The sequence below is a fragment of the Bradyrhizobium vignae genome (assembly GCF_004114425.1).
Lineage (GTDB): Bacteria > Pseudomonadota > Alphaproteobacteria > Rhizobiales > Xanthobacteraceae > Bradyrhizobium > Bradyrhizobium vignae.
On record NZ_RDQF01000021.1, the window covers coordinates 56,478 to 112,193 of the forward strand.

The window sequence follows — 55,716 nt, forward strand, 5'->3', positions numbered from 1 at the left end:
TCAGCATCTCCGAAGGCGAGCTCGATCGCGAGGCGCTGCACGAGACCATGGCTCATCCGCTGGAGATCGGCGAGACGTTGGAACCGGGTGGAGGTGCATAGCACGACGTCCGGTTCCGATGCGGTAGTTTCCCGGAATGGAAAAGCGGTGAGATACGCGTCACAACAACGGCGTTGGGATCACCGATTGATAGTCAATCTTTCAGCCCGACGCGCTGGGTGCAGGCGTCGGGCTTTTGAAAATCTTCCAGGACTGCGCGGCAGAAGTGCAGGATCAAGCCGCAGCTTGAGGAGACGACAGCGCGGCGAGCGCTGACGTCCCATGGGTCGATGCGATCAGCCCTTGAGCGCGGTGACCACCACCTCGATCAGCGCGCCGCCGCCGAGATCGGCGACGCCGACGGTGGCGCGGGTCGGCAGATTATCGCCGAAGAACTCGGTCCAGGCTGCGTCCATCTCCTTCTTCTTGGAGAGATCGGTGACGAAGATCGAGGCACTGACGACGCGGCTCTTGTCGGTGCCGGCTTCCTTCAGATAGCCGGCGATCTTGCCGAGGATATTGCGGGTCTGGTCGCCCATCGAGACCGAGGTGTCGTCGGCGATGGTGCCGCCGAGAAAGACGAAGCCATTGGCCTCGACGGCGCGATGCATGATGGGCGTGCGGATGCCGCGGGTGATGCTCATGATGTCCTCTTGTTGCTAGTGCGTGGAAGGATGGAAGCGGTCGATGCCGAGATCGCTGACGCGAGTCTGGGTGCCGCCGCTCACGATCAGCTCCGCCATGACGGCGCCGGCACCGGGGCCGAGCTGAAAACCGTGCAGCGAGAAGCCGAACTGGTGATAGAGGCCCTTGTGGCGGCTGCTCGGCCCGAACACGGGGATGTCGTCCTTCATCTTCGCCTCGATGCCGGCCCAGGCGCGGACGATGGTCGCGCTGCGCATCACCGGGAACAGCTCGAACACGGTCTGCGCGCTGGTCGCAAGACTCTTCCAGTCCAGCACCGTCTCGTTGCGGTCCTGGTACGGCGTCGCGAGGTGGCCGCCGCCGATCAGCACCGTACCGTTCTTGAACTGCTTGAACGAGAGCTTGCGCCCGCGCAGGATCACGACGGGGTCGATGAAGTGGGGCACGCGCGAGGTGATCATCAGCATCGGCGCCACGGTCTCGACCGGGACCGGCTCGCCGAGATCAGCCGCGATCTTGCCGGCCCAGGCGCCGGCAGCGTTGACCAGCACCGGCGCGGCAAAGCTCTCCGAACCGACATCGACGTGCCAGAGGCCGTCACGATGTCGGATGTTGGTAGCGGCCACGCCCTCGCGCACGGTCGCACCTGACTGCTCAGCCTTGCGACGGAACGCCGTCGTCGTCTGCGCCGGATTGGCCGCGCCGTCACGACGCGAGATCACGCCGCCGGGACAGGTCTCGGCCACCGCGGGCACCAGCCGGCGCAATTCCGCCGCATCGATCAGCTCTTCATGAGTGAAGCCAAGCGCATTGAGCTCGGCGACGCGGGTGCGGCAGACCGCGAGCTCGTCCTCGTTCTCGGCAACCAGCACCTGGCCGTAGCTCTCGAAACTGCAATCGTCGTCGACGAGCTCCGAAATCTTCTCCCAGATCGCCATCGAACGGATCGACAGCGGAATCTCAGGGATGTGCCGTGCAAGCTGGCGGACGCCGCCGGCATTGACGCCGGAAGCGTGGCGGCCGGCATAGTCCTTCTCGATCAGCACCGGCTTCAAGCCGGCAAGGCACAGGTGCAGCGCGGTCGAGCATCCGTGGATGCCGCCGCCGATGACGATTGCATCCACGTTTTTGCTCATCCGCGCACCACGGCCTTGACGTCGGCCTCGCTCTTCGGAACGGCGGCGAGCTCGGCGAGCGTGATCGGCTTCACCGGCGCGCGCAGCCGATAATAGCCGATCTCCTGCGGGGTCTTGCCGCGCGCCTGCGCCATCAGCTCGGTGACGGTGAGGCCGCAGAGCCGGCCCTGGCACGGGCCCATGCCGGTGCGGCGATAGGCCTTGAGCTGGTTCGGCCCGGTCGCGCCGATCGCCACGGAATCCAGAACGTCCTTTGCCGTCACCTCCTCGCAGCGGCAGACGATGGTGTCGTCAGAGGGAATGCGGAACTGCGGCGCGGGACGGAACAGCGTGTCGAGGAACAAGCGGCCACGCTCGGCCTTCGCGAGCTCGGCACGGAGCGTCGCCGTTGCGGGGAGTTTGGCGGCAGAAGCGGGCGCCAACGCTTCGACCGCGGCGCGCGCGGCAATACGACCGCGCACCACGGCTGCATTGGCACCCCCAATGCCTGCGCCGTCACCGGCGATCGCGATGCCGGCGACTGAGGAGTTGCCACTCGCATCCAGTACCGGCGACCAGCACAATTGAAGGTCGTCCCAGCGATGCTCGATGCCGGCCGCCATCGCCAGGTTGACGTTCGGCACGACGCCCTGATGCAGCAGCAACAGATCCGCAGGAATGGTCTCGCGCTTGCCGCCGGCGACATAGCTGACGCTCGCGAGCTGGCCGTCGCCAGCCGCGGCAAGCTCGGTGAGGCCGGAGACGACCTGCACCTTGGCCTTCACCTCGCGCATCATCGACAGGCCCTTGGCGAAATAGGGCGAGGTCAGGAATGCAAAGGCATGCGGCAGCGCCGCGAAGTAGTTGCCGCGCTCGGTGGTGTCGAGGATGCGATCGATGCGACCGCCGAGGCGCAGGATCTGCGCGGCGAGCAGCCAGAGCAGCGGGCCCTGCCCTGCGATCACGGTGCGGCCATCGGGCACCATCGCCGAGGACTTCAGCATGGTCTGCGCGGCACCCGCGGTCATCACGCCCGGCAGCGTCCAGCCGGGAATCGGGAACGGCCGCTCCAGCGCGCCGGTCGCAAGGATCACGCGCTTGGCCTTGATGAAGGCGGAGGCGCCGCCGATCGAGACGGCGATCTCGAGATTGCGGTCGAGACTCCAGACCGTGGCACGCTGGATCACTTCCGCATTGCTGGCGCGCAGCGTCTGCACGAGATCGGCACCGACCCAATAATCGGCGCCGAGCTGATCGCGCTCGGTCACCGGCGTGGAAGAGATGGCGCGGAACACCTGGCCGCCGGGGCCGATGTTCTCGTCGAGCAGCAGCGTCGACAGGCCGGCCTCGGCGGAGGTCGCGGCAGCAGCAAGACCCGCCGGCCCCGCGCCGATCACCACGACGTCGTAGTCTTCGCGCCTGGGAGCCACAGTCATTTTCCGATCTCCCGCTTGCCCTTCTGAATCTCGATCTGCATGCCCTCGGCGACGGGCACGAGGCAGCCCTGTCGATTGCCGACGCCATCGATGGTGACGAGACAGTCGAAGCACACGCCCATCATGCAATAAGGCAGGCGCGGCGCGCCGCTCACCGCAGTCGAGCGCCGCGCATCGCGGCCCGAGGCCAGCAGCGCGGCGGAGACGGTGTCACCCTGACGCGCCGCGACGGCAACGCCGTCGACGAAGATCTGCACCTGCGGCCGCTTGTCCTGTTCGGATCGTCTAAACATGGGGATGCCTCTTGGCTCCTTGATATCTCTAATAACCGCTGCTGTTCGCCGCGCCAGCGCCACCGAAACGGCTGGCCGAGAACGCCCCGACCAGCTCCGGCTCGAGCGCGCCCTGCGCCACCATGCGCGCGATCTCGAAGGCGTGGTTGGAGGCGAGCGTCACGCCGGAATGGCAGCAGGCGACGAAGGCGCCGGGATGCGTCTCCGACTGGTCGTAGATCGGAAAGCCGTCCTGCGGCATGACGCGAATGCCGGACCAGCTCCTGACCACGTTGAGCCGCGCCAGATGCGGGAACATGCGCTGGGCGCGATCGGCCATGACGCCGCTGATCGAAGGCTTCAGCACGCGATCATCCAGCTCATCCTCCTTGCTGTCGCCGATCATCACCGTGCCCTCGTCGGTCTGGCGGATCGTGGTCAGCGGATGCGGCAGGAACGGCATGGTGCGCTCGGTCACGACGATCTGGCCGCGAGTCGGCCCCATCGGCGCGTAGAGACCGACCATCGGTGCGAGTGTCTGGTTCGCATTGCCGGCGGCGAGCACGATCTTGGCGGCACGCAGCTCGCCCTTGGGCGTCGTCAGGCGGAATTCGCCGCCGCTCTTGCTGATCGCCGAGACCGGACGCTCCGGAAAATAATCGATGCCGAACGCCCTGAAGCCGGTGTGGAAGGCGCGGAAGGTGCGCAGCGAATTGACGTGGCCGTCGAGCGGACAATAGCTGCCGCCGGAGACCTCGGGCCCGATCAGCGGCAGCGCCTTCTTGATCTCGGAGGGCCGCAACATCTCCATCTTGTAGTCGGCAGCGCCGACCTGGTTGTGCATGCGCTTGACGAGCTCGGCGCGCTGGCCGAATTCGTCCTCGCCGAGGGTGAGATGAAAACCGCCATTTTGCTGGAGGCAGACGTCGAGGCCGGTCTGTTGCTTCAGCTCGGAGGCAAGCCGGCCCCATGCCTGCGAGGCCTGCACGGTCCAGCCTGTATAGGCGGGCATGCCGAGGCCCTTGCTCTGCACCCATACCAGCGCGAAGTTCGCGCGCGAAGCACGCTTGGTGATGTCGCCTTCGTCGAGCACGGCGACGCTCTTGCCGAGGCGGCCGAGGCCCCAGGCAATGGCGGAGCCGAGCAGTCCGCCGCCGACGACGGCGACGTCGTAATCCGTTCGCATGGGTTCTCCTATCGTCCCGTGTCGCCCTTGCCGGCGAGCACGCGGTCGAGCCCGTAGAAGCGGTCGAGCAGAATGAGGGCGGTCATGGTGATCGCGATCACGCAGGCCGAGACCGACGTCACCAGCGGATCGATGTTGTCCTGGATATAAAGGAACATGCGCACCGGCAACGTCTCGGTGCCGGGCGCGGCGAGGAAGACGGTCATGGTGAGATCGTCAAAGGACTGGATGAAGGCGAGCGCCCAGCCGCTGATCACGCCGGGCAGGATCAACGGCAAGGTGACGCGGCGGAACAGCGTCCAGCTGCCCGCACCGAGTGAGACCGCAGCCATTTCGACCGAGCGATCCATGCCGGTGGCCGCCGCCAGTGTCAGCCGCAGCGCGAATGGAAACACGATGATGACATGCGCGATGATCAGCGCGGCAAAGCTGCCGCCGAGACCGGCTGACGTAAAGAATCTCAGGAAAGCGATGCCGAGTACGACATGCGGGATCATCAGCGGCGACAGGAAGAGAGCTGCGAGCACATCGCGGCCACGGAAGCGATAGCGCGCGATCGCGAGCGCGGCAGGCACTGCGAACAGCAACGCGACCAAGGACGATAGCGCTCCGAGGCCGAGGCTGACCCAGAAGGCATGGATGAATTCGGGGTAGTTCGCGATCGTCCTGAACCAGCGCAGCGAAAAACCATTGGTCGGCAGCGACAGAAAACCTTCGGGCGTGAAGGCGACGAGGCAGACCACGAGGATCGGCGCCACCATGACGATAACGAAGATGGTGTGGAAGATCAGCGCCAGCGGGCCATTCCGTCTCATCGGAACACCTCCGCGTAGCGCCGCTCGATCAGCGCGTTGCTGCCGACGACGATCAGCACCAGCGCCACCAGCAGCAGCGTCGCGACCGCCGCCCCCAGCGGCCAGTTCAGCGTGTTGAGGAACTCGTCATAGGCCAGCGTCGCAGCGACCTTGAGCCGGCGGCCGCCGATGATCGCAGGCGTCGCAAAGGCGCTGGCCGAGAGCGAGAACACGATGATCGCGCCCGACAGCACGCCCGGCATGATCTGCGGCATGATGATGCGGCGGATGATGGTCGCAGGGCTGGCGCCAAGCGACATCGCGGCATTCTCGATCTGCGGATCGAGCCGCTGCAGGGCCGCCCACACCGAGAGCACCATGAACGGCATCATGACGTGGGCGAGCGCGACGACCATTCCCGTCTCGGTGAACATGAAGGGAATTGGCGAGCGGATCGCGCCAAGCGACATCAGCAGCTTGTTGACGAGGCCGTTGTTACCGCCGAACAGCAGCGCCCAGCCGAGCGTGCGCGCGACGACGGAGATCAGCAGTGGTCCGAGAATGACCAGCAGGAAGAAGCTCTTCCAGCGACCACTCATGCGGTTGAGGATGTAGGCTTCGGGTGCGCCCAGCAATGCAGTGAGCAGCGTGGTCAGGATCGCGATGCGAAACGTCCGCCAGAACATTTCGGCGTAATAGGGATCGGTCGCGATCTCGTGCCAGTTCTTGAGGATGAAGACCGGTTCGATGCCCTTGTACTGGCCCCAATCGTGGAACGACAGCATTACCGTCATGGCCAGCGGGATCAGCAGCACGCCGACGAACAGCATCAAGGCGGGCGCCGTCAGCGCCCACGGCGCACGCGCGCTGCGTTCCTCGGCGGCCATGCTCATGCGACCGCCCTCGCACGCACGCTCATGTCTTCCGGACGCCAGGACAGGCGAACGGCCTCGCCTTCGGCAGGCTGCGCCTGGCCGTCATTCTGGCGGATCACGATGGCTGGGCCGCATTCGCTCTCGCACTGGAACAGCCAGTGATTGCCCTGGAAGATGCGCGTGACGATCTTTGCGGTGAGGCCCGCATCGCCAAAGCCGATACGCTCGGGGCGAACGCTGACGGTCACAGCACCGTTGAGGCCAGCCGGCGCCGGTGCGCTCCAGGAGCCCGCCACCAGCTTCGCGGCCGCGGCAGTCCGATCGATCATCGCGGCAAAATCGTTGGTCTTGCCGAGGAATTGCGAGACAAAGGCCGAGGCCGGCTTCTCATAGGTTTCCTGCGGCGTGCCGATCTGCTCGATCTTGCCCTGGCTCATCACCACGATGCGGTCCGACAGCGACATCGCCTCGTTCTGGTCGTGGGTGACGAGAATCGTGGTGGTGCCGATGGTGCGCTGGATCTGGCGCAGCTCGATCTGCATCTCCTCGCGCAGCTTTGCGTCGAGATTCGACAGCGGCTCGTCGAGCAGCAGCACGCTCGGCTTGATCACCAGCGCCCGCGCCAGCGCCACGCGCTGCTGCTGGCCACCCGACATGCGGCGCGGATGGCGGTCCTCGTAACCGGCGAGCCCCACCATCGCGAGCGCGGCGCGGACGCGCTCGGTCCGCTCATTGCGCGATACGTTGCGCATCTCCAGGCCGAAGGCGACGTTCTCCGCCGCGGTCATGTGCGGAAACAGCGCGTAGCTCTGGAACACGATGCCGAGACCACGCTTGGCCGGATGGACCGCGGTCAGGTCCTTGCCCTCGAGGCGGATCGCGCCGCGTGTCGGATCGAGGAAGCCCGCGATCATCTGCAACGTCGTGGTCTTGCCGCAGCCGGAGGGGCCGAGGAAGGAGATGAACTCCCCCTTCCCCACCGACAAACTGAAGTCATCGACCACAGTCTGCGCGCCGAACTGCTTTGCGACCCGATCGAGCTCGAGATAGGCCATGACGCTGTCTCCGCTGCCGACGATCAGATCAGCGCTCGACCTCGCGATTCCAGCGCTTGGTCCACTCCTCGCGCTTCTCGTTGATGACGGTCCAGTCCGGATTATAGAGCTTGGCCGCGCGCTCGCCGATCGGCGCCATCTTGCCGAGCTCCGGCGGGATCACCAGCGACTTCAGCACCGGGCCGTAGCCGTAATCCTTCAGCATCACGAGTTGGATTTTTGGATCAAGCAGCATCTTGACGAAGCTCGCCGCCAGCGGAGAGGCATTGGGCTTGTTGATCGGGCACGCCGTCGTCAGCAGGGTCGCCGCGCCTTCCTTGGGATAGACGAAGTCGACGGGGAAGCCGGTATTGGCAAAGCTCTGGACGCGGCCGGTGCCCCACACCGCGATCACGGCCTGGCCGGACTGGAACAGCTCGGTCATCTTGCCGGGTGACGGCTCATAGGCGAGCACGTTCGGATTGATCTGCTCCTTGAAGATCTTGAAGCCGGAATCGACGTTGGTCTCGCCGCCGCCGTTCATCTTCGACAGCATCACCAGGGCTTCGAGACCGTAGGTGTTGTTGATCGGCGGGATCACGAGCTGTTTTGCGTATTTCGTGTCCTTTAGGTCGTTCCACGAGGTCGGCGGCGCCCAGCCTTTTTCCTTGAACACCTTGGTGTTGTACATCAGGCCGGTGGCGACGATCCCGATCGCGACCGCGCGATCGTCCTTGAAGCGCGCGGTGTCGTAGAGATCGGCGGGCAGGCCGTCGAGCTTGCCGCAGAAGCCGAGCTGGATCGCCTGGTACATCGGGCCGTCGTCGACGATGGCGACGTCGATCTGCTGGTTGCCCTTCTGCGCCTGGAGCTTCGCCAGCGTGTCAGTCGAGTTGCCGGCGACGTATTCGACCTTGACGCCGTTCTCCTTCTCGAAGGCCGGGATCACCTCGTCGCGGATGGTCTTCTCGAACGAGCCGCCATAGCCGGCGACATAGAGCGTTTTCTGCTGGGCCGAGGCGACCGACGGGGCGGCAATGAGCGCCGCGATGCTGACCGCTGTCAGAAGGCGAAGAGTCTTCATTTGGACCGATCTCCAATACCGGAATGAGGTGACGTGCCGACGAATCTCGCTGGCTGAAGCGCCTGCCGCATTTCCTTCCGCACCAATCCGTTTCCGATCAGGGCTCCGGCCCCCATTCGGCGGGTCTTGGCGCGATCTGGAGGTTTGAACCCCTCCAATCTGCCGAAAAAGCGGGCTGTCTCCAGTCCTGATGAAAAAGATCGCAACCTATACTTCCATCGTCCAATGAATAATGGCACCCTTTGCATGCCGAAATATTATAAAGGGATGGGATGGCGCGGATCAATTCGCGGCAGGTCGAGGCCTTCCGGGCGACGATGCTGACCGGCAGTGTCACCGAGGCGGCGAAGCTGATGGTGGTGACCCAGCCGGCGGTGAGCCGGCTGCTGCGCGACCTCCAGGCACTGCTCAAGATGGAGCTGTTCGAGCGGCGCGGCACCGGCCTGGTGCCGACTGCCGCGGCGATGGCGCTCTATACCGAGGTCGAGCGCTCCTTCGTCGGCCTCGAGCGCATCACGGCGGCAGCCGAGGAAATCCGCGGCCGCCGCACCGGCTCGCTGCGCATAGCCGCGCTGCCGGCGCTGGCAAACGGCTACTTGCCACGCCTTGCCGGGCACTTCCTGATGGAGCGGCCCAACCTCAACCTCGCCTTCTTCGGCGTGATCTCGCCGATCGTGGTCGATTGGGTGCTGAACAACCAATGCGACATCGGCTTTGCCGAAGTGCCGATCGCACATTCCGGCCTGCCGAGCCAGCGGCTGCCGGCATTGGCGCGCGTCGCGGTGCTGCCGACCGGTCATCGCCTGGCCGAGAAAGCGGTGCTGGAGCCGCGCGATTTCGAGGGCGAGACCTTCATCTCGCTGTCGGCGGGATCGTCGAGCCGGCATCTCGTCGATCAGGTCTTCCACCGCCACGACGTCCGCCGCGTGCTCAGGGTCGAGACCACGCTGTCGGAGATCATGTGCGGCATGGTCTCGTCAGGGCTCGGGGTCTCGATCTGCGATCCCTTCACCGCGCAGGAGTTTGCAACGCGCGGCGTCGTCGTGCGCCGCTTCCTGCCGCGCATCGACTTCGAATTCTCGGCGGTCTTTCCGGCGCAGCGCAGCCCGTCGCCGGTCGCGCTGGATCTGGTCGAGACCATGCGCAAGGCGTTGATGGAGTTCGAGGACCAGGGCGAGACAGTGGTCAGCCGTTGAACGCCGCCTGCGCCTCCGGCAAATCCCAGATCTTGCCGATTGCGGCGGTGCCCGCCGCAATGATCGCCGCCTCGTCGGCGCCGAGATAGCATCCCTCGTCGACCAGCACGCGGCCATCGACCATGACGTGATCGATATTGGCACGGTTGGCGAGCGCGATCAGCGCGCGGCGCGGATCGAACAGCGGCTGAAGATGCGGATGGGTGAGATCGACCACGGTAAGATCGGCGGTCGCGCCCGGCTCGATGCGGCCGAGGTCCGGCCGCTTGATGACGTCGGCGGCCACCGCCGTGTTCGCCTCGATCAACTCGGGTGAGTTCGCGACGTCAGGACGCGCCGAGGTGATCTTGGAGATCAGCGAGGCCGCATTGAGCTCGCCGAGCAGATCCATGTTGTAGCCGTCGGTGCCTACCACGGTGCGTACGCCGTGCTCGGCGAAGCGGCTGAAGGCGGCGGTGATGCCGGCGCGCGCAAACACGCGCGGGCAGTTCAGCACGGTCATGCCGCGCGCGGCCATCAGCTTGAGATCGTCGTCGCTGCTGAACATGCAGTGCGCGGCCATGAGGTCGGGCGCCAGCAGGCCGAGCCAGTCCAGATATTGCGCCGGCGTGCGGCCGCAGTAACGCTTGCCGATGGTCTCGACCTCGGCGCGGCTCTGCGCCATGTGCGTCGTGATGGGTACACCGAGCTCGCGCGCCCGCGCCGCGCAGGCCTTCAGGAGATCGGGGCCGCAGGTGTCGGTCGCATGCGGGCTCATGGCGAGGCCAATGCGGCCGTCGCCGCGATTGTGCCAGCGCTGGTAGAGCGCATCCCACGTCGCCATGTCGGCGGCGCCGTCGTCGCGGGAATAACGGACCACGCCATCAGCGCCGGCCTTGGCATCCGAGGTCGAGAACAGATAGGGCGCCCCGTAGAAGCGGATGCCCATCTCCTCGGCCGCGTCGAACATCTCGGGGATCGAATTGCGGAACGGCTCCATCACCGTGGTGGCGCCGCCCTTGAGCAGCTGGAGGATGCCGAGCCGGGCCACCGCCATGCGCTCTTCCGCCGACAAGATATCGGCGCCGCGCTTGGTCAGCGGCAGCAGCACCGTATAGACGATGCTCTGGTTGTTCTTGCGGCCGTTGCCGTCCTCGGTGTGGCTGCGCGCCACGGCTTCCGAGAAGCAGTGATTGTGCAGATTCAGCAGGCCCGGCAGCACGAAGCGGCCGGGGCGGTCATAGACCTGGTCCGCGCGCGGTTTGTCGCGCGTGACCGCGGCGATTGTCTTGCCTTCGACCAGGACCCAATGGTCGCGCAAGACATCCTGCGCGCCGTCTTTGCGCGACAACACATAGCTGCCGAAGATTGCTGTGGTGCTCATGCAGGGCGTACGTTCCAGAACACGACGGTGCCGTCGAGAATGCCGGTGATGGCCTTGCGATAGGCGGTCGGCTGCTTGTACAGGCCGATCGGAATATAGGGGATTTCCTCGAACGCGACCGCCTGAATCTCGCGGCAGATGCGCTGCTGCTCGGCGAGCTCGGAGGCCGCCAGCCACTGGCTGCGCAACGCGCCCATCTTCGTGCTCGCATACCAGCCGGCGACCTTGCCTTCGCCACGGATGTTGGTGTTGCCGGCCGGGTTGAGCCAGTCGATGCCCTGCCAGTTGCCGACCGCTGCGCTCCAGCCGCCCTGTCCGATCGGGTCCTTCTTCAGCTGGCGCTGCAGCACGACGGCAAAATCGAGCCCGGCATATTCGACGTTCATGCCGGCCTTGCGCAAGCTGTCCACCGCGATCTCGCCGAGCGGCTTTTGCGCCAGCGAGTTGGTGGGGACGAGCAGCACGATCTTCTCCCCGTTATAGCCGGCGGCCTTGAGGTCGGCCTTGACCTTTTCGTAGTTGCGCGGGCCGCGGAACACGTCGAGGCCGACATCGCTCGCCATCGGTGTGCCGGGGGCGAAATAGCCGATCGGCGAGACCTGGAACGCCGGATCGGTGCCGGCGACAGCGGTCATGAAGGCGGACTGGTCGATCGCACCCAGCAGCGCGCGGCGAATGGCGGGATTGTCGAACGGCGGCTGCAGATGATTGAGGCGCAGCATGCAGGCGTAGCCACGGGGATCGAGAATGCGGGTCTCGATGTCGCCGGCGGCCCTGATCACCGGCAAGAGATCATGCGGCGTGGTCTCCTGCCAGTCCTGCTCGCCGGTCTGGAGTGCGGCGACGCCGGTGCCGGCGTCGGGCGTGGTGGTCCAGACCACGCGATCGTAATGCACGATCTTCGGACCGGCGGTCCAATCCGGCTTGCCGTCGGTGCGCGGCTGGTAGCGCTCGAACTTGGCATAAGCGTTGCGCGCGCCCTGCACGCGCTCGTCGGCGAGATAGCGGAACGGGCCGCTGCCGACGACCTCGGTGAGCGGCTTGAACGGATCCTGGCTCGCCAGCCGTTCCGGCATCATGAAGCAGGCATTGATCGCGGCCTTGCCGAGCGCCTGCGGCAACAGCGGGAATGGACGCTTCAGACGGAAGCGGATGGTGCGGTCGTCGGCGGCCGACAGCTCATTGGTTGCCTCCATCAGCTCGCCGCCAAAGCCATCGCGCGCCGCCCAGCGGCGGATGCTGGCGACGCAGTCGCGCGCGAGCACGCGCTCGCCGTCATGCCAGAACAGGCCGTCGCGCAAGGTGAGATCCCACTGAAGTTGGTCGCCGGAGACGACATGGCCCGACAGCATCTGCGGCGAAACCTGGAGCGATGAGCTCATGCCATAGAGCGTGTCATAGACCATGAAGCCGTGGTTACGCGACACCTGCGCGGTCGAGTAGATGGGATCCACGAAGGCGAGATCGATCACCGGGATGAAGCGCAGCGTGGATTGAGATTCGGCGCGGACGATGCCCGGCAGCGACAGCGCCGGCATGGCTACGGCGGCCTTGAGGAGCGAACGGCGAGAGATAGGCATCACAAAGGGCTCCTGACCGGATCTTACGTGTTCAACAAGACCGCCCCGATCGCGGCCGCGACCGCCTGCTGCGCCGGCTCGACCACGGGCACGCCGATCGCATCCGCAATCGCCGCGCGATGCGAGGCCATGCCGGCGCAGCCCATCACCACAACATCGGCGCGACATTGGGTGACCAGCGCGCGGCCGGCTTCGATCAGCCGCCCGCGGATGTCGGCGCCTGCCGTCTCCGCTGCGCTCGCGCCGACGGACCAGCTTCCGGCATAGCGACGATCGACGCCCATCACCCGCACCATGCGCTGCTGGCGGCGGATGCTCGACGGCGACAGTGCGATCACGCCGAAGCGTTCGCCCAGCATCAGAGCACGAAAGATGCCGCATTCGGCAATGCCGAGTACCGGGCGTCCGCCGGCCGCCTCACGCACCGCATGCAGGCCGGGATCGCTGAAGCAGGCGAGCACGAACGCATCCGCATCGTGGCGCGCCACGCGGTTCACCAGCGGCATGACGACGCTGTCGGCATCGCGCTGCGAGCTGATGCCCGGCGGACCCTCGGCAAGTCCGATCACTTCGATGTCGGGCCCGCCGGCGATCCGCAGCGGCGCCACTGCATCGTCGATCGCCGCCGTCACGGACGCCGAGGAGTTGGGGTTGATGACGAGGATGCGGCGGCGGGTCATGGCACTGCTCAGCGGCTGCCGGCTTCGTGGCGTAGGAAGTTCTCCGCGATCTTCTCGCCGGTGGTGATCCAGACATCCGGGCACGACTTCACGTAAGTCAGGAACTCGCGCAGCAGCCGCAGCCGCATCGGACGGCCGCTGCATTGCGGGTGCAGCACCGTCGTCACCATCGCGCCCCAGTCGCGGACCTCGTCGAGCTCGTCCTTCCACATTGAGAGCACATGCTCTTTCGGGAAGATCGAGCGCGGACTGAAGCGTGCCGAGAGGCCATGCATCCAGTCGTCATAGCTCGCGGTGACCGGCAGCTCGATCGTGCCGGGCTTGCCGTCGGCAAGACGATGGCGATAGGGCCGCACGTCATCGCGGAACGATGAGGTGTAGACGATGCCGTGGCGCACCAGCGCGACGCGCAGCTCCTCGGTGAACTCGCCGTAAGGGGCGCGATAGCCGGTCGGTTTGACGCCGAGCCGGCGCTTCAGCGCCTCGAAGCCGCGCTCCAGCTCTTCCTCGATCCAGGGATCACCGGGATCGGGCAGCAGATGGTGGTAGCCGTGATGGCCGATCTCGTGGCCGGCCTTCAGAATCGATTCGGCCATCGCCGGATGCGCATCGACCGACCAACCCGTGACGAAGAAGGTCGCCTTGAGATCGAGCTGGTCGAGCAGCTCCAGCAGCTTCGGCGTGCCGACGCGCGCCTCATAGCCCCCATAGCTCATGGTGATGAGCCGCTGCGCGTGACCTGCGTCCTTGCTGGTCCAGGCGCTCTCGGCGTCGACGTCGAACGACAGGAACATCGCGGATGTGTACGGCTTCGGCCATGGATAGTTTGGCGCGGGATCCGCGGTGTTGGCCGGAACGAGCGGGATGCTCTCGAGTGCCTTACTGTCCAGCATTGATGGTCGCCTTCTCTATTGCGTTGTCGCTCAGTTTCCACTTCGTCAGCAGGGTCTTATAGGTGCCGTCCGCGATCAGCGCATCGACGGCTTCGAGCATGGCCTGCTGAAGGGCCTTTTCCTTGACCGGCAGCGCGATGCCCGTGAACTGCGTCGCGAAGGGATCGCCGACCGGCGCATAGGTGCCCGGCTCGAGGTCCATCAGATAGGGCAGCGTCTCGTTGCCCTGCACGGCGGCGTCGATACGGCCCTGCCTGAGCTGGTTACGCGCATCGGCCGAGCCGTCGGTGCCGACGAACTGGACCGGATTGCTGCCGCAGTTCTTCTGGCTCCACTTGTCGATCTCAGCGGGAAACATGGTCCGGCGGCTGGCGCCGACCTTCTTGCCGCAGAGCGCAGCCATGTCCTTGAACTCGGACGCACGGGACTGCTGCACGAAGAATTTTGGACCGCTGCGCAAATAATCGACGAAGGACGCGATCTCGTGCCGGCTGGCATAGTCGGTGAAACCCGACAGGATGGCATCCACCCGTCCCGTCGAAATCGACGGCATGAATTCGGCAAAGCTGGTCTCGGTCCACTCGATCTTGACGCCGAGCTTGCGGCCGATCGCCTCGCCGAGATCGATATCGAATCCGGACAGCGCGTTGGTGGCGGGATCGCGGAACTCCATCGGCGGATAGTTCGGCACCAGCGCCACCTTGAGGCTGCCGCGCTTGACGATGTCGGGCGGCAACTCGATCGCCATCACCGATGCACTCATGGCGCCCAGGAATGCCGCCGCAAGCAAAAGTCTCTTCATCACCACGCCCCCTATTTCAGATTACAGCCGACAGAAACGCCTTGGTGCGCTCCTCGCGCGGCGCACCCAACACGTCCGAGGCGCGGCCCTGCTCGACGATCGCGCCCTGGTCCATGTAGACGACGCGGTCCGCGACCTCGCGGGCGAAGCCGAGCTCGTGCGTCACCACCATCATGGTCATGCCGCTCTTCGCCAGCTCCTTCATCACCGCGAGCACCTCGCCGACGAGCTCGGGATCGAGCGCGCTGGTGGGTTCGTCGAACAGCATCAGCATCGGCTTCATGGCGAGCGCGCGCGCAATCGCCACGCGCTGCTGCTGGCCGCCGGAGAGCTGTGCCGGATACGAGTCCGCCTTGGCTGCCAGCCCGACGCGCCGGAGCAGTTCGAGTGCCTCGGCACGTACCTCATCGGCTTTGCGCCCCTGAACCTGGGTCGGACCTTCTGTGATGTTCTCCAGCGCGGTCTTGTGCGGAAACAGGTTGAAGCGCTGGAACACCATGCCGGTCTTCAGCCGCTGCCGCCCGATCTGTTGCTCGCTCAGTCGATGCAGCCGCCCGCCCTGCTCGCGCACGCCCAGAAGCTCGCCGTCGAGCCAGATGCCGCCGGCATCGATCGTGGTGAGCTGGTTGATGCAGCGGAGCAGCGTGGTCTTGCCCGATCCGGAGGCGCCGATCAGGCACATCACCTCGCCGGGCCAGACGTCGAGCGAAACGTTCTTGAGAGCCTGGAACTCTCCAAAGCTCTTGCTGACGGAGCGGATCGCGACGAGGGGCTTTGTCATCGCGCCGGCCGCAATGTGCCGCGCGCAAAGCGGCGTTCGAGCAGCATCTGCAACGGGGTCAGGATCGAGACCACAAGCAGGTACCACAGCCCGGCGACGATCAGGAGCTCGATGACGCGGGAGTTGGCGTAGTAGATGTTCTCGGCGTTGTGCAGCAGCTCCGGATATTGGATGACGCTCGCCAGCGAGGTCGCCTTCACCATGCCGATGAACTCGTTGCCGAGCGGCGGGATCACCACGCGCATCGCCTGCGGCAGCACGATCCGGCGCAGCGCGCGCAGCCGTCCCATGCCGATCGCCTGCGCCGCTTCGTACTGACCGACATCAACCGACAGCATGCCGGCGCGCATCACCTCGGAGGTGTAGGCGCCCTGGTTGATGCCGAGCCCGAGCAACGCGGCGAGAAACGGCGTCATGACGTCGACGGCCCGCGCGGACCACAGACCAGGAATTCCGATCGTCGGAAATACCAGCGCCAGGTTGAACCACAGCAGCAATTGCAGGATCAGCGGCGTGCCGCGGAACAGCCAGGTGTAGCCGGCAGCCACCGACTTCAGCACCGGATTGGGCGACAGCCGCATGATCGCGACGACGATCCCGAGAAAAATGCCGAGCATCATCGCCAGCACGGCCATCACCATGGTGTTGACGATGCCTTCGAGGATGACCTTCACGGTCAGGAAGCGGCCGACATAAGACCATTCGATCTGACCGTTCGCAAACGCGCGCGCGATCGCCGCGAGCACGAGGACGATCAGGGCCGCGCTGAGCCAGCGGAACCAGTGCGGCTCGCGCGCGATCCGCATGCCCGACAGATCGGGGAAACCCTCTGCGAGTGCCGGCGCCGGCTTCATTGCGGCGCCGCGTTCAGCATGGGCTGGGCCACCGCATTGGCCCCGAGGCCCCATTTGTCGAGAATGGCCTTGTAGGAGCCGTCGGCGATCATCGCCGCGAGCTTCTCCGTCGCCACCTCGCGCAAGGCGGCATCGTCCTTGCGGAACATGATGCCCTGGTAGCCTTTTGCAAACGCCTCGCCGACGATGCGGTATTTGCCGGGCTCCTGGGATTGCGCATAGGGCAGCGTCTCGCTGCCCTGCACGGCGGCGTCGATGCGGCCCTGTTTGAGCTGGTTGCGGACGTCGATCGAGTTCTCGCCGGGGACGTACTGGATCGCCGGCTTGCCGGCCGGCTCGCAATTCTGCTTGCTCCACTTCTCGATCTCGACCGGGAAGCTGGTGCTGCGGGTGGTGCCGACCTTCTTGCCGCACAGATCGGTCGCATCCTTGACCGGACTGTCCGCCATCACGAAGAACTGCGGGCCGGTCGCGAGGTAGTCGACGAAATCGGCGGTCTCGCGCCGCGAGGCGCGATCGGAGATGCCGGAGATGATGAAATCGGCGCGCTTGGTCTGAAGCGAAGGAATCAGCTCGGCGAACGGCGTCTCACTCCAGACGATCTTGAGGCCGCCGAGCCGCTTGGCGAGCTCATTGGCGAGATCGATGTCGAGCCCGACCAGCTCGCCCGTCGCGGGATCGCGATATTCCATCGGCGCATAGGTGGAGTTGACCGTGAGCTTCAACGCGCCCGCCTGCTTGATCTCCGCCGGCAGCTCGGCGGCTCGTGCAGAGGTCACCGCAGCCAGCGTGGCAACAGCGAGAGAAAATGAGAGGCGTGTCATGTCAGCTCCTTTGCCCATGTCAGCTCCGTTGCCAGCGCCGTTGCCAGCGCCGTGCCACTTGCTCAGTCGGCATCGAGAACGGCCGGCTCGATCACGCCAGCGCGTTCGGTGATCACCCTGTATTGCTCGGGCCGCCGGTGGGCGGCGAAGTTGAACATCTTGTCCTTGCCCTGACGGCAGAGATCGAGATCGATGTCGGCGACGATAACCTCGTCGGCCAGCGTCTGCGCCTGCGCGACGATGCGCCCATTGGGATCGACGATGCAGGAGCCGCCGATCAGGCCGGAGCCATCCTCCTCGCCCGCTTTCGCCACCGAGATCGCCCAGGTCGCGTTCATGTAGGCATTGGCTTGCGTCACCAGCGTCGAATGGAAGGTGCGCAAGGCTCCGTCTTCCGTCGTACCGCCATTGGGATCGTAGGCCGCCGAATTGTAACCGATGCAGACGAGCTCGACGCCTTGCAGGCCGAGCACGCGCCAGGATTCCGGCCAGCGTCGATCGTTGCAGATCATCATGCCCATGATGGCGTGGGCCCACGCCGACCCGGCACGGAAGGCGGGGAAGCCGAGGTCGCCATATTCAAAATAGCGCTTCTCGAGCTGCTGGTAGCGCGCGCCCTCGCGAGGCTCGACCGAGCCCGGCAAATGCACCTTGCGATAGCGGCCGAGAATCTCGCCGTCGCGATCGACCAGGATAGAGCAATTGTAGCGCCGACCGTCCGGCGTCAGCTCGGCATAGCCGACATAGAAGCCGACGCGGAGCATACGTGCGCGGTCGAACAGCTTTGCCACCGCCGCGTTCGGCATGCTGCGCTCGAAATACCGGTCGAGCGCCTCGCCTTCGAGCAGCCAGCGCGGAAAGAAGGTCGTGAAGGCAAGCTCCGGAAACACCACGAGGCTGGCGCCACGGCCGGCGGCCTCCTCCAGAAGCGCGAGCATTCGCGCCAGCGTGTGCTCGCGAGGATCTGCTTTTTGCGTCGGCCCCATTTGGGCTGCGGCGGCGCGAAGGACACGAACCAAGATTGCCTCCAATCTATGCGCAGTGCTGCCTCAATGGGCGAGTGAACCCTTTGATGCGATGCGCAAATCCGCTGCCATTACGAGTGAGCGGGGCTGCAAAATCAATTCGCTCTGCTATGATCTTTTGGCCCTGAGTATAACCGGCAGTGATATGAACCTGCGTCAGCTCGAGATTCTCCGTGCCGTCATCCGCCACCGCACCACGGTTGCGGCGGCGGACGAACTGGCGCTGTCGCAGCCCGCGGTCAGCAATGCGCTGAAAACGATGGAAGCGCAGGCGGGCTTCGCGCTGTTCGAGCGCGTCAACAACCGGCTGTTTCCGACCGCGGAAGCGATGGCGCTCTACAAGGAGAGCGAGGCGATCTTCGCGCTGCACGCCAAGCTCGAAAACCGTGTGCGCGATCTGCGGGAGAACCGCTCCGGGCATCTCGCCATCGTCGCGACGCCGCCGCTCGCCTACAGCATCATTCCCTCGGCACTGTCAGGGTTCCTGCGCCGCCGCCCGGAGACGCGCATGTTCTTCGACGTGCGCCGCTACGAGGGCATCATCGAGGGCGTGCTCAGCCGTGTCGCCGAACTCGGCTTCGCGCTCGGGCTGACGCATCATCCCGGCATCGCGCACGAGGTGGTCCACACCGGCGAGATGGTCTGCGTGCTGCCGCCGCAGCACCCGCTCGCCGACAGGCCGGTGATCTCGGCTGCGGACCTCTCCGGCCTGCCCTTCATCGGCCTCGAGCGCGGCACGCGGCTGGGCGAAGCCGTGCGCGACAGCTTTGCCCGCGCCGGCGCGCCGTTCCAGCCGAGCGTGGAGGTGCGCTATTGCAACACGGCCTGCGTGCTCGCGGCCGCGGGCGTCGGCGCTGCGGTGGTCGATCCCTTTTCGCCGCGGCAGAACGGCGGCAGCGGCCTCGTCGTCCGTCCGTTCACTCCGACGACGCAGGCGGTCGCCTATATGCTATGGTCGGAAGCCGAACCGCTGTCGCGTCTGGCGAAGGCCTTTCTCAACGAGGTCCGCAAGGAGAGCGCACTGCTGGAGCGCACAGCGCCTCACCAGCAACATGGGACAGAAAGCAACTGAGCTTGCGATCACACGCGCAACGTTTCAGCCTGGGGGCATATGGCACGCATCACGATCATCGAGACCGGGCAGGTACCGCCGAAATATCGCGAGCACCACGGTTCGTTTCCGGACATGTTCGAACGCATGATCCGTGCCGAGGATTCGACGGCGACGGTCGAGGTCGTCAGCATTCCGAACGGCGATGCGCTTCCCGATCCGAGCAAGCTCGAGGCCGTCTTGATCACCGGCGCTGCGGCCGGCGTCTATGACGGGCTCGACTGGATCGCGCCGCTGGAAGATTTCGTGCGCACGGCTTACGCCAACAAGACACCGATGGTCGGCGTCTGCTTCGGCCATCAGCTGATCGCGCAGGCGCTGGGCGGCACCGTGCGCAAATCCGAGAAGGGCTGGGGCATCGGGCGGCACGTCTATCAGGTGCTGCCGGAAAACGGCGTCATCGATGGCGAAGCGGTCGCGATCGCCGCCTCACATCAGGATCAGGTGATCGAGCCGCCAAACGACGCGCTGACGATCCTCTCGTCCGACTTCACCCCGCATGCTGGCCTGCTCTATGCCAACGGCACGACGCTGACAGTGCAGCCGCATCCGGAATTCGATGTAGCGTTCGCGGAAGTTTGCTGCGAACTGCGCGAAGGGAAAGCGCCGGATGATGTCGTCGCGACGGCGCGGGCGTCGCTGGCGGAGCCGATGGACAGCGCGAAGCTCGGTGGGGCGATTACGAGGTTTCTGGCACGCAAACCGATCTCCTCAGCCTGAGGAGCGCGCTCTCGCGCGCGTCTCGAAGGATGGAGGCCCCTGCTGCACCAGCGGGGCCTGCATGGTTCGAGACGCCGCTTCGCGGCTCCTCACCGTGAGGATTGAGAGTTGCCTGCGCGGCTCAGAACGGATCCGTCCCCAGCCCCGGCACATCGGCCGGCCGCGGTCCCGGCGCCGCCCAGTGAAACCGGCGATCCTTCTCTGCAATCACGATGTCGTTGATCGAAGCCTCGCGCCGCTTCATCAGGCCGTGCTCGTCGAACTCCCACTGCTCGTTGCCGTAGGAGCGATACCACTGGCCGCTTGCATCGTGCCATTCGTACTGGAAGCGCACCGCGATGCGGTTGCCGTCGAAGGCCCAGAGATCCTTGATCAGGCGGTAGTCCTGCTCCTTCTCCCATTTGCGGGTGAGAAAGGCGACGATGGCTTCGCGGCCCTGAAAAACTTCCGAACGATTGCGCCAGCGGCTGTCCTCGGTATAGGCGAGCGACACGCGCACGGGATCGCGTGAATTCCAGGCGTCCTCGGCCATGCGGGCCTTTTGCGCGGCGGTCTCGCGGGTGAAGGGTGGAAGCGGCGGGCGCGACATGATGGCCTCATCGGTTGATCGGGGGCCGAGAATTTATCGCCGCGTTTGGCGGAGTCGATAGGCCATCACAAATCAGGCGATCACTTATCGGGCGATCAGGAAATCAAATCGGCTTTCATCAGCGTCCGGATCGACTTCGGGATCGGCTGGGCGCGGCCACCGCTGATGAAGGCGACGCGGACCTCGGCTTTCACCAACACGTCGTTGCCGCGTCGCACCTCCTGCGCCAGCATGATGGAGGCGCCCTTCACCGCGATCGGCCAGGTCACGACATCGAGCACGTCGTCCATCCGCGCGGGCTTCAAAAAGTCCAGATGCATCGAGCGCACCACGAAGGCGAAACCGGCGCCTTCCGTCTCGGTCTGCTCGAACAGCGCCTGCTGCTCGGCGCCCATCAGCCTGAGGTGATTGGTGCGTCCGCGCTCCATGTAGCGCAGATAATTGGCGTGATAGACGATGCCGGAAAAATCCGTGTCCTCGTAGTAGACACGGACTTGCATGTGGTGGCGGCCGTCGCGGATCTCGCCGTCGAGATGGGCAGTCACGTCGCGAGCCTCTTCGCTTGTCGCTGTCGGCCCCGTTTTGCGCAAAAACCGAGGTCCGCGCAAGCGTGTCAGGACACGACCGGCACAGTCCGCCCCAGCGTCACCTCGACGATCTCCGGCGGCACGCCGACACGAACGGGCATGATGCTGCAACCGAGGCCGCCGGAGATGATGACGTCGCATTTCAGCCTGAGATGACCATAGGCAAGCCGGATGCCCTGCTGCTTTGGAACGGCCGGCGACCAGCCGAGCAGGCGAACCTGACCGCCATGGGTGTGGCCGGACAGTTGCAGCGCGACGCGCGCGGGCACGCGCGGCGCGATGTTGGGCTCATGCGCGAGCAGGATGATGGGCGCATCGTCCGTGACCTTGGCGAGCGTCGCATTGAGATCGTCGGCACCGAAGCGCACCATGCTCCGGAAACGTCGCGCCGGCAGGAAGGCGAGCTGATCGCCGAGGCCGGCGAGCCAGAACGAGCGGCCGTCCTTGGTGAGGCGCACGACATCGTTCTCGTAGACGGGGATGCCGGCCGCCTCCAGTGCACGATGCGCGACGGTCGCCCCCTGCCCGGCCCGCTGCACCGTCCCGTCGTCCCAATAATCGTGGTTGCCCATGACGGCATGGACGCCGAGCGGCGCCTTGAGGCCCGCCAGCACCCTCGCCCATTCGCTCGACGGAATGATGCGCGTGACCTGATGCAGGCCGGCCACGTAGTCGCCGAGCAGCACGATGAGGTCGGGCTTCAGCGCGTTGGTGCGATCGACGATGGCCGCGATCCGGTCCAGCGGCATCCAGGGATCGCAGGCATGGATGTCGGCGACGACGGCGATCTTCAGCGGAAGATCCGCCGGCCACTGCCGCGGCGTCGGATGATAGCGGGTGACGCGGAGCCGCAGCATCGGCTCGACACCGACGCCATAGGCCGCGGTCGAGACGCCGAGGGCGGACAGGCCGCCGATGGAACGGATGAGATGACGGCGCGTGATCATGGAAGCTCGATGGTGATGCGGCGTCTTGATGATATCTGATTGGAGCGGAATTGGGGTGCGTTCGTGCAGATCGTCTGCACGAGATTACCGGAAGTTCATCAAAGCCGGAACGGCGGACGCTTCAGCAGGTCACTCGTCGCCGTCATCCGTGCCGAACAGGCCGAACTGCGCCGCCGCATCGCGCGAGGGTTCGGCGAGGCCGAGATGGCGGAAGGCGTGCGAGGTCAGCAGCCGGCCGCGCGGCGTGCGCTGCAGATAGCCGCACTGGATCAGATAGGGCTCGATGATGTCCTCGATGGCATCGCGCGGCTCCGACAAGGCCGCGGCCATGGTCTCGACGCCGACGGGGCCGCCGCCATAGTTGAGAGCGATGGTCGAGAGATAGCGCCGATCCATGGCGTCGAGCCCTGCGGCATCGACCTCGAGCGCGCTGAGCGCGTGATCGGCGATCTTGCGATCGATCTTATCGGCATCGGCCGCGGAGGCGAAATCGCGCACGCGACGCAGCAGGCGGCCGGCGATGCGCGGCGTGCCGCGGGCGCGGCGCGCGATCTCGTTGGCGCCGTCCGCGCTCATGCCGACATTGAGCACACGCGCGCCGCGGCTGACGATGCTCTCGAGTTCTTCAATGGTGTAGAAATTGAGCCGGATCGGAATGCCGAAGCGGTCGCGCAAGGGATTGGTGAGAAGGCCTGCGCGCGTGGTGGCACCGACCAGCGTGAACTTCGACAGCTCGATCTTCACCGAGCGCGCCGCCGGGCCCTCGCCGATGATGAGGTCGAGCTGAAAGTCCTCCATCGCGGGATAGAGCACCTCTTCCACCGCGGGGCTGAGGCGATGGATCTCGTCGATGAAGAGCACGTCGCGCTCTTCGAGATTGGTCAGGAGCGCCGCGAGGTCGCCGGCCTTGGCGATGACAGGACCCGACGTGGCGCGAAAGCCGACGCCGAGCTCCTTCGCCACGATCTGCGCCAGCGTGGTCTTGCCGAGGCCGGGGGGACCGACGAACAGCACGTGATCCAGCGCCTCGCCGCGCTTGCGCGCCGCTTCGATGAAGATCGAGAGATTCTTGCGCGCCTGCTGCTGGCCGACGAAATCGGACAGCGATTGCGGGCGCAGCGCGGTGTCGCCGACATCGTCGCTGCGGCGTTCGGGCGAGACCATGCGGGGGGGAGTGGTCATGCGGAAGTCCTGCACAGTCGCTTGTCGATAAGAAGGGCAGCTTGAGCACCTGCAAAGAAGATCAAACTTACCACAAGCAAAACAAATGCCTCAGCCGGTTCACTCAGTGTTCTTCCAACAGAGCCAATCACCAGCGCCGAAAGCAAGCTTGCAACGAGAACGTTCCACCAGACAACGGAGCCTCGGATTTGCAGGAAGATTGCAACCATCAAGGCCACAACGGCCGCGGGCAAGAACAAGCCTTTCACGGCAAACCAGCTGAATCCGATCAGGTCGCGCGAGACCGAAAAGCATCGAATGACACGACTAAGAAAACAACCTGATGCCGAAAACGCCAGCATTGCAAGATACCCGGCAAAAAGTGTTCCGCAGAAGACGACGACGAACATACGGCCGAGGCGCCGCAAATGCTGGCGTGCCGCACCTTGACCCCACTCGGAGAGGCGCCGGCCGTTGTTCACTTGGCCAGTTCCTTCAAACCCAATCGAATGAGCTGCGCCGTCTCGGCGCCCTCACCTGCGCTGCGCGAGGCCGATGCAATCGCGGCGGCGGCTTGCGGCTGGCCGTAGCCGAGATTGACCAGCGCGGAGATCGCATCCGCCACCGGGCGCGGCGCGCGCTGATCGTCGACGGCACCAGCGAGATGCACCACGGCCGGATCGACATTGGCGAAGGCCGGTGCCTTGTCCTTCAATTCGGTGACGATGCGCTCGGCGACCTTGGGGCCGACGCCGGGCGTGCGCGCCACCGCAGCCTTGTCGCGCAGTGCGATGGCGTTGGCGAGATCGGCAGGCGACAGCGTGCCGAGCACCGCGAGCGCGACCTTGGCACCGACGCCCTGAACGGTCTGGAGCAGGCGAAACCATTCGCGCTCCTGGTCGGTGCGGAAGCCGAACAACTTGATCTGGTCCTCGCGGACATAGGTCTCGATCGACAGCACGGCGGCCTCACCCGACGACGGCAGATGCTGCAGCGTCCGCGACGAGCAGTGCACCTGATAGCCGACGCCGCCGACGTCGAGGATGACGAAGTCCTCGCCGTAGGAATCGATCAGGCCCTTGAGCTTGCCGATCATATCCCCACCACCTTCAGCCGGAGCGCGGTGCTCTGGCGGTGATGGGCGTGGGTGATGGCGATGGCGAGCGCGTCGGCCGCGTCGGCGGACGGCGGCTCGGCTTTCGGCAGCAAGATCTTCAGCATCATCGCGATCTGTTGCTTGTCGGCGTGGCCGGCGCCGACCACCGTCTTCTTGACCTGGTTCGGCGCGTATTCGGCGACAGAGATGCCGAACATTGCGGGCGCCAGCATGGCGACGCCGCGGGCCTGACCGAGCTTCAGCGTCGCAACGCCGTCCTTGTTCACGAAGGTCTGCTCGACCGCGGCTTCCATCGGCTGGTGATCGGATAGAACGGCCGCCAGCCCTTCATGGATCGCGAGCAGCCGACCCGACAGCGGCAGATTGTCCGGCGGTTCCACCGAGCCGCAGGCGACGTAGATCAGGCGATTGCCCTCGGCCTCGATCACGCCCCAGCCGGTGCGGCGCAGGCCGGGGTCGATGCCGATGATGCGAACGGGGCCACGAATCGGGAGCTCGGTCATGGGCCAGTGATAGCGGCTGGCCGGACCGAGGGAAACAGAAACAGAACGGAAGTAAACAGGGGAAGTGGGGCAGGAGCTGCCACCACAGGGCATGCCGTCATACCCCGCGAAAGCGGGGTATCCAGTACGCCGCGGCTTGTCCGGATCTCGCAGGTGTCTCCGGAATACTGGGTCGCCCGGTCAAGCCAGGCGAGACAGTGGAATTCGGAGCTGGCTATCAGCCACCCATCTTCGCCATCAGCGCGTCCGACACCTCGAAATTGGCGTAGACGTTCTGGACGTCGTCGTGCTCGTTGAGCAGGTCCATCAGCTTGAGCAGCTTCTCGCCGGTTTCGTCGTCGACCGTAACAGTGTTCTGCGGCTTCCAGATCAGCGCGGCCTTGCGCGGCTCGCCGAACTTGGCTTCCAGCGCCTTGGCGACGTCGCGATAGTTTTCAGTCGAGGCGTAGATCTCGTGGCCGCCCTCGCCGGAAACCACGTCATCTGCGCCGGCCTCGATCGCGGCGTCCAGCACCGCGTCGTCGGAGGCGACGCTGCGGTCGTATTCGATGATGCCGGTGCGGTCGAACATGAAGGACACCGAGCCGGTCTCGCCGAGATTGCCGCCGGACTTGGTGAAGAAGGAGCGGATGTCGGAGGCGGCGCGGTTGCGGTTGTCTGTGAGCGCCTCGACGATGACGGCGACGCCGCCGGGGCCGTAACCCTCGTAGCGGATCTCGTCATAGTTCTCGCCCTCGCTGCCGATCGCCTTCTTGATGGCACGCTCGATATTGTCCTTCGGCATGTTCTCCTGGCGCGCCGCGATCACGGCGGCACGCAGGCGCGGGTTCATGGCGGGGTCGGGCGTACCCAATTTGGCGGCGACGGTGATTTCCCGCGCCAGCTTGCCGAAGATCTTCGACTTCTGGGCATCCTGCCGCCCCTTGCGGTGCATGATGTTCTTGAATTGGGAATGTCCGGCCATGCGTGGTCTCTTAAGGAATCGTCAGCCAAGGGTGAGCGTGGGAAGCGCGGCCTTATAGGCTGCCAACCCACCGGAATCAAAGGGCTCTGGTTGTCTCAAGGTAGCACTGTAGAGGTAGCCGCCGTAATGGTTCGTGCCTAAAGATCGGGCATCGTTAACCCTGATTTCATTCCGGCCTGCAAAAATAGCCTCCGCCCGTTCCCCGACAAGAGAGACGTGATGGCGTTCGGACTATTTCGGAGGCGTCTGCCTGACATCGCTGCGCCCGTGGCAGCTCCGCAGGCCGCGCAGCCGGTGGCCCATTCCGAGCCCGCCCCGGCCAGCGAGGGCGATTCCGCCAGGGAAATCCTGGAACTGCTGGAACTCGAGCTCGGCGCCATGATTCGCCAGCTCGAGCGCGCCGCCAATTCCGTGGCCGGCGGCGCCGAGGCGACCGCCGCGACGCTCGCCGCCATTCGCGCCCGCACCGACGCCCTTACCGGCCGCACCAATGCGGCGCAGTCGACCGCCTCCACCTTCGCCCATGCCGCCGACAAGTTCACCCAGTCCGCGCAGGGCATCGGCGCGCAGGTCCGCGAAGCCGGCATCCTCGCCGACGAGGCCAGCGCCGCGGCGCAGGAAGCCCGCGCCAACGTCGATCGCTTGCGCGAATCCTCCGCCGCCATCGGCAATGTCGTCAATCTGATCGCGCAGATCGCGCGGCAGACCACGCTGCTCGCGCTCAACTCGACGATCGAGGCCGCGCGCGCCGGCGACGCCGGCAGGGGTTTTGCGGTCGTCGCCACCGAGGTCAAGGCGCTCGCAGTGCAGACGCAAGGCGCCACGGAAGAGATCACCCGGAAGATCGACGCGCTGCAGCGCGACGCCGCCGGCTCTGCGGATGCCGTGCATCGCATTTCGCAGGCGATCGAGGCGATCCGCCCGGTGTTCGACACCGTCAACGGCGCGGTCGCCGAGCAGACTGCCACCACGAGCGAAGTCTCCGGCAACGCCGCCAGCGCCTCGGAGTTCATCATCTCGGTCGGCGAGAGCGCGGCCGAGATCGATGCCGCGACCAAGGCAGCCGAGACCCATGGCGAGAGCGTCGCCAGTGCCGGCAAGGCCGTCACCACATTTGCTCGGAAGCTGAAATCGCGCTGCGCCGTGCTGCTGCGTCAGAGCGAGCACGACCACCGCCGCAAGAGCGAGCGGCTGCCCTGTCACCTCAAGTTCGAGACCACGCGTGGCGTGATGCCGGTCTATGAGATCGCGATGGAAGGCGTACTCATCGGCGGCCCGGACGCAGGCGGGCTTGCACCGCAAGCGATGATCGAAGGCAGCCTCGAAGACATCGGCGCCTGCCGCCTGCGCGTGGTCGCACAATCCAGCGCCGGCGCCCGCGCGCAATTCGTCGGTCCCAACGCCTCGCTCAACGAGAAGATCGAGGATAAGCTCTGGTCGATCCATGAGGAGAATACGGAGTTCGTCACCCGTGCCATGGAGGCGGGCAATGCGCTGACGAAAATATTCGAGCAGGCGGTTGCGCGCGGCGAGGTCAAGATGGAGGACCTCTTCGACACCGACTATGTGGAGATCGCCGGCACCAATCCGCAGCAATACCGCACGAAATATCTCGACTGGGCCGACCGCGCGCTGCCGCCGTTTCAGGACGCCTTCCTCGCCAAGGACCCGCGCATGGCGTTCTGCGCCATGGTCGACCGCAACGGCTTCCTGCCGGTGCACAACAAGATCTATTCGCATCCGCAGCGGCCGGGCGACATCGCCTGGAACACCGCCAACAGCCGCAACCGGCGCATCTTCAACGATCCGGCGGGGTTGGCTGCGGCGCACAACCAGCGCTCGTACCTGGTCCAGAGCTACGCCCGCGACATGGGCAACGGGAGCACGGTCATGATGCGCGAGATCGACGTGCCGATCCGCGTCAAGGGACGGCACTGGGGCGGATTCCGCACGGCTTACAAGCTGTAGTGCCCGCTCTCCTGCACCGGTCTACTTCAACACAGTTGCTCCTGGGCAGGCACTGGGGCGCCTTCCGGATGGGTTTCCGGCAGGGCTGACGGGCGCTCCTGCGGCCCATGAATCAAAAACCTGAAAAACAACCCCATGCACAGTAGCCGGGGTGTGCGAAATCAATGGCTTATGCAGGCAAGCCGTGGCGCGCTTTGACTTGTCGGGCAAAACAGGGGCATAATGCTATTATTCCGAAGTTGCCACCTCGGGCGTCTCGATAGTGTCCCAAGCGGCATCTCATCGAAGGTGCGCCCCCGATACTGCCCTGCCAGTACGGTTCTTGCGAACGCCGCCCCATTGTTTGAAAAAAATGCCGCGCCGCTTCGCGACACGCGCTCTCGATCTCACGGACCCACTCCTCCGCCATTGGTCGGGAACGTGGTCCACTTTCACCTCGAACGATTGCCCATTGGATGCCCGTCACAAATCTCGGCGATATCGCTGGTCTCGAATGCGGCGTTGATGCGTTCCGCAATCGCTTGGCGGTTCGTTCGAGATGATCTGATAGATCGCTTCGCAATCTTTTCGGACATCCGCATGCAACAAAAAGGCCGGGCAAACCTGCCCGGCCCATCATGCTGGAAAAAGCGTCGAGAAGAGGGTCAGTATTTGGCCGCGACCGGAGGATAGCCGTAGCCGCCGAAGCGGTAGTTAAACCGCACAGTGACCATATCCACGTCCTGGCTAATCCGATCGTTGAGTACGGCCGCAAGGCGCGGATCGGCGACGGAGAAGGAGTTATTGGCGTGTCCCATCCACAGATGGTCGTATTCAAGACCGACCGACCAGTTCGGTGCGAAACCATACTCCCAGCCGACACCCAGGGCGCCGCCCCAGCGCGTGTTATCTGCCGAGACCAGCCCGATCCCGGTGGTGTTGTCGAAGATTGTAAAGCGGTTTCTGGTCACGGCCGCGCCGCCCTTCACGTAGAACAGTGAGGCGTTCCATGCCCAACCGAGTTGGCCCGTGAAGAGGCCGATGGCATCGGTCTTCACCGTGGTTGAAAGCGTCGGGTTGAACAGGCTGACACGGGTGTTGCTGAGGTCGGCCCAATCGCCCTGTGCCTCCAATCCGAACACAAACTGATTGGTCTGCCAGCGATATCCGATCTGCCCGCCGACAACCCCTCCGGAACGGTCACGGCAACCGCTTGCGACTGTTCCTGCGAGCGTGACGAAATCCACGCAATTGTGGCTTTGGCCCCACCCGCCGTTGGCGCCGATGTAGAAACCGGTCCAATCATAGATCGGCGCGACCGGGGGCGGCGCCTTGACGTAAGGTTTAGCAGCCAGATCAGCCGCCGACGCGGGCGCGGCCATGCCCACGGCCAGCAAGGCCACGGTGCTCAGCAAAAACTTCTTCATTGTCATTGCTCCATCCCGTCGTTTCGGTCTGAAACGACCGCGAGTTACTTGTTGCGGCATTCCGACCTGAACGTAGCTGATTTGATGAGCATGCGATGTATCGGGGCGGCAACACTCGAAGTTTCGATTTTGGCCAGCGCGCGGTTTACGGGAGGTACGATTATGCGCCTTCCAGTTGTGGCAGAAGTGCTGACCAATCGGATACACTGAGCCCTTCTGTTTTCAGTATGATTGTTGGCAAACGCAGAGACCGACAGGCTTGTTGTCGGCACTCAAGATGAGCGAGCCTAAAGCGCGATGGGATCAGGATGAATCACCATCGCGCTTCAGGTTATTGTTTGAGCATGATCTTTTCGGAAAACCGCTGCACGCTTTTCCGGATCATGCTTTAGGGCCTTCGGTGCCCAGATTTGGCTCGCACCGGCACTGTTGTCGAAGTCGGCCTTCGCACAACAGGCATTACAGTGCTGTTCGATGGCGCCACAAGACCAACTGTCCTGCACCGAAATCATATAGCTCCTTTCTCGGAGTAGACTTCCGGTCTGCGCTCCACTTCGGACATGTCCCTGCTGCGCCCAAACGGTCGCGATGGGCACAGATCCGGAGTTCCGAAACGGCTTTGCCATGGGCTGGCGAACGCTTCGGCTTCGCCAAACCCTGGGGATGTCGGCCTTGCACAAAAGCAGACATCGCCGCTGCTGCCGTATAATGGGCGGAGCACACGCGGCTATTTAAGCCTGAGCATCGAACTACTTTGCTTCAGTCCTCGTTCTCCTGAAACTGCGCACGGCGCCGATCTACGACGTTGCTCATATCGTGGATTACAAAGATCGCGAGCGCCGCCATGCGCCGCCTCTGTTCTTGGCTAAGCGTACCGTAGAGTGGCTGCCACGCCTCGGCGAGCTTATCCAAATCGGCTGAACGTTGAGCCAATGCTTGCGAGCGTTGTTGCAAAAAGGCGATGGGGTCACGATTGCGCATGAGTTCGACACGGCTATCGTTGGCCGCTCTACCCACTGTTTCCTGGATTTTTGCAATACGGGCTCTCCGATCCTCCGCATTGGCACGAATGGCGCTCTCTACGGGCGGCCAAAGCTTTTCCTGGTCAGGTGTCAACTGCAACGCGGCCTTCACCAGATCAACCCTCATATCCGTAAGTGTATTCTGGTCGGTTGCATTTAACCGTTCCGGTATCGCAGGAGAGGAGGTTTGCGAGGATTGTGCGTTGGCAATCGAGGAGGCAGCAAGGAAGAGCGCGGTTGTTCCGATCACTACTGTCTTCAACATGGCAATCTCCCAGGTAGGTTACGCCCCCAGGCTCCGTCGCAGAAATGATCACGCACTGCGAGGTCGCTTTGAGCTATATCAAAGGATCGAGCAGGTTTGACGGCGACCGCCGCTGTTCAGCGAGCGCAACCGTCCAACTTCCAGCTCTTTGCTTTCAACTTGCTGGAAGTGCCTCAAGGGGGCCCAAGGGGAGAGGGCACAGCAATGGGCCGCCCGACTTTCCCAATCGCACGATTTTCGTCATCGCATGATTTTGCGCATTCGCACGACGATCTGCGGCGTTAGACCACGCAAAGCGACGAAAATGCATCGAAATATGACGTTTATCATATCAAATAGCCTGGAATAGGCGCAGCGGTCGCCGCACAAATTCGTGAATGTCATGGTCTGCCGCTTCGACCGCCCAAATATGCATTGCTGCGAATTTGGAAGCTTCATCGCGTCGCATCGATATGATTAGGGTCACGCGCAAATCGCCGACGCCGTAAGCGCTCGTCGAGCAAGGGGATGCACATGGCAACAACACTCTCTATCAACGGCGAAACGAAATCGTTCGACGCGCCACCCGACATGCCGCTGCTGTGGGTGCTGCGCGACATCCTCGGCATGACCGGCACCAAGTTCGGCTGCGGCATCGCGCAATGCGGCGCCTGCACGGTGCATATCGACGGCAAGGCGGTGCGCTCCTGCGTGTTGCCGGTGAGCGCGGTCGAGAACCGCAATGTGACCACCATCGAGCATGTCGGCAGCACGCCGGCGGGCGCGAAGGTGCAGAAGGCCTGGCTCGAGGCCGAAGTGATCCAGTGCGGTTACTGCCAGTCAGGCCAGATCATGGCGGCCGCGGCGCTGCTGGCGGCAACGCCGAATCCTGACGATTCCGATATCGACGCCGCGATGGCCGGCAACATCTGCCGCTGCGGCACCTATGTGCGCATCCGCGAGGCCATCAAGCAGGCCGCCAACGGCCGCCAGTCCTGAGGTTCGCCATGAATGCACGCAACAGCCTCTCCCGCCGCTCGCTGCTGACCGGCGGTCTCGCGGGCGGCTTCCTGCTCGCCTTCCATCTGCCGCTGCGCGCCGCAATCAACGAGCCGGTGCAGCCGCTCGACAACACCCAGGGAAAGTTCGCGCCCAACGCGTTCATCCGCATCGACGAGACCGGCCGCACGGTGCTGATCATGCCGCAGGTCGAGATGGGCCAGGGCACGTACACGTCGATCTCCGCGGTACTCGCCGAGGAGCTGGATGCCGACTGGAGCAAGGTCGAGGTGCAGCACGCCCCGCCGAATGACAAGCTCTACGGCAATCCCACCTTCGGCCTGCAAGTCACCGGCAACTCCAACTCGATCCGCGCCTGGTGGCTGCCGCTGCGCAAGGCCGGCGCGACCGCGCGCGCGATGCTGGTGCAGGCCGCAGCCGCCCAATGGGGCGTCGAGCCTGCAAGCTGCAGCGCGTCGAAGGGCGAGGTCGCGCATGACGCGAGCGGCCGCAAGCTCGGCTATGGCGAACTGGCGCTTGCCGCGCAGGCCCAGACGCCTCCGAAAGATGTCGCAATCAAGGATCCCAAGGACTTCGTCCTCATCGGTCAGCCGTTGAAGCGGCTCGATACGCCGGACAAGGTCAACGGCAAGGCGCTCTACGGCATCGACGCGATCCTCCCCGGCATGAAGATCGCCGCGATCGCCAATTGCCCGGTATTTGGTGGCAAGGTCGGCAAGGTCGACGACAGCGCCGCGACGAAAGTCGCCGGCGTGCGCAAGGTCGTCGTACTCGATGACGCAGTCGCCGTGATCGGCGATCACATGTGGGCGGCAAAGAAAGGTCTCGAAGCGCTCAAGATCGAGTGGAACGAGGGGTCGAACGCTGAGATCTCCACCAAGGACATCTGGGACGATCTGCGCAAGGCCAGCCAGAAAGACGGCGCGATCGCCAGATCCGACGGCGACATCGCCAAGGCGCTGGCGAGCGGCGACAAGTTCGAAGCGGCTTACGAGCTGCCGTTCCTGGCGCATGCCTCGATGGAGCCGATCAACGCCACGGTGCACGTGAAGCCCGACTCCTGCGAGATCTGGACCGGCACGCAGATCATGACGCGCGTGCAGTCGGAGGCGGCGAAGGCCGCGGGGCTGCCGGTCGACAAGGTCATCGTCAACAACCATCTGCTCGGCGGCGGCTTCGGCCGCAAGCTCGAGCCGGACATGGTTGTCGCGGCGGTCAAGATCGCAAAACAGGTCGACTACCCCGTGAAGGTGGTGTGGACCCGCGAGGAGGACATCCAGCACGACGTCTACCGCCCGGTCTATCGCGATCAGATCACGGCGTCGCTGGTCGACGGCAAGGTCTCGGGGTGGAAGTACAAGGTCGCCGGCTCCGCCGTGCTGGCGCGCTGGCTGCCGCCGGCGTTCCAGAAGGGAATCGATATCGATGCAGTCGACGCTGCCGTCGATGCGCCCTACGACTTCGCCAACTTCCACGTCGAATATGTCCGTGCCGAACCGCTGTCGGTGCCGACAGGCTTCTGGCGCGGCGTCGGCCCGAACAACAATGTGTTCGCGGTCGAATGCGCGATGGACGAGCTCGCGCGCAAGGCGGGCAAGGACCCCATTGAATTCCGCAAGTCCATGCTGACGAAAAACCCGCGCATGCTGGCGGTGCTCGACCAGGTCGCGGAGAAATCCGGCTGGGGCCAACCGCTGCCTCCGCGCGTCGGCCGCGGCGTCTGCGTGCAGCCCTCATTCGCAAGCTTCATCGCGACGGTGGTCGAGGCCGAGATCGACGACATCGGCGAGATCACGCTCCGCCGCGTTACCTCGGTGGTCGACACCGGTATCGCGGTCAACCCCGATACGGTGAAGGCGCAGATCGAGGGTGGCTTGATCTTCGGCCTCACCGCCGCACTCTATGGCGAGATCACCATCGACAAGGGCCGCGTGCAGCAGTCGAACTTCCACGACTACCGCATGATGCGCATCAACGAGACGCCGAAGATCGAGGTGATCGTCGTCAAGAGCGGCGAGGCGCCGGGCGGCATCGGCGAGGCCGGCGTCAATGCCGGACCACCGGCGTTGCGCAACGCGATTTATGCGGCAACCGGTGTGGCGCTGCGGCGCCTGCCAATCGATCGGAAACTGCTGGCTGCGGGGAAGAAGGCATGAGCGGCAAGATGCGTATCCTCACGAGCCTGCTCGTGATCGCCATCGTCGCGGTGGCGCTCGGCGTCTGGATCATCCGCGGGCCCGGCCCGCTCGACTTTGCAGGCGGCACCAAGGTGGCGCTGGCGGACTACCGCGCCGGCAAGCCGACGGGCGTGCCGGCCAAGCTGGAGAAGGCAAGCCTGGCCGAACGCGGTGAGTATCTCGCAAAGGCGGCCGACTGCATGGTCTGCCACACCAAGCCTGGCGAGAAGGAGTATTCCGGCGGGCTCGCCTTCAAGCTGCCGTTCGGCACGCTCTATTCGACCAACATCACCCCGGACAAGGACACCGGCATCGGCAATTACAGCGATCAGGATTTCCTGAACGCGGTCCAGCACGGCAAGCGCCGTGACGGCGCGCGGCTCTATCCGGCGATGCCGTACACGTCCTACACCTTCATGACCGACGAGGACGTGCTGGCGGTGAAGGCCTATCTGTTCAGCCTGCCGGCGGTGCGCGCCAAGGCGCCCGAGAACACGCTGTCCTTCCCGTTCAACCAGCGCTGGGCGATGATTGTCTGGTCGGCGGTGTTCAATCCGGATACGCGCTTTGCGCCTGATACCTCGAAGAGCCCGGAGTGGAATCGTGGTGCGTATCTCGTCGAGGCGCTGGCGCATTGCGGCGAATGCCACACCCCGCGCAATCTCGGCTTCGCGCTCGACAACCGCAAGAAGTTCGCCGGCGCCATCACGGCGGGCTGGCGCGCCTTCAACATTTCTTCCGACAAGGCGACCGGTCTCGGCAACTGGAGCGATCAGGATCTGATCTCGTATCTGTCGCTCGGCCATGCACCTAGCCACGGCTCGGCCTCGGGTCCGATGGGTGAAGCGGTCGACCACAGTTTCAGCCGGTTCGCACCCGAAGACATCAGCAGCATCGTTGCCTACTTGCGCAGCGTGCCGCCGCAGCCCTCGCCCGACCTGCCGGCCACCACGGCGCCCGTCGCCCCCGCCTCGCACCGCGACGGCGTCACCGCGGACGCGCGCGGCAAGAAGGTGTTCGCCAGCGCCTGCGCCAGCTGCCACGGCTGGAGCGGCGAGAGCCCTGTCTCGCCGATGGCGACGCTGACCGGCACCTGGGCCGTCAACGACCCCGCCGCCACCAACGTCGCGCAGATCGTGATCTCGGGCACCAAGCGGCATACGCCTGATGGTGCACTGTCGATGCCCGCGTTCGGCAATGCGTATACCGACGACGAGATCGCGGCGGTGGCGAACTACGTCACGGCGCGGTTCGGTGCGAAGGGCTCGAAGCTGACGGCGAAGGACGTGGCGGAGTTGCGGGGTCAGACGGCGGAGTAGCGCGCCGCTCTTACCCTCCCCTGGAGGGTGGCAGGGGCGATTGCTGCATGACCGTCAACTCAACCAGAACTTCGGCGTCGCGGGCTCCAGCCTTCCGCCCACACGCACCGGCGCGATCCTGAGCGCGAGGCCCGTTGCATCGTCCGTCTCGACCGCAACGGCGCTGAGCGTCGCAGCGCCTGCGGCCGGCTCGAAGCGCCCCGACGGAATCCCCGTGGTGAACCGGCGCAGCGGCTCTTCCTTCTGCATGCCGATGATGGAGTCGTAATCGCCGGTCATGCCGGCGTCGGTCATGTAGGCGGTGCCGCCGGACAGGATCTGGTGGTCGGCGGTCGGGACATGCGTGTGGGTGCCGACGACGAGGCTGGCGCGACCGTCGCAGAAGAAGCCGATGCCCTGTTTCTCGCTGCTCGCCTCGCAATGGAAGTCGACGACGATGGCGTCGGCGGCGACGCCGAGCGGGCAGGCTCCCAATTCGCGCTCGAGCGCGGCGAAGGGATCGTCGAACGGGGTCATGAACACGCGGCCCAAAGCGTTGACGACGAGTGCATGCTTGCCGTTCTTGGTCTCGACCAAGGCGGCGCCGCGGCCGGGCGTGCCGCGCGGATAGTTCGCGGGCCGCACCAGGCGGTCGGCGCGCTCGATGAAGACGAGCGCCTCGCGCTGATCCCAGGAATGATTGCCGAGCGTCACCGCGTCGGCGCCGGCCTCGAGAAACTCCTGGTAGATCGCTTCCGTGATGCCGAAGCCGCCGGCCGAATTCTCGCCGTTGACCACGACGAAATCGAGCGACCAGTCCTTGACCATGCCGGGCAGATATTCGGCGACGGCCTCGCGCCCGCTACGGCCGACGACGTCACCCACGAAGAGAATGCGCAACTTCAGAACTCCGGAAATCGAACACGTCCGTTTCCGTTAGCACATAATCCAGCGCGACGTCGTGCGATAGTGCCGGAACCGTCTCGATCTCCTGTGCTGCAAACGCAAGGCCGATGCCGACGATGTGCTTGGCTTTCCGCAGATGCGCGAAGGTGAAATCGTAATGTCCCGCGCCATAGCCGATGCGATGGCCGAGGCGGTCGAACGCGGCGAGCGGCGTCAGCATGATATCGGGGACGACCTCGGCCGCTGCAGGCGACGGCTCGGGAATGCCGAGTGGGCCGAGCATCAGGCGATCGTTCGGATGGAAGAGGCGGAAGATCAGCGACTGGCCGCGCGCAGTGACGCAAGGCAGCGCCAGCCTCGCGCCCTCCTCCGCGAGCTTGGTCAAAAGCGGCATCGGATCGATCTCGCTGCGGATCGGCGAATAGCCGGAGACGATGCTGCCCGGCAGCAGCTTGAACGGCAGCCCGCGCTTGGCGAGCTTTGCGGCGGCGGCAGTGCGCTTCTTCTCGCTCAGCGCATCGCGCTTGGCGAGGGCTTTGGCGCGGAGCTCGGATTTCGAGTTGGACATGTGCTGGTCCCCCAAAGTCATCACCCGCCTTGTGCGCCATTGCGCACTGGAGCAGGCGATCCAGTATTCCAGAGCCGGTGGTGATTCACACAAAGGCCGCGGCGTACTGGATGCCCCGCCCCCGTACGCAATTGCGCACCAGGCGGAGCATGACACCTGTTGAACCGGCCGCAGTCGTTTCAACAAGCACAAATCAAGCAGACAACAAATCAAGCAGACAAGTGCGAAGCCGCGTACGCCGTTGAAGCACTCGATCCCGGAGTTCCCTACGAAAGTAGGTGGGCACCATATGTCCGGGCCCACGGGCCCGGCCAGGGACAGTTCCCTAAAGGATCGATAAGGCCCCGGGGATATATGGCTCCTGACGCACGTCGCAGCCTCGCTCAGGCAATCTAACAACGATACTGACGAATCGCCAGCCCGAGTCGCGGCTGGTTCGCAACTCCTTGCGCGAGAGGTCGACGCGCGAAGCGCGGCGGGTGAGGGCTCTCTCCTCCTGGGGGTTCTCGCCCAGCGGAAACACCCTCTCCGCAACCCTCCCCCGCGAGCGCAGGGCTATCGCATCTGAGATCCTTTCCCTGCGGCCATCCTTCGAGACGCCCGCCTTAGGCGGGCTCTCGAAGGACGAGGCGTGCGCGCAGGCTGCAGCCACGACCCATATGCGATAGCCCTGCCCGCGAGCTGGGGAGGGAGCGCACCGGTCGCGTGGCTCTCGCCTACCCGATCGCAATCCCGTTGCCGACGGTGCGGTTCAGCACCTGGGTCGACTTCTCGATGCGTTCGGCGGCGGCGTTCAGTGCGTTGACCACGGCGGTCTGCGTCATCCTGGCGCGCTCGACGGCGGCGTTGCGGAAATCCCGGAGCTCGGTCAGCTCCTGCTCGAGGGTTCGGACACGGTTGCTGGTGTCGATCAATTCGTCACACACGGTCAGCGCCGCCATCACGGTGAGCCGCGCATCGCCGATCTCGCCGAATTTTCCGCGCAGCGACTGGATGCGTGTCTCCAGGGTTTCGGCGAGCTTGAGCAGCCGCACCTCCTGGCCCTCCTCGCAGGCCATGCGGTATTGCCGGCCGTTGATGGTGACGTTGATGTGGCTCATCCGTCCTCTCCGGTATCGAGCACCGAGCGTATCGTGACGATTGCGGAATCCAGCCGGTCAGAGATCTCGCGATTGGCGCGCTCGAGCTTGCGCGCCTTCACCAGTGCGCCGTCGAGCTCGTCGGCAAGGCGCGAGCGATCCGCGCCGAGCGCCTGAATCCGCGCCGCGAGCTCGTTCTCGTCGCGATCGGCATCGCGCCGCCGCTCCACCGCACTTTCGAGCGCGTCGAGCGCCGCCGTGAGCCGGCGGGTCGCAATCTCGATCTCGACGGCAGATGACTCCGTCATGGCGGAACTGTTTGATACGCGATCGTTCATGCAGTCAGCGGCGGAACCTGGCGGCCTTTGCCCAGTGGCCTTTCCCTGGAGCTTGCCGTCCGGCAAAAGACTCGGTTCGGCAAGCGGTTAGAAGCAGAAATTTACGTGGCAGGAAAGCCCAGCGCAACGCCGCCGCAAAGCTATGCACCGATAGATGGGATCCGGCATCCCGGCCTACCGGTTCCCGTGTGCATGATCTTTCGGAAAACGGTTCCCACTTTCCGGATCATGCCTTGATAATACCTGGATGATACTTGGGCGATTTTTCGCGCTCGGAACGCGCTTGATTGCCTTGGACTCCCGGAACCGAGATGCTATCCAGCCCCAGCTCCCGTGACCGCCAGTCTCGATCCAGCGCGGCGCACACGGCCATCAAGCACCTCATTCCAGACGGATTTTCACCATGATGCAGCTCGATGCCACCCGTATGGCCCATACGCAGGTCGACCACACCCGCATGGCCAACGCGATCCGCGGCCTTTCGATGGACGCTGTCGAGAAGGCCAAATCGGGCCATCCCGGCCTGCCGATGGGTGCCGCCGACATCGCCACCGTGCTGTTCACGCAGTTCCTGAAATTCGATGCCGCCGCGCCAGCCTGGCCTGACCGCGACCGCTTCGTGCTCTCGGCCGGCCACGGCTCGATGCTGCTCTATTCGCTGCTGTATCTCACCGGCAATACCGAGATGACGCTGGACCAGATCAAGCAGTTTCGCCAGGTCAACTCGCTCACTCCCGGCCACCCCGAGAATTTCCGCACCAAAGGCATCGAAACCACCACGGGACCGCTCGGCCAGGGCATCTCGACTGCAGTCGGCATGGCGCTCGCCGAGAAGATGCTCGCCGCCGAGTTCGGCAAGAAGATCGTCGACCACCATACCTATGTGCTCGCATCCGACGGCGACCTGATGGAAGGCGTGTCGCAGGAAGCGATCGCGATGGCCGGGCATTGGAAGCTCAACAAGCTGATCGTGCTCTACGACGACAACGGCATCTCGATCGATGGCCCAACCTCGATCGCGGATTCCGTCGACCAGGTGAAGCGCTTCAAAGCGGCGGGCTGGGCGGCCGAGAAGATCGACGGCCAGGACCAGGCCGCGATCGCCGACGCCATCACGCGCGCCAGGAAATCGAACAAGCCGACGCTGATTGCCTGCCGCACCACCATCGGTTTCGGCGCGCCGCACAAGGCCGGCACCGCGAAGGTGCATGGCGAGGCGCTCGGGGCCGACGAGCTCAAGGCCGCCAAGGAAAATCTCGGCATCTCGCTCGAGCCGTTCTCCGTGCCTGACGACGTGCTGAAGGCCTGGCGCGCAGCCGGCAGCCGCGGCGCTGTGGCGCGGCAGGAATGGGAAGGACGGATCAGTGAGCTCGGCAGCCGCAAGCGTGCCGAGTTCGAGCGCCGCCTGCGACATGAGCGTCCGGCGTCGCTCGCAAAGGCGCTGCGCGCGCACAAGAAGGAATTGCTCGAGAAGCCGCTGACGGCGGCAACCCGCAAATCATCGGAAGCCGCGATCGAGGCGATCGCCGCCGCGATGCCGATGGAATTCCTGGCCGGCTCCGCCGATCTCACCGGCTCCAACAACAACAAAGCGAAATCGGCGACTGCCTTCTCGGCCAAGACGCCGAAGGGCCGCTTCATCCATTACGGCATCCGCGAGCACGGCATGGCGGCTGCGATGAACGGCATCTTCCTGCACGGCGGCTTCGCGCCGAACGGCGCGACGTTTCTGGTATTCACCGACTACGCCCGTCCCGCGATGCGCCTTGCCGCGCTGATGGGTGCCGGCGTCGTCTACGTGATGACTCACGACTCCATCGGCCTCGGCGAGGACGGCCCGACCCATCAGCCGGTCGAGCATCTCGCCGCGCTTCGCGCCATTCCCAACATGCGCGTGTTCCGTCCCTGCGATGCCATCGAGGTCGCCGAGTGCTGGGAGCTCGCGCTCAACCGCGTGGACGGACCGACCGTGCTGGCGCTGACGCGGCAGAACCTGCCGCAGCTGCGTACCACCGCACCGAACGACAATCCCTGTGCGGCCGGCGCCTATGAGCTCGTCCCAGCCCAGGGCGAAGCCAAGGTGACGCTGTTCGCTTCCGGCTCCGAGGTCGAGATCGCGGTGGCTGCCCAAAAACAGCTCACGGAACGCGGCATCGCGTCACGCGTTGTCTCTGTTCCTTCGCTCGAGCTGTTGTTAGCGCAACCAGAGGCGAAACGCGCCGCAATCATCGGCAACGCGCCGGTCAAGATTGCGATCGAGGCCGCCGTGCGCTGGGGCTGGGATGCCGTGATCGGCCAGGACGGCGAGTTCATCGGCATGCATTCCTTCGGCGAAAGCGGTCCTGCCAAGGAGCTTTACAAGCATTTCGGCATTACCGCCGAGGCCGCGGTTAACGCTGTGCTGAAGCGCGTTTCCTGAGAGTTGAGCTTGCCGCAAAAAAGGACTACGTAATCTCCCATATGATCAAGCACCGCCCGGCCGAACCGGGCGTCCGCCCCTAAAAAACCCTCGCAAGCGCGCCAAGCGCGCGTTGTGCGGGATGACAACGGTCATTGAAGGAGACGAAACATGGCAGTCCGCGTCGGAATTAACGGTTTTGGCCGCATCGGCCGCAACGTCCTGCGGGCTATCGCCGAGTCAGGCCGCAAGGACATCGAGGTCGTCGGCATCAACGATCTCGGCCCGGTCGAGACCAACGCCCATCTCCTCCGCTACGACAGCGTCCATGGCCGTTTCCCCGGCACCGTCACCGTCGAGGGCGACTCCATCAGCCTCGGCAGCGGCAAGATCAAGGTGACCGCCGAGCGCGATCCTTCGAAGCTGCCGTGGAAGGATCTCGGCGTCGACATCGCGCTGGAATGCACCGGCATCTTCACCTCGAAGGACAAGGCTTCCGCGCATCTGACCGCCGGCGCCAAGCGTGTGCTGGTCTCCGCGCCCGCCGACGGCGCCGACGCCACCATCGTCTACGGCGTCAATCACGAGACGCTGACCAGGGATCACCTCGTCGTCTCCAACGGAAGCTGCACCACCAACTGCCTCGCGCCGGTCGCCAAGGTGCTGAACGATCTCGTCGGCATCGAGACCGGCTTCATGACCACGATCCACGCTTACACCGGCGACCAGCCGACGCTGGACACGCTGCACAAGGATCTCTACCGCGGCCGCGCCGCGGCGATGTCGATGATCCCGACCTCGACCGGCGCTGCGAAGGCGATCGGCCTCGTGCTGCCGGAACTCAAGGGCAAGCTCGACGGCGTCGCGATCCGCGTGCCGACCCCGAACGTCTCGGTCGTCGACCTCAAGATCGTCGCCAAGCGCGCCACCGACGCCAAGGAAGTCAACGCGGCGATGAAGCGCGCCAGCGAGCAGCAGCTCAAGGGCATCCTCGGCTACACCAACGCGCCGAACGTCTCGATCGACTTCAACCACGACCCGCACTCCTCGACCTTCCACGAGGACCAGACCAAGGTGCAGAACGGCACGCTGGTGCGCGTGATGTCCTGGTACGACAACGAGTGGGGGTTCTCGAACCGCATGGCGGACACCGCCGTCGCGATGAGCAAGGTGATCTGAGGACGCTCCATGTCCCGGACGCGATGCAGCGTGAAACGCTGCTTCACAGATCCGGGACCCATCTCAACCGCGGGACTCGCCGCAACGTGGGTCCCGGTTCTGCACAGCAGCGCTGCGCGCCGCGGTGCGCCCGGGACAAGGGCCTCTCAGATGACCAACAAATTCCGCACCCTCGACGACGTCGACGTGAAGGGCAAGCGCGTCTTGCTGCGCGTCGATCTCAACGTGCCCATGGAGAACGGGCGCGTCACCGATGCCACGCGGCTCGAGCGCGTTGCGCCGACCATCAGCGAAATCTCGGACAAGGGCGGCAAGGTCATCCTGCTCGCGCATTTCGGCCGGCCGAAGGGACGCGATGCCAAGGACTCGCTCAAGCCGGTTGCCGAAGCGCTGTCCAAGGTGGTGAAAAAACCCGTCGCCTTCGCCGACGATTGCATCGGCGAGCCCGCAGCACAGGCGGTGGCCGGCCTGAAGGACGGCGACATCCTGTGTCTCGAAAACACCCGCTTCCACAAGGAAGAGGAAAAGAACGATCCTGCCTTCGTCGCGGAGCTCGCCAAGCTCGGCGACATCTGGGTCAATGACGCCTTCTCGGCCGCACACCGCGCCCACGCCTCGACCGAAGGCCTCGGTCACAAGCTGCCCGCCTATGCAGGCCGCACCATGCAGGCCGAGCTCGATGCGCTGGAGAAGGCGCTGGGGTCGCCGACCAAGCCTGTGATCGCGATCATCGGCGGCGCAAAAGTCTCGACCAAGATCGACCTGCTGGAAAACCTCGTCACCAAGGTCGATGCGCTCGTGATCGGCGGCGGCATGGCCAACACCTTCCTGCACGCGCAGGGCGTTGCGATCGGCAAGTCGCTGGCCGAGAAGGACCTCGCGCCGACCGCGCTGCGCATCCTGGAGAAGGCGAACGCCGCCAACTGCGCCATCATCCTTCCCGTCGACGCCACCGTCGCCTACCATTTCGCCGCCAACGCGCCCGCGCATGCCTATGGGCTCGACGCGATCCCCGCCGACGGCATGATCCTCGACGTCGGCCCACAATCGGTCGCGCGCGTCCACGCCGCGATCGACGATGCGGCGACGCTGGTCTGGAACGGACCGCTCGGGGCCTTCGAGCTGCAGCCGTTCGACCGCGGCACGGTCGCGGCCGCCAAGCACGCCGCCGAGCGCACCAAGGCCAAGAAGCTGATCTCGATCGCGGGCGGCGGCGACACCGTCGCGGCGCTCAACCAGGCCCATGTGGCCGGTGACTTCACCTATGTCTCCACCGCCGGTGGCGCGTTCCTTGAATGGATGGAAGGCAAGCCCCTGCCCGGCGTCGAAGTTCTGCGCACCAAGTAATCAAGCGGCCTTGCAGGCCCCAACGGGAGAAAAAGACAGATGGCTCGGATCACGTTACGTCAACTGCTCGACCATGCGGCGGAGAACGATTACGGCGTACCGGCCTTCAACATCAACAACATGGAGCAGGCGCTGGCGATCATGGACGCGGCCAACCAGGTCGATGCGCCCGTCATCATCCAGGCCTCGCGCGGCGCGCGCTCCTACGCCAACGACGTCATGCTCAAGCACATGATGGACGCGGTGACCGAGATCTATCCGCACATTCCTGTCTGCGTGCATCTCGACCACGGCAACGAGCCCGCGACCTGCATGACCGCGATCCAGGCCGGCTTCACCTCCGTGATGATGGACGGCTCGCTCAAGGCCGACGGCAAGACCCCCGGCGACTGGGGCTACAATGTCGGTGTCACCAAGACCGTGACCGACATGGCCCATCTCGGCGGCATCTCCGTCGAGGGTGAACTCGGCGTGCTCGGCTCGCTCGAGACCGGCATGGGTGACAAGGAAGACGGCCACGGCGCCGAAGGCAAGCTCAGCCACGACCAGCTCCTGACCAACCCGGACGAGGCCGTGAAGTTCGTCAAGGAGACCAAGGTCGACGCGCTCGCGATCGCGATGGGGACGTCCCACGGTGCCTACAAATTTACCCGCAAGCCCGACGGCGACATCCTCGCCATGAACGTGATCGAGGAGATCCACCGCAAGCTGCCGAACACGCATCTCGTCATGCACGGCTCCTCGTCAGTGCCGCAGGAGCTGCAGGACATCATCAACGCCTATGGCGGCAAGATGAAGCCGACCTGGGGCGTACCTGTCAGCGAGATCCAGCGCGGCATCAAGAACGGCGTGCGCAAGATCAACATCGACACCGACAATCGCATGGCGATGACCGGCCAGATCCGGAAAGTGCTCAAGGACAGCCCGGAAGAGTTCGATCCGCGCAAGTACCTGAAGCCGGCGATGGAAGCCATGACCAAGCTGTGCAAGCAGCGCCTGCAGGAGTTCAACACGGCGGGCCAGGCCTCCAAGATCAAGAAGGTGCTGACCACCGCCGAGATGGCCAAGCGCTACGCCAAGGGCGAGCTCGATCCCCGCGTCGCGTAAGCGATCGCGAAGGTGGCGTAAGCCGTTTCAAGCCCATTCCCGGGTTTCCGGGACGCGCGAAGCGTGGGCCCGGAATCCATAACCACAGCCTGGGGTTATGGATTCCGGGCCTGTGCCTTTCGGCGCATCCCGGAATGGCAGAAAGCCCCTTTACCCTGCGACGAACGTTAACTCGGCAATTGCCCGAGAACGGTCTATTTTCGCGGGCAAGGGCAGAATCGTTTTTGGGAGGACCTCTCGATGAATCTGACTGAGCTCAACCGGATCGCGACCGCCATGGTCGCCCCCGGCAAGGGTATCCTTGCCGCCGACGAATCCTCCGGCACCATCAAGAAGCGGTTTGATGCCATCGGCGTGGAATCGACGGAAGAGAACCGCCGCGACTATCGCGAGATGCTGTTTCGCTCCAAGGACGCCATGAGCCAATACATCTCCGGTGTCATCCTCTATGACGAGACGATCTGGCAGGATGCCAAGGACGGCACGCCGCTGATCAAGCTGATCGAGCAGAGCGGGGCCATTCCCGGCATCAAGGTCGACGAGGGCACGCAAGCCCTGCCGATGTGCCCGGGCGAGCTCGTGACCGTCGGGCTCGACAAGCTCGCCGAGCGCCTGAAGAAATACTATGAGCGCGGCGCGCGCTTCGCCAAATGGCGCGCGGTGATCGACATCGGCAGCGGCATCCCCTCGATGACCGCGATCAACGTCAACGCCCACGCGCTGGCGCGCTACGCCGCGCTGTGCCAAACCGCGCAGATCGTGCCGATCGTCGAGCCGGAGGTGCTGATGGACGGCGACCACGACATCGATCGCTGCTATGAGGTGACGCAACGCGTGCTCGACAACACGTTCCAGGAGCTGCGCGTGCAGCGCGTGGCGCTCGAAGGCATGGTGCTGAAGCCGAACATGGCGATCTCAGGCAAGAAATGTCCCAAGCAGGCCTCTGTGGAAGAGGTCGCGGAGAAGACGATACGGCTGCTGAAGGCCTGCGTGCCCGCGGCGGTGCCCGGCATCGCCTTCCTTTCCGGCGGCCAGTCCGACGAGGAGGCAACCGCGCATCTCAACGCGATGCACAAGCTCGGCCCGCTGCCCTGGGGCCTGACCTTCTCCTACGGCCGCGCGCTGCAGGCCGCGCCGCAGAAGGCCTGGTCGGGCAAAGCCGAGAATGTCGCGGCCGGCCAGCGCGCCTTCAGCCATCGCGCCCGGATGAACGGCCTTGCGTCCAAGGGCAAATGGCAAAGCAGCCTGGAACAGAAGGCAGCCTAGATCTTGTCGAACAAACCGCCTCCGCCGCGCCCGGCGCCGCGTCTCTACCTCGCGACGCCTGTGGTCGATGATCCAGCTGCGCTGGTCGCCGAGCTGCCGGCCCTGCTCGCCTCCGCCGATGTCGCCGCCGTGCTGCTGCGGCTGAAGGAGACCGATCAGCGCACCATGATCTCGCGCATCAAGGTGTTGGCGCCGCCGGTGCAGAAGGCAGGCGCAGCGCTCCTCGTCGATGGTCATCCTGAAATCGTCGCGCGCGGCGGCGCCGATGGCGCGCATCTCTCCGGGATCGCCGCCCTGGAGGAGGCGATGCCCTCGCTCAAGCCCGATCGCATCGCGGGCGTCGGAGGACTTGCCACGCGCCACGATTCCATGAGCGCGGGCGAGATCGGCGCCGACTATGTTCTGTTCGGCGAGCCCGACAAAAACGGCCAGCGCCCGTCATCCCAGGCCATTGCCGAACGGCTGGACTGGTGGGCCGAGCTGTTCGAGCCGCCCTGCGTCGGCTTTGCCATTTCGCTGGACGAGGCGCACGATTTCGCCGCCAGCGGCGCCGATTTCGTGCTGGTCGGCGACTTCATCTGGGCCGATCCCCGCGGGCCCAAGGCCGCGCTGATCGACGTCGATGCTGCGATCAAGAAGGCCCATGCGACGGCGCCGGCCGGCCAAGATCCTGCGAGTCAGGAGCACGGCTAGCGCCCGACATGAAGCTCCCATGCATCACCATGCTGGCCACGCTGCTGCTCACAGCGTCCGCGGCCGCACAGCTCCAGATCACGCCGCCGGCCACAACGCCGAGCGCACCCGCCGAAAAACCGAAGCCGAAACCGCACACGATCACCAAGAAGAAGGAGGCCGCGCCCGCGCCGAAGCCTTCGGCCTCTCCCAAGCCGTCGCCCTCACCCCAGCCGGCCGCGACCGTGATCCCGGCGCCGCCCAACGACGACCCCAATGTGGATCTGGTGTTCGGCGCCTATCAGCGCGGCCAGTACAAGACGGCCTTCGAGCTCGCCACCGGCCGCGCACAAGCCGGCGATCCCAAGGCGATGACCATGCTCGGCGAGCTCTATTCCAACGCCATGGGCATCCGGCGCGACTACGCCAAGGCAGCCGAATGGTACAAGCGCGCGGCGGATGCCGGCGACCGCGAGGCGATGTTCGCGCTCGCCATGCTGCGCATTTCGGGTCGCGGCGGTCCGGTCGACAAGAACGAGGCGGTCAAGTTGATGGCCTCTGCCGCCAAGCTCGGCGAGCCCAAGGCGGCCTACAACCTCGCCTTGCTCTATCTGGACGGCCAGACGCTGCCGCAGGACGTCCGGCGCTCAGCGGAGCTGCTGCGCCAGGCCGCCGACGCCGGCCTGCCCGAGGCGCAATACGCACTCGCGACCTTCTACAAGGAAGGCACCGGCGTGCCGAAGGACCCGGAACGCGCGGTGCGGCTGCTCCAGGCTGCCTCGCTCGCCGACAATGTCGATGCCGAGGTCGAATATGCGATCGCGATGTTCAACGGCACCGGCACACCGAAGAACCAGCCGGCTGCCGTCGCGTTGCTCCGCAAGGCCTCCCGGCAAGGCAACGCGATCGCGCAGAACCGGCTGGCATGGGTGCTGATCAACGGCGTGGGCACCCCCATGGACAAGGTCGAGGGCTTCAAATGGCACCTGGTGGCCAAAACGGGCGGCAAGGGCGACCCTGAGCTCGACAAGCAGTTCTCTGAACTGCCGGCTGAGGACCGCGCCAAGGCCGAGGCTGCCGCCAGGAAATGGCTCGGGACCAAATGACTTGACGTTGGCGTCCTCGCAGGGCACCCCATCCCTCAAACAGGTGCGGTTCTGCGCCATTTCCCCGATCTAGACCGAAAGCTCATGCTGTATTCCGCCACTATCAACGTCATGGTCAAGGCGGCGCGCCGCGCCGGCCGCAGCCTCAAGCGCGATCTCGGCGAGATCGAGCATCTCCAGGTCTCGCTGAAGGGGCCAGCGAATTTCGTCTCGCTTGCCGACAAGCGCGCCGAGGAGATCCTCTATCAGGATCTCGCCAAGGCCCGGCCCGGCTACGGCTTCATCGGCGAAGAGGGCGGCACGCGCGAGGGCACTGACAAGAGCCACACCTGGATCGTCGATCCGCTCGACGGCACCACCAACTTCCTGCACGGCATCCCGCAATTTGCGATCTCCATCGGCCTCGCGCGCGAGGGCACCGTGATCGCCGGCGTGATCTACAACCCCGCCAATGACGAGCTCTACATCGCCGAGCGCGGCAAGGGCGCCTTCCTCAACGACCAGCGCCTGCGCGTCGCCGGCCGCCGCCAGCTGAATGAATGCGTGGTGGCCTGCGGCCTGCCCCATATCGGCCGCGGCGACCATGAGGAATTCCGCCGCGAGATGACCGCGATCCAGAACCGCGTCGCGGGACTCCGCCGCTTCGGCGCGGCCGCCCTCGACCTCGCCTTCGTCGCGGCGGGGCGCCTCGACGGCTATTGGGAGCGGAATTTGTCGCCCTGGGACATCGCGGCCGGGCAGATCATGGTCAAGGAAGCCGGTGGCACGGTGAGCGACATCGACACGTCGGGCGATGCGCTGACGACGGGTCACGTCGTGTGCGGCAATGAGTTCGTGCACGGGGAGTTGGTGAAGATTTTGCGGAAGCCGGCGTAAGGCAGAAGCTCGCTCACCCACTTCGCTGTCATCACCCGCGAAAGCGGGTGATCCAGTATTCCAGAGACGTCAGTTTGATACGGACAGGCCGCGGCGTAGTGGATGCCCCGCCTGCGCGGGGCATGACAATGTGCCTTACGGCTTCACCGGCGCCGGCGGTCCATACGCCTCGCCTTCCTTCGCCGCCTGCGGCTCCCGATCTCCGCCCAGCACGCGCTGCACCGAGACGAAGAACACCGGCACCATCAGCAGTGCCAGGATCACCACCGCGATCATGCCGCCCATCACGACGCTGCCGAGCGCCTGCTGGCTGGCGCCACCGGCGCCGTGGGCGATGGCCATCGGCAGCACGCCGCAGATGAAGGCGAGGCCGGTCATCAGGATCGGGCGGAAGCGCAGGCGGCAGGCTTCGATGGTGGCTTCGACCAGCGGCTTGCCCTCTTTCCGCAGATCCTTGGCGAACTCGATGATCAGGATCGCGTCCTTGGCCGCAAGGCCGATGATCGTGATCAGGCCGACGGTGAAGTAGACGTCGTTGGGCAGGCTCCGCAGCGTCGCTGCGGCGACCGCGCCGACGATACCCAGCGGCACGGTGAGCAGCACCGCCAGCGGAATGGTCCAGCTCTCGTACAGCGCGGCGAGGCACAGGAACACCACAAACACGGAGAGCGCGAGCAGGAACGGCGCCTGCGAGCCGGAGAGCTTCTCCTGGAGCGACTGTCCGGTCCATTCATAGCCGAAGCCGCGCGGCAATCTGTCGGCGAGCCGCTCCATCTCGGCGATCGCATCGCCCGAGGTGAAGCCGGGTCTGGCTTCGCCTGAGATGCGCACCGCCGGATAGTAGTTGAAGCCGGCGATCTGCGTCGGCCCGCGTGCCCATTCCACCATGGCAAAGGACGAGAACGGCACCAGCTGGCCGCGGCTGTTCTTGACGTTGTAGTTGAGGATGTCCTCGGTCCGCATGCGATCGCGGGCGTCGGCCTGCACCACGACGCGCTGCATGCGGCCGCGGTTCGGGAAATCGTTGATGTAGTTCGAGCCGAGATTGGTCGAGATCGTGTTGTTGATGTCCTCGAAGGTGACGCCGAAGGCGCCGGCCTTCTCGCGATCGATCATGAGATTGACCACGCCGGCCTCGGGCAGGCCTTCGATATAGACCTTCTGCAGCACCGGGCTCGCATTGGCCTCCGCGATCAGCTGGTCGGCGGCGCGCATCAATTGCTGATAGCCCTTCTGGCCGCGGTCCTGGAGACGGAACGAGAAGCCGGAGGAATTGCCGAGATTGTCGATCGGCGGCGGCTGCAGCGCGGAGATCTTGGCATCGCGGATCGAGGACAGGTCGCGGTTGATGTCGTTGACGATCGCCGAGGCGGAATCCTTCGACCCGCGCTCCGACCAATCCTTTAGCGTGATGAACGCCTGCGCGGTGTTCATGCCCTGGCCGGAGAAACTGAAGCCGGTGAGGAAGGTGACATCCTTCACGCCCGGCCGTGCGGCGAGATATTTCTCGACCTTCTCGATCACCGCCTCGGTGCGGGCATAGGACGAATCCGACGGCGTCTGCACGTCGGTGGTGACGAAGCCCTGGTCGTCGACGGGCAGGAAGCCGCCGGGCAGATTGACGAAGGCCCAGGATAGGCCGACCAGCAGCGCGGCATAGACCAGCATCAAACGGCCGGTGCGCTTCAGCGAGAAGCCGACAGTGCGCGAATAGCGCTCCTTGCCGCCTTCGAGCATGCGGTTGAACCAGCCGAACACGCCCCGCCTCGCATGACCGTGCCCGGCCGCAACGGGCTTGAGCAGGGTGGCGCACAGCGCCGGCGTCAGCGACAGCGCCAGGAAGGCGGAGAAGCCGATCGCCGCGACCATGGTGACCGAGAACTGGCGGTAGATGATGCCGACCGAGCCCGGGAAGAACGCCATCGGCACGAACACCGCCATCAGCACCAAGGTGATGCCGATGATGGCGCCGGTGATCTGCGACATCGCTTTCCGCGTCGCTTCCTTCGGCGAGAGACCTTCCTCGGCCATGATGCGCTCGACGTTCTCGACCACGACGATGGCGTCGTCGACGAGGATGCCGACCGCAAGCACCATGCCGAACATCGAGAGCATGTTGATGGAGTAGCCGGCGAGGAGCAGCGTGGAACAAGCCCCTAACAGCGCTACCGGCACCACGATGGTCGGAATGATGGTGTAGCGGATATTCTGCAGGAACAGGAACATCACCACGAACACCAGCACCACGGCCTCGACCAGCGTCGACAGCACCTTCTTGATCGAGGCCTCGACCACGGGCGTGATGTTGTAGGGGATCTCGTAGGTGATGTTGGCCGGGAAGAAGCGCGACAGCTCCTTCATCTTGGCTTCGACCGCGCTCGCGGTCGCCAGCGCGTTGCCGGTCGGCGACATCAGCACGGAGAGACCGGCGGTCGGCTTGCCGTTGAGGCGGGTGTTGAACTGGTAGCTGAGGCCGCCGACCTCGATGCGTGCAACGTCGCGCAGGCGTACGGTCGAACCGTCGGCATTGGCGCGCAGGATGATGGCGCCGAACTCCTCCGGGGAGGAGAGCTGACCCTTGACCAGCACCAGTGCGGAGGTGCGCTGGCTCGACGTCGACGGCTCGGCACCAAGGCTGCCCGAGGCGACCTGCGCGTTCTGCGCGGCGATCGCCTTGTTGACGTCGTCGGCTGTCAGCCCATAGCCGACGAGCTTGGCCGGATCGACCCAGACGCGAAGCGAGCGCTCGGTCGAATACAGCGTGGCGCGCCCGACGCCGGGAATGCGGCGGATCTCGCCGAGCACGTTGCGGATCATGAAGTCGCCGAGGCCGACCTCATCCAAGCTGCCGTCGGTCGAGTTCAGCGTGATGATCTGAAGCACCGCGCTGGAGGCTTCCTCGATCAGGATGCCCTGCTGCATCACTGCGCGCGGCAGGCGCGCCTCGACGCGCTTGATGCGGTTTTGCACCTCCACCGAGGCGGCGCTGGTATCGGTACCCGGCTGGAAGTTCGCGATGATCTCGACCTGGCCGAGCGAGTCGCTGGTCGATTCGAAGTTGAGGATGTTGGCGGCGCCGTTGAGCTCTTCCTCGATCAGCCGCGTGACGCTGTTGTAGAGGTTTTCGGGCGAGGCGCCGGGATAGCTGGTCGAGACCGAGATCGAGGGCGGCGCGATGATCGGATATTGCGCGATCGGCAGCAGCGGCACCGCGATCGCACCGATCAAGCAGATGAACAGCGCGACCACCCAGGCGAAGATCGGCCTGTCGATGAAGAAGCTCGGCATTTGCCGCTTTACCCTCGTTGTTTCGTTCGGGCTTGATGAAGTTAGGTTCGGCCGGTTGTCCGAGGTCGGCTTGCACCTCGCGATGCGAAGCATCGTCCAGAGCAATCCGGGTGAGGGGCCGCAACGCTCCGTGAAACTGAAACCCCTCACCCGGATCGCATCTTTCGATACGATCCGACCTCTCCCTACGGGAGAGGTGTTCTGAGTGGCGCTGGCGCGTTACCGCGTGAGCTTAAGGGCGTGCCTGTTGTCCGCGGTTGCCTCCGCTTCCGACCAGGATTGCGGCTTGACCCTGTCGCCGGCCGCGAACTTCTGGAAGCCCTCGACCACGACCTTGTCGCCGGCCTTCAGGCCTTCGGTGATGAACCAGAGTCCGTCCTGCACCGACCCGGTTCGCACCGGCTGCACCGCGATATGGTTGTCGTCCTTGACCACGAACACCTCGCTGCCGCCGCCGCCATTGCGCTGGATCGCCTGCTGCGGCACCGCGATCGCGTCGGAATCGAGGCCCTGGTCGATACGGACCCGGACATACATGCCCGGCAGCAGTTCGCGCTTGGGATTGGGGAACTCGCCGCGCAACGTCACCTGCCCGGTATGGGCATCGACCTTGGCGTCGGAGAACAGCAGCTTGCCGTCGAGCGAGTATATGGTGTTGTCGTCGAGCACCAGGCGCACCTTGGCGGCATCCGCCGCAATGCGCTCGAGGTCGCCGGTCTCGAAGGCACGGCGGAGCTGGTTGAGCTCGGTCACCGACTGGGTGAAGTCGGCATAGATCGGATCGAGCTGCTGGATGGTGGCGAGATTGGTTTCGTTCTGCACGACGAGCGCGCCCTCGCTGACCAGCGCCGCACCCACCACGCCGTCGATCGGCGCGCGCACGGTCGCGTAGTCGAGATTGAGCTTTGCGCGCGCAAGCTCGGCCTTGCGTCCCTCGACCTCGGCCTGAGCCTGGCGTTCGGCGGCGATGGCCTTCTCGTTCTCGGCCTCCGGCGCGGCGCGATCCTTGGTGAGCGCAGCAATGCGGCGTGCCTGCTGGTGCGCCTGCATCGCGGCGGCTTCGGCCTTGGCAAGCGCGGCCTCGCTCGCCATCACCTCGACCTCGAACGGACGCGGATCGATGCGGTAGAGCGGATCACCCGCCTTCACCTCGCTGCCCTGGCGGAACAGACGCTCGACCACGATGCCGGACACGCGCGGCCGCACGTCGGAGACCCGCGTCGGTGCGATGCGGCCCGGCAGCTCACGCACCACGGCGCGCGGCTGCGGCTTGACGACGACGATGCTGACGTCAGGGTCGGGCGGCTGGGCGGCGGACACGGCGGAGCTGGATTCCTCGCAAGCGCCCAGCAGCGGCGCAAGGGCCGCGAGCATCATTGCAACGCATGCCGATCGCGCACGAAGTCCTGACATGAAGTGGGGTGCCCCGGTGTTGTTGAAACTGATCACACTCCGCGCGGGCCCGTTCTGGGTCGCGGCGCGCGGCCGATGCCGTCAAAATAGAATGGCGGTGCTGCGACGCAACGCATGCCGCGGGCGGCTCATTGTCACACGGCATATCCCGTTGAGTTCAGATGGCTTTTGCAGACTCACCCGATTGTGAGTCGAGTTCCATCGCGGCGTGCTGCGACGGAACAGCGCAATCAGGCGGCGGACAAGCTGTCCCCGAAATCGGCGCATCCGGCGCTTTTTTTGGGCTGGCGCTGTGCCATAGTGCGCCCCGCAATCAAGCTTCGTAACGGATGATACAGGCATGCGGTCTGGCACTTCCCGCTCCACCATGGATATCGAGTACACCAAACTGTCCTCGCCGAGCGTCTTCCTGGTGCGGATGCTGGTCTTCCTGGTGCTGTGCACGCTGGTGGGCGTGGTGCTCTACAAGCAGATCATCCAGGCCTTCTTTGCCAATCCCGGGCTCAATGCCCTGATCGGGGCGGTGCTGTTCATCGGCATCGTGCTGGCCTTCCGCCAGGTGATCCGGCTCTACCCCGAAGTCTCCTGGGTCAATAATTTCCGTATCGCCGATCCTGGCCTTGCCCCGGCCCGCCACCCCAAGCTGCTGGCGCCGATGGCGGCGATCCTGGGCGGCGAGCGCTTTGGGCGGATGACCATCACCCAGACCACGATGCGGCACCTGCTCGATTCGATCGCGACCCGGCTGGACGAAGCCCGCGATATCTCGCGCTACATGACCGGCCTCTTGGTCTTCCTCGGCCTGCTCGGCACTTTCTGGGGCCTGATCGAGACGGTCGGCTCGGTGGGCAAGGTGATCGACGGGCTCAAGGTCGGCGGCGATGCCGCCTCCCTGTTCGACACCCTCAAGGAGGGCCTCGCCGCCCCGCTCGGCGGCATGGGCATCTCGTTCTCCAGCTCGCTGTTCGGCCTTGCCGGCTCGCTGATCCTCGGCTTCCTCGATCTGCAATCGAGCCAGGCGCAGAACCGCTTCTACACCGACCTGGAAGACTGGCTCGCCACCACCGTGCGCGAGTATGGCAAGGACGAAGTGGCGGCCGCGGCCGGCGGCGGTGGCGTGGCCAGCGGCGAACTCCAGGCCGCCGTCGAGCGGCTGCGCTCCGTGCTCGAGGAAGGCAGCGCCAACCGCGGCACCACGGCGGCGATGGCGAGCCTTGCCGAAGCGATCCAGGCGCTGGTCTCGCACATGCGCACCGAGCAACAGATGATCCGCGAATGGGCCGACGGCCAGGGCGAGCAGAACCGCGAGATCCGACGCCTCTTGGAGCGCATCGCGCGGCAGCCGGAGAAGAGTTAGCAGCAATGGAGAGCGCGTGCCCCGGACGCAGCGCAGCACGCAGTGATACGCTGCCGAGCCGGGGCCCAGAATCTTCAACCAGCGCTGGATCCCGGCTCAGCGGCGCACCGGCAAGGCGCTGCACCGCGTCCGGGACACGAGAGAAACGGAGACGGAAATGGCTCTAGCGCGCGGCCGCCGCAGCGAAGGCGCATTCAACTACTGGCCCGGCTTCGTCGACGCACTGTCGACGCTGGTGCTGTCGATCGTGTTCCTGCTGTCGGTGTTCCTGGTGGTGCAGTTCTTCCTCTCGCAGGAGGTCACCGGCAAGGACAAGGCGCTGGAGCAGCTCAACGCCAAGATCGCCCAGCTCAACGAGCTGTTGTCGCTGGAGAAGCTCGGCAAGCTCTCGCTCGACGACCAGGTGTCGCAACTGAAAGCGGGCCTCGCCTCGGCCGAGTCCGAGCGCGACCGCATCAAGGGTCTCTATGAGGGCTTAGCCGCCGCCGGCAGCGACGCGCAGGGCAAGACCGCCGAGCTCGGCAAGGCGCTGGAGTCGGAGAAGGCTGTCTCGGCGCGAGCGCTGGCGCAGATCGAGGTGCTGAACCAGCAGATCAGCGCGCTGCGCCGGCAATTGGCGGCGCTGGAAGAGGCGTTGGATGCCAGCGAGAAGCGCGACAAGGAATCGCAAAGCCGCATTGCCGATCTGGGCTCCCGCTTGAACGTTGCATTGGCGCAGCGCGTGCAGGAATTGTCGCGCTATCGCTCGGAATTCTTCGGCCGGCTGCGCGCCATCCTCGGCAACCGCCCCGATATCCGCATCGTCGGCGACCGCTTCGTGTTCCAGTCCGAAGTGTTCTTCGACACCGGCCAGGCGACGCTGCTGCCCGAGGGGCGCGCCGAGCTCGACACCCTGGCCACCGCGCTGATCGACCTCGACAAGAAGATCCCGAGCGAGATTCCCTGGGTGCTGCGCGTCGACGGCCATACCGATGTGCGTCCGGTCAACGGTCCGAACTTCAAGTCGAACTGGGACCTGTCCGCGGCCCGCTCCATCTCGGTGGTGCAATATCTGATCTCGCTCGGCGTGCCGGCCCAGCGCCTCGTCGCCGCCGGCTTCGGCGAATTCCAGCCGCTCGATACCGGCAACACCGAGGAGGCCTATAAGCGCAACCGCCGCATCGAGCTGAAGCTGACGGAGCGGTAGTGAGCGCGTTCCACCTCCGCCCCTACCGCACTGAGGACGAAGCCGCTGCGATCGATCTCTGGCATCGCACCTGGCAGCAGGCTTATCCGCAGATCGACTTCGCCGCGCGGCTGGACTGGTGGCGCGAGCGCTGGCGCAAGGATCTGGTGCCGAAGGCCCAGGTCGTGGTGGCGGAACAGGACGGCGCGCCGATCGGTTTCGTCACCATCGACGGCGAAGGCTATCTCGATCAGCTCGTGGTCGATCCCGTCCATTGGGGTTCGGACGCAGCAAGGCTGCTGGTGGATGAGGCCAAGCGGCTGTCGCCGTCGGCCGTCA

At 65.1% G+C, this 55,716-nt stretch carries 54 protein-coding genes and 1 other RNA gene (2 of these 55 running past the window's edge); 19 read left to right on the plus strand and 36 right to left on the minus strand.

From position 1 onward, the window contains the following. On the plus strand, window positions 1–101 hold the final stretch of the coding sequence (locus EAV90_RS19525) for a dicarboxylate/amino acid:cation symporter (RefSeq protein ID WP_122405653.1). Its footprint begins 1,228 nt before the window's first position; 101 of the gene's 1,329 nt are visible here — the last part of the coding sequence; the start codon falls outside the window, past its left edge; it ends in the stop codon at window positions 99–101. Between the two features lie 234 nt (window positions 102–335). On the opposite strand, the gene EAV90_RS19530 is transcribed toward EAV90_RS19525, so the two are convergent. The 9 genes from EAV90_RS19530 to EAV90_RS19570 are packed head-to-tail and all read right to left on the minus strand — an operon-like array spanning window position 336 to window position 8,480. Continuing rightward, entirely contained in the window at window positions 336–683 is a 348-nt protein-coding gene (locus EAV90_RS19530) for a RidA family protein (protein WP_122405654.1), read from the minus strand. Window positions 684–698: 15 nt separating this feature from the next. Continuing rightward, window positions 699–1,820, minus strand: coding sequence for an NAD(P)/FAD-dependent oxidoreductase (locus tag EAV90_RS19535; RefSeq protein WP_129144395.1), 1,122 nt, complete (start codon window positions 1,818–1,820; stop codon window positions 699–701). Further along, entirely contained in the window at window positions 1,817–3,235 is a 1,419-nt protein-coding gene (locus tag EAV90_RS19540) for an FAD/NAD(P)-dependent oxidoreductase (protein WP_129144396.1), read from the minus strand. Before EAV90_RS19540 ends, EAV90_RS19535 begins: the two co-directional genes overlap by 4 nt. Then, window positions 3,232–3,528, minus strand: coding sequence for a (2Fe-2S)-binding protein (locus EAV90_RS19545; protein ID WP_122405657.1), 297 nt, complete (start codon window positions 3,526–3,528; stop codon window positions 3,232–3,234). Before EAV90_RS19545 ends, EAV90_RS19540 begins: the two co-directional genes overlap by 4 nt. 28 nt (window positions 3,529–3,556) lie before the next feature. Continuing rightward, a complete protein-coding gene (locus EAV90_RS19550; RefSeq protein WP_122405658.1) occupies window positions 3,557–4,693 on the minus strand; it encodes an NAD(P)/FAD-dependent oxidoreductase in 1,137 nt (378 codons plus the stop codon). Window positions 4,694–4,701: 8 nt separating this feature from the next. Then, on the minus strand, window positions 4,702–5,508 hold the full coding sequence (locus tag EAV90_RS19555) for an ABC transporter permease (RefSeq protein ID WP_122405659.1): 807 nt from the start codon (window positions 5,506–5,508) through the stop codon (window positions 4,702–4,704). Continuing rightward, window positions 5,505–6,380 carry an ABC transporter permease gene (locus EAV90_RS19560; RefSeq protein WP_122405660.1) on the minus strand — a complete coding sequence of 292 codons (876 nt, stop codon included), beginning with the start codon at window positions 6,378–6,380 and terminating at the stop codon, window positions 5,505–5,507. Before EAV90_RS19560 ends, EAV90_RS19555 begins: the two co-directional genes overlap by 4 nt. Further along, window positions 6,377–7,417: an ABC transporter ATP-binding protein gene (locus EAV90_RS19565; protein ID WP_122405661.1), complete on the minus strand. Its 1,041-nt coding sequence runs from the start codon at window positions 7,415–7,417 to the stop codon at window positions 6,377–6,379. The genes EAV90_RS19560 and EAV90_RS19565 overlap by 4 nt, the downstream gene beginning before the upstream one ends. 28 nt (window positions 7,418–7,445) lie before the next feature. After that, entirely contained in the window at window positions 7,446–8,480 is a 1,035-nt protein-coding gene (locus tag EAV90_RS19570; protein ID WP_129144397.1) for an ABC transporter substrate-binding protein, read from the minus strand. Between the two features lie 272 nt (window positions 8,481–8,752). Between EAV90_RS19570 and EAV90_RS19575 the strand changes: the two genes are divergently transcribed. Further along, window positions 8,753–9,676 carry a LysR substrate-binding domain-containing protein gene (locus tag EAV90_RS19575; RefSeq protein ID WP_129144398.1) on the plus strand — a complete coding sequence of 308 codons (924 nt, stop codon included), beginning with the start codon at window positions 8,753–8,755 and terminating at the stop codon, window positions 9,674–9,676. Here the strand turns inward: EAV90_RS19575 and EAV90_RS19580 are convergent. From EAV90_RS19580 to EAV90_RS19620, 9 genes are all read right to left on the minus strand, one after another. Next, window positions 9,666–11,039: an amidohydrolase family protein gene (locus EAV90_RS19580; RefSeq protein WP_129144399.1), complete on the minus strand. Its 1,374-nt coding sequence runs from the start codon at window positions 11,037–11,039 to the stop codon at window positions 9,666–9,668. The genes EAV90_RS19575 and EAV90_RS19580 overlap by 11 nt on opposite strands. Continuing rightward, window positions 11,036–12,619 (minus strand): ABC transporter substrate-binding protein, encoded by a 1,584-nt coding sequence (locus EAV90_RS19585; RefSeq protein ID WP_129144400.1) that lies wholly within the window; start codon window positions 12,617–12,619, stop codon window positions 11,036–11,038. Before EAV90_RS19585 ends, EAV90_RS19580 begins: the two co-directional genes overlap by 4 nt. A 23-nt stretch (window positions 12,620–12,642) precedes the next feature. Beyond that, window positions 12,643–13,299, minus strand: coding sequence for an aspartate/glutamate racemase family protein (locus EAV90_RS19590; RefSeq protein WP_129144401.1), 657 nt, complete (start codon window positions 13,297–13,299; stop codon window positions 12,643–12,645). Window positions 13,300–13,307: 8 nt separating this feature from the next. After that, a complete protein-coding gene (locus EAV90_RS19595) occupies window positions 13,308–14,192 on the minus strand; it encodes a polysaccharide deacetylase family protein (protein WP_122405667.1) in 885 nt (294 codons plus the stop codon). Continuing rightward, complete coding sequence (locus tag EAV90_RS19600) at window positions 14,179–14,994, minus strand: ABC transporter substrate-binding protein (protein ID WP_164937016.1); 816 nt, start codon at window positions 14,992–14,994, stop codon at window positions 14,179–14,181. Before EAV90_RS19600 ends, EAV90_RS19595 begins: the two co-directional genes overlap by 14 nt. A 16-nt stretch (window positions 14,995–15,010) precedes the next feature. Beyond that, entirely contained in the window at window positions 15,011–15,775 is a 765-nt protein-coding gene (locus EAV90_RS19605) for an amino acid ABC transporter ATP-binding protein (RefSeq protein WP_129144403.1), read from the minus strand. Beyond that, complete coding sequence (locus tag EAV90_RS19610) at window positions 15,772–16,629, minus strand: amino acid ABC transporter permease (protein WP_162500446.1); 858 nt, start codon at window positions 16,627–16,629, stop codon at window positions 15,772–15,774. Before EAV90_RS19610 ends, EAV90_RS19605 begins: the two co-directional genes overlap by 4 nt. Continuing rightward, window positions 16,626–17,453, minus strand: coding sequence for an ABC transporter substrate-binding protein (locus tag EAV90_RS19615; protein ID WP_129144404.1), 828 nt, complete (start codon window positions 17,451–17,453; stop codon window positions 16,626–16,628). Before EAV90_RS19615 ends, EAV90_RS19610 begins: the two co-directional genes overlap by 4 nt. Before the next feature lie 62 nt (window positions 17,454–17,515). Beyond that, window positions 17,516–18,472 (minus strand): N-carbamoyl-D-amino-acid hydrolase, encoded by a 957-nt coding sequence (locus EAV90_RS19620; RefSeq protein ID WP_129144405.1) that lies wholly within the window; start codon window positions 18,470–18,472, stop codon window positions 17,516–17,518. 151 nt (window positions 18,473–18,623) lie between these two features. On the opposite strand from EAV90_RS19620, the gene EAV90_RS19625 reads away from it, so the two are divergent. Both EAV90_RS19625 and EAV90_RS19630 read left to right on the plus strand, forming a co-directional pair. Further along, window positions 18,624–19,550 (plus strand): LysR family transcriptional regulator, encoded by a 927-nt coding sequence (locus EAV90_RS19625; protein ID WP_122405672.1) that lies wholly within the window; start codon window positions 18,624–18,626, stop codon window positions 19,548–19,550. A 39-nt stretch (window positions 19,551–19,589) separates the two neighbouring features. Next, window positions 19,590–20,309, plus strand: coding sequence for a type 1 glutamine amidotransferase (locus EAV90_RS19630; RefSeq protein WP_122405673.1), 720 nt, complete (start codon window positions 19,590–19,592; stop codon window positions 20,307–20,309). 121 nt (window positions 20,310–20,430) lie between these two features. On the opposite strand, the gene EAV90_RS19635 is transcribed toward EAV90_RS19630, so the two are convergent. The 8 genes from EAV90_RS19635 to EAV90_RS19675 all read right to left on the minus strand — a co-directional run bounded on the left by EAV90_RS19635 (window position 20,431) and on the right by EAV90_RS19675 (window position 26,177). After that, window positions 20,431–20,898: a nuclear transport factor 2 family protein gene (locus tag EAV90_RS19635; protein ID WP_122405674.1), complete on the minus strand. Its 468-nt coding sequence runs from the start codon at window positions 20,896–20,898 to the stop codon at window positions 20,431–20,433. A gap of 95 nt (window positions 20,899–20,993) precedes the next feature. Then, complete coding sequence (gene ybgC / locus EAV90_RS19640; protein ID WP_027577544.1) at window positions 20,994–21,443, minus strand: tol-pal system-associated acyl-CoA thioesterase; 450 nt, start codon at window positions 21,441–21,443, stop codon at window positions 20,994–20,996. A 68-nt stretch (window positions 21,444–21,511) separates the two neighbouring features. Further along, the gene (locus EAV90_RS19645; RefSeq protein ID WP_129144406.1) at window positions 21,512–22,432 is read right to left on the minus strand and encodes a metallophosphoesterase; all 921 of its coding nucleotides are present in this window, start codon (window positions 22,430–22,432) and stop codon (window positions 21,512–21,514) included. Window positions 22,433–22,561: 129 nt separating this feature from the next. Further along, complete coding sequence (gene ruvB, locus EAV90_RS19650; RefSeq protein WP_129144407.1) at window positions 22,562–23,614, minus strand: Holliday junction branch migration DNA helicase RuvB; 1,053 nt, start codon at window positions 23,612–23,614, stop codon at window positions 22,562–22,564. Next, window positions 23,611–24,075: a hypothetical protein gene (locus EAV90_RS19655; RefSeq protein WP_129144408.1), complete on the minus strand. Its 465-nt coding sequence runs from the start codon at window positions 24,073–24,075 to the stop codon at window positions 23,611–23,613. The genes ruvB and EAV90_RS19655 overlap by 4 nt, the downstream gene beginning before the upstream one ends. Continuing rightward, window positions 24,072–24,689, minus strand: a complete 618-nt coding sequence (ruvA, locus tag EAV90_RS19660; protein WP_122405678.1) for a Holliday junction branch migration protein RuvA — start codon at window positions 24,687–24,689, stop codon at window positions 24,072–24,074. The genes EAV90_RS19655 and ruvA overlap by 4 nt, the downstream gene beginning before the upstream one ends. Beyond that, window positions 24,686–25,213, minus strand: coding sequence for a crossover junction endodeoxyribonuclease RuvC (gene ruvC / locus EAV90_RS19665; protein ID WP_122405679.1), 528 nt, complete (start codon window positions 25,211–25,213; stop codon window positions 24,686–24,688). The genes ruvA and ruvC overlap by 4 nt, the downstream gene beginning before the upstream one ends. A gap of 217 nt (window positions 25,214–25,430) precedes the next feature. Next, on the minus strand, window positions 25,431–26,177 hold the full coding sequence (locus EAV90_RS19675; RefSeq protein ID WP_122405681.1) for a YebC/PmpR family DNA-binding transcriptional regulator: 747 nt from the start codon (window positions 26,175–26,177) through the stop codon (window positions 25,431–25,433). Between the two features lie 219 nt (window positions 26,178–26,396). Between EAV90_RS19675 and EAV90_RS19680 the strand changes: the two genes are divergently transcribed. Beyond that, entirely contained in the window at window positions 26,397–28,145 is a 1,749-nt protein-coding gene (locus tag EAV90_RS19680) for a methyl-accepting chemotaxis protein (RefSeq protein ID WP_164937017.1), read from the plus strand. A gap of 169 nt (window positions 28,146–28,314) precedes the next feature. Here EAV90_RS19680 and EAV90_RS19685 read toward each other — a convergent pair whose 3' ends face one another. From EAV90_RS19685 to EAV90_RS19695, 3 genes are all read right to left on the minus strand, one after another. Further along, complete coding sequence (locus tag EAV90_RS19685) at window positions 28,315–28,764, minus strand: DUF5131 family protein (RefSeq protein WP_197711520.1); 450 nt, start codon at window positions 28,762–28,764, stop codon at window positions 28,315–28,317. A gap of 25 nt (window positions 28,765–28,789) precedes the next feature. Continuing rightward, window positions 28,790–29,551 (minus strand): outer membrane protein, encoded by a 762-nt coding sequence (locus EAV90_RS19690; RefSeq protein WP_129144410.1) that lies wholly within the window; start codon window positions 29,549–29,551, stop codon window positions 28,790–28,792. 759 nt (window positions 29,552–30,310) lie between these two features. Beyond that, window positions 30,311–30,838, minus strand: coding sequence for a Spy/CpxP family protein refolding chaperone (locus EAV90_RS19695; RefSeq protein ID WP_129144411.1), 528 nt, complete (start codon window positions 30,836–30,838; stop codon window positions 30,311–30,313). A gap of 513 nt (window positions 30,839–31,351) precedes the next feature. Between EAV90_RS19695 and EAV90_RS19700 the strand changes: the two genes are divergently transcribed. From EAV90_RS19700 to EAV90_RS19710, 3 genes are read left to right on the plus strand one after another with little or no spacing between them, the layout of a single operon-like run. Continuing rightward, window positions 31,352–31,816 (plus strand): (2Fe-2S)-binding protein, encoded by a 465-nt coding sequence (locus EAV90_RS19700; protein WP_174221612.1) that lies wholly within the window; start codon window positions 31,352–31,354, stop codon window positions 31,814–31,816. Between the two features lie 8 nt (window positions 31,817–31,824). Then, window positions 31,825–33,993: a xanthine dehydrogenase family protein molybdopterin-binding subunit gene (locus EAV90_RS19705; protein WP_164937018.1), complete on the plus strand. Its 2,169-nt coding sequence runs from the start codon at window positions 31,825–31,827 to the stop codon at window positions 33,991–33,993. Beyond that, window positions 33,990–35,333: a c-type cytochrome gene (locus EAV90_RS19710; RefSeq protein WP_122405687.1), complete on the plus strand. Its 1,344-nt coding sequence runs from the start codon at window positions 33,990–33,992 to the stop codon at window positions 35,331–35,333. The genes EAV90_RS19705 and EAV90_RS19710 overlap by 4 nt, the downstream gene beginning before the upstream one ends. 54 nt (window positions 35,334–35,387) lie before the next feature. On the opposite strand, the gene EAV90_RS19715 is transcribed toward EAV90_RS19710, so the two are convergent. The 5 genes from EAV90_RS19715 to EAV90_RS19735 form a co-directional block, all read right to left on the minus strand. Next, a complete protein-coding gene (locus EAV90_RS19715; RefSeq protein WP_162500449.1) occupies window positions 35,388–36,212 on the minus strand; it encodes a TIGR00282 family metallophosphoesterase in 825 nt (274 codons plus the stop codon). Further along, complete coding sequence (locus tag EAV90_RS19720; protein WP_122405688.1) at window positions 36,190–36,786, minus strand: 5-formyltetrahydrofolate cyclo-ligase; 597 nt, start codon at window positions 36,784–36,786, stop codon at window positions 36,190–36,192. Before EAV90_RS19720 ends, EAV90_RS19715 begins: the two co-directional genes overlap by 23 nt. Window positions 36,787–37,008: 222 nt before the next feature. Next, window positions 37,009–37,169, minus strand: a non-coding RNA gene (gene ssrS, locus EAV90_RS19725) — 6S RNA. Between the two features lie 333 nt (window positions 37,170–37,502). Next, window positions 37,503–37,886, minus strand: coding sequence for a cell division protein ZapA (locus tag EAV90_RS19730; RefSeq protein WP_061025095.1), 384 nt, complete (start codon window positions 37,884–37,886; stop codon window positions 37,503–37,505). Next, window positions 37,883–38,203: a DUF4164 domain-containing protein gene (locus EAV90_RS19735; protein ID WP_164937020.1), complete on the minus strand. Its 321-nt coding sequence runs from the start codon at window positions 38,201–38,203 to the stop codon at window positions 37,883–37,885. The genes EAV90_RS19730 and EAV90_RS19735 overlap by 4 nt, the downstream gene beginning before the upstream one ends. A 403-nt stretch (window positions 38,204–38,606) precedes the next feature. Here EAV90_RS19735 and tkt point away from each other — a divergent pair, with 403 nt between their 5' ends. The 8 genes from tkt (at window position 38,607) to EAV90_RS19775 (ending at window position 48,154) form a co-directional block, all read left to right on the plus strand. Further along, the gene (gene tkt / locus EAV90_RS19740) at window positions 38,607–40,622 is read left to right on the plus strand and encodes a transketolase (protein WP_122405690.1); all 2,016 of its coding nucleotides are present in this window, start codon (window positions 38,607–38,609) and stop codon (window positions 40,620–40,622) included. A 150-nt stretch (window positions 40,623–40,772) separates the two neighbouring features. Then, window positions 40,773–41,780 (plus strand): type I glyceraldehyde-3-phosphate dehydrogenase, encoded by a 1,008-nt coding sequence (gap, locus tag EAV90_RS19745; protein WP_122405691.1) that lies wholly within the window; start codon window positions 40,773–40,775, stop codon window positions 41,778–41,780. A 150-nt stretch (window positions 41,781–41,930) separates the two neighbouring features. Next, complete coding sequence (locus EAV90_RS19750) at window positions 41,931–43,127, plus strand: phosphoglycerate kinase (RefSeq protein ID WP_122405692.1); 1,197 nt, start codon at window positions 41,931–41,933, stop codon at window positions 43,125–43,127. A 39-nt stretch (window positions 43,128–43,166) separates the two neighbouring features. Then, window positions 43,167–44,234: a class II fructose-bisphosphate aldolase gene (gene fba, locus EAV90_RS19755; RefSeq protein ID WP_122405693.1), complete on the plus strand. Its 1,068-nt coding sequence runs from the start codon at window positions 43,167–43,169 to the stop codon at window positions 44,232–44,234. A gap of 240 nt (window positions 44,235–44,474) precedes the next feature. Further along, window positions 44,475–45,500 carry a class I fructose-bisphosphate aldolase gene (locus EAV90_RS19760; protein WP_129144413.1) on the plus strand — a complete coding sequence of 342 codons (1,026 nt, stop codon included), beginning with the start codon at window positions 44,475–44,477 and terminating at the stop codon, window positions 45,498–45,500. 3 nt (window positions 45,501–45,503) lie between these two features. Next, window positions 45,504–46,193, plus strand: coding sequence for a thiamine phosphate synthase (locus tag EAV90_RS19765; RefSeq protein WP_129144414.1), 690 nt, complete (start codon window positions 45,504–45,506; stop codon window positions 46,191–46,193). Between the two features lie 8 nt (window positions 46,194–46,201). Beyond that, window positions 46,202–47,278: a tetratricopeptide repeat protein gene (locus EAV90_RS19770; protein WP_129144415.1), complete on the plus strand. Its 1,077-nt coding sequence runs from the start codon at window positions 46,202–46,204 to the stop codon at window positions 47,276–47,278. A gap of 84 nt (window positions 47,279–47,362) precedes the next feature. Beyond that, a complete protein-coding gene (locus EAV90_RS19775) occupies window positions 47,363–48,154 on the plus strand; it encodes an inositol monophosphatase family protein (RefSeq protein ID WP_129144416.1) in 792 nt (263 codons plus the stop codon). Between the two features lie 135 nt (window positions 48,155–48,289). Here the strand turns inward: EAV90_RS19775 and EAV90_RS19780 are convergent, their stop codons facing one another. Further along, complete coding sequence (locus EAV90_RS19780) at window positions 48,290–51,442, minus strand: multidrug efflux RND transporter permease subunit (protein ID WP_129144417.1); 3,153 nt, start codon at window positions 51,440–51,442, stop codon at window positions 48,290–48,292. A gap of 219 nt (window positions 51,443–51,661) precedes the next feature. After that, the gene (locus EAV90_RS19785) at window positions 51,662–52,855 is read right to left on the minus strand and encodes an efflux RND transporter periplasmic adaptor subunit (protein ID WP_122405699.1); all 1,194 of its coding nucleotides are present in this window, start codon (window positions 52,853–52,855) and stop codon (window positions 51,662–51,664) included. A 340-nt stretch (window positions 52,856–53,195) separates the two neighbouring features. On the opposite strand from EAV90_RS19785, the gene EAV90_RS19790 reads away from it, so the two are divergent. The 3 genes from EAV90_RS19790 to EAV90_RS19800 form a co-directional block, all read left to right on the plus strand. After that, window positions 53,196–54,212, plus strand: a complete 1,017-nt coding sequence (locus EAV90_RS19790; RefSeq protein ID WP_129144418.1) for a flagellar motor protein MotA — start codon at window positions 53,196–53,198, stop codon at window positions 54,210–54,212. Between the two features lie 157 nt (window positions 54,213–54,369). Continuing rightward, window positions 54,370–55,398, plus strand: a complete 1,029-nt coding sequence (locus tag EAV90_RS19795) for a peptidoglycan -binding protein (RefSeq protein WP_122405701.1) — start codon at window positions 54,370–54,372, stop codon at window positions 55,396–55,398. Further along, on the plus strand, window positions 55,398–55,716 hold the 5' portion of the coding sequence (locus EAV90_RS19800) for a GNAT family N-acetyltransferase (protein WP_129144419.1). 131 nt of this gene lie beyond the right edge of the window; 319 of the gene's 450 nt are visible here — the first part of the coding sequence; the start codon lies at window positions 55,398–55,400; its stop codon lies beyond the right edge, outside the window. Before EAV90_RS19795 ends, EAV90_RS19800 begins: the two co-directional genes overlap by 1 nt.

Bases quoted from the DNA above. Each gene is read 5' to 3' on its own strand.
- EAV90_RS19705 (WP_164937018.1), top strand. From the start codon at position 31,825: ATGAATGCACGCAACAGCCTCTCCCGCCGCTCGCTGCTGACCGGCGGT.
- EAV90_RS19795 (WP_122405701.1), top strand. From the start codon at position 54,370: ATGGCTCTAGCGCGCGGCCGCCGCAGCGAAGGCGCATTCAACTACTGG.
- EAV90_RS19595 (WP_122405667.1), bottom strand. From the start codon at position 14,192: ATGCTGGACAGTAAGGCACTCGAGAGCATCCCGCTCGTTCCGGCCAAC.
- EAV90_RS19645 (WP_129144406.1), bottom strand. From the start codon at position 22,432: ATGATCACGCGCCGTCATCTCATCCGTTCCATCGGCGGCCTGTCCGCC.
- ruvA (WP_122405678.1), bottom strand. From the start codon at position 24,689: ATGATCGGCAAGCTCAAGGGCCTGATCGATTCCTACGGCGAGGACTTC.
- EAV90_RS19550 (WP_122405658.1), bottom strand. From the start codon at position 4,693: ATGCGAACGGATTACGACGTCGCCGTCGTCGGCGGCGGACTGCTCGGC.
- EAV90_RS19760 (WP_129144413.1), top strand. From the start codon at position 44,475: ATGAATCTGACTGAGCTCAACCGGATCGCGACCGCCATGGTCGCCCCC.
- EAV90_RS19575 (WP_129144398.1), top strand. From the start codon at position 8,753: ATGGCGCGGATCAATTCGCGGCAGGTCGAGGCCTTCCGGGCGACGATG.
- EAV90_RS19580 (WP_129144399.1), bottom strand. From the start codon at position 11,039: ATGAGCACCACAGCAATCTTCGGCAGCTATGTGTTGTCGCGCAAAGAC.
- EAV90_RS19690 (WP_129144410.1), bottom strand. From the start codon at position 29,551: ATGAAGAAGTTTTTGCTGAGCACCGTGGCCTTGCTGGCCGTGGGCATG.
- EAV90_RS19615 (WP_129144404.1), bottom strand. From the start codon at position 17,453: ATGACACGCCTCTCATTTTCTCTCGCTGTTGCCACGCTGGCTGCGGTG.
- EAV90_RS19630 (WP_122405673.1), top strand. From the start codon at position 19,590: ATGGCACGCATCACGATCATCGAGACCGGGCAGGTACCGCCGAAATAT.
- EAV90_RS19585 (WP_129144400.1), bottom strand. From the start codon at position 12,619: ATGCCTATCTCTCGCCGTTCGCTCCTCAAGGCCGCCGTAGCCATGCCG.
- EAV90_RS19780 (WP_129144417.1), bottom strand. From the start codon at position 51,442: ATGCCGAGCTTCTTCATCGACAGGCCGATCTTCGCCTGGGTGGTCGCG.
- EAV90_RS19545 (WP_122405657.1), bottom strand. From the start codon at position 3,528: ATGTTTAGACGATCCGAACAGGACAAGCGGCCGCAGGTGCAGATCTTC.
- EAV90_RS19540 (WP_129144396.1), bottom strand. From the start codon at position 3,235: ATGACTGTGGCTCCCAGGCGCGAAGACTACGACGTCGTGGTGATCGGC.
- EAV90_RS19600 (WP_164937016.1), bottom strand. From the start codon at position 14,994: ATGAAGAGACTTTTGCTTGCGGCGGCATTCCTGGGCGCCATGAGTGCA.
- EAV90_RS19570 (WP_129144397.1), bottom strand. From the start codon at position 8,480: ATGAAGACTCTTCGCCTTCTGACAGCGGTCAGCATCGCGGCGCTCATT.
- EAV90_RS19720 (WP_122405688.1), bottom strand. From the start codon at position 36,786: ATGTCCAACTCGAAATCCGAGCTCCGCGCCAAAGCCCTCGCCAAGCGC.
- EAV90_RS19555 (WP_122405659.1), bottom strand. From the start codon at position 5,508: ATGAGACGGAATGGCCCGCTGGCGCTGATCTTCCACACCATCTTCGTT.
- ruvC (WP_122405679.1), bottom strand. From the start codon at position 25,213: ATGACCGAGCTCCCGATTCGTGGCCCCGTTCGCATCATCGGCATCGAC.
- fba (WP_122405693.1), top strand. From the start codon at position 43,167: ATGGCTCGGATCACGTTACGTCAACTGCTCGACCATGCGGCGGAGAAC.
- EAV90_RS19750 (WP_122405692.1), top strand. From the start codon at position 41,931: ATGACCAACAAATTCCGCACCCTCGACGACGTCGACGTGAAGGGCAAG.
- EAV90_RS19560 (WP_122405660.1), bottom strand. From the start codon at position 6,380: ATGAGCATGGCCGCCGAGGAACGCAGCGCGCGTGCGCCGTGGGCGCTG.
- EAV90_RS19675 (WP_122405681.1), bottom strand. From the start codon at position 26,177: ATGGCCGGACATTCCCAATTCAAGAACATCATGCACCGCAAGGGGCGG.
- EAV90_RS19735 (WP_164937020.1), bottom strand. From the start codon at position 38,203: ATGAACGATCGCGTATCAAACAGTTCCGCCATGACGGAGTCATCTGCC.
- ruvB (WP_129144407.1), bottom strand. From the start codon at position 23,614: ATGACCACTCCCCCCCGCATGGTCTCGCCCGAACGCCGCAGCGACGAT.
- EAV90_RS19680 (WP_164937017.1), top strand. From the start codon at position 26,397: ATGGCGTTCGGACTATTTCGGAGGCGTCTGCCTGACATCGCTGCGCCC.
- EAV90_RS19730 (WP_061025095.1), bottom strand. From the start codon at position 37,886: ATGAGCCACATCAACGTCACCATCAACGGCCGGCAATACCGCATGGCC.
- EAV90_RS19770 (WP_129144415.1), top strand. From the start codon at position 46,202: ATGAAGCTCCCATGCATCACCATGCTGGCCACGCTGCTGCTCACAGCG.
- EAV90_RS19535 (WP_129144395.1), bottom strand. From the start codon at position 1,820: ATGAGCAAAAACGTGGATGCAATCGTCATCGGCGGCGGCATCCACGGA.
- gap (WP_122405691.1), top strand. From the start codon at position 40,773: ATGGCAGTCCGCGTCGGAATTAACGGTTTTGGCCGCATCGGCCGCAAC.
- EAV90_RS19785 (WP_122405699.1), bottom strand. From the start codon at position 52,855: ATGTCAGGACTTCGTGCGCGATCGGCATGCGTTGCAATGATGCTCGCG.
- EAV90_RS19695 (WP_129144411.1), bottom strand. From the start codon at position 30,838: ATGTTGAAGACAGTAGTGATCGGAACAACCGCGCTCTTCCTTGCTGCC.
- EAV90_RS19610 (WP_162500446.1), bottom strand. From the start codon at position 16,629: ATGAAGCCGGCGCCGGCACTCGCAGAGGGTTTCCCCGATCTGTCGGGC.
- EAV90_RS19685 (WP_197711520.1), bottom strand. From the start codon at position 28,764: ATGATGGGCCGGGCAGGTTTGCCCGGCCTTTTTGTTGCATGCGGATGT.
- EAV90_RS19710 (WP_122405687.1), top strand. From the start codon at position 33,990: ATGAGCGGCAAGATGCGTATCCTCACGAGCCTGCTCGTGATCGCCATC.
- EAV90_RS19700 (WP_174221612.1), top strand. From the start codon at position 31,352: ATGGCAACAACACTCTCTATCAACGGCGAAACGAAATCGTTCGACGCG.
- EAV90_RS19530 (WP_122405654.1), bottom strand. From the start codon at position 683: ATGAGCATCACCCGCGGCATCCGCACGCCCATCATGCATCGCGCCGTC.
- EAV90_RS19565 (WP_122405661.1), bottom strand. From the start codon at position 7,417: ATGGCCTATCTCGAGCTCGATCGGGTCGCAAAGCAGTTCGGCGCGCAG.
- EAV90_RS19605 (WP_129144403.1), bottom strand. From the start codon at position 15,775: ATGACAAAGCCCCTCGTCGCGATCCGCTCCGTCAGCAAGAGCTTTGGA.
- EAV90_RS19790 (WP_129144418.1), top strand. From the start codon at position 53,196: ATGCGGTCTGGCACTTCCCGCTCCACCATGGATATCGAGTACACCAAA.
- tkt (WP_122405690.1), top strand. From the start codon at position 38,607: ATGATGCAGCTCGATGCCACCCGTATGGCCCATACGCAGGTCGACCAC.
- EAV90_RS19590 (WP_129144401.1), bottom strand. From the start codon at position 13,299: ATGACCCGCCGCCGCATCCTCGTCATCAACCCCAACTCCTCGGCGTCC.
- EAV90_RS19625 (WP_122405672.1), top strand. From the start codon at position 18,624: ATGAACCTGCGTCAGCTCGAGATTCTCCGTGCCGTCATCCGCCACCGC.
- EAV90_RS19635 (WP_122405674.1), bottom strand. From the start codon at position 20,898: ATGTCGCGCCCGCCGCTTCCACCCTTCACCCGCGAGACCGCCGCGCAA.
- EAV90_RS19775 (WP_129144416.1), top strand. From the start codon at position 47,363: ATGCTGTATTCCGCCACTATCAACGTCATGGTCAAGGCGGCGCGCCGC.